The organism is Alcaligenes sp. EGD-AK7 (genome assembly GCF_000465875.3).
Classification (GTDB): domain Bacteria; phylum Pseudomonadota; class Gammaproteobacteria; order Burkholderiales; family Burkholderiaceae_B; genus Alcaligenes; species Alcaligenes phenolicus.
Genome location: NZ_AVOG02000012.1, coordinates 286,038 through 342,417, shown reverse-complemented (window position 1 = coordinate 342,417; position 56,380 = coordinate 286,038). Strand labels below are relative to the sequence as shown.

General features: G+C 57.5%; 54 protein-coding genes (2 of these 54 only partly in view). 32 read left to right on the top strand and 22 right to left on the bottom strand.

All coding sequences use genetic code 11. The features are described 5' to 3' along the window. The 3 genes from N879_RS10260 to N879_RS10250 form a co-directional block, all read right to left on the bottom strand. Nucleotides 1–266, bottom strand: partial view of a fimbria/pilus outer membrane usher protein gene (locus tag N879_RS10260; RefSeq protein WP_009459278.1) — the 5' portion only. 2,410 nt of this gene lie to the left of the window's left edge; the window shows 266 of its 2,676 coding nt (coding positions 1–266); it begins with the start codon at nucleotides 264–266; its stop codon lies beyond the left edge, outside the window. 129 nt (nucleotides 267–395) lie between these two features. After that, on the bottom strand, nucleotides 396–1,151 hold the full coding sequence (locus N879_RS10255) for a fimbrial biogenesis chaperone (RefSeq protein WP_009459277.1): 756 nt from the start codon (nucleotides 1,149–1,151) through the stop codon (nucleotides 396–398). A 67-nt stretch (nucleotides 1,152–1,218) separates the two neighbouring features. Continuing rightward, complete coding sequence (locus N879_RS10250; RefSeq protein WP_009459276.1) at nucleotides 1,219–1,782, bottom strand: fimbrial protein; 564 nt, start codon at nucleotides 1,780–1,782, stop codon at nucleotides 1,219–1,221. A gap of 366 nt (nucleotides 1,783–2,148) precedes the next feature. Here N879_RS10250 and N879_RS10245 point away from each other — a divergent pair, with 366 nt between their 5' ends. Next, nucleotides 2,149–3,321 carry a fimbrial protein gene (locus N879_RS10245; protein ID WP_009459275.1) on the top strand — a complete coding sequence of 391 codons (1,173 nt, stop codon included), beginning with the start codon at nucleotides 2,149–2,151 and terminating at the stop codon, nucleotides 3,319–3,321. 42 nt (nucleotides 3,322–3,363) lie between these two features. On the opposite strand, the gene N879_RS10240 is transcribed toward N879_RS10245, so the two are convergent. The 12 genes from N879_RS10240 to hcaE form a co-directional block, all read right to left on the bottom strand. Continuing rightward, entirely contained in the window at nucleotides 3,364–3,984 is a 621-nt protein-coding gene (locus tag N879_RS10240) for a hypothetical protein (protein WP_235484279.1), read from the bottom strand. Between the two features lie 362 nt (nucleotides 3,985–4,346). Next, nucleotides 4,347–5,591, bottom strand: a complete 1,245-nt coding sequence (mhpT, locus tag N879_RS10235; protein WP_009459273.1) for a 3-(3-hydroxy-phenyl)propionate transporter MhpT — start codon at nucleotides 5,589–5,591, stop codon at nucleotides 4,347–4,349. Between the two features lie 142 nt (nucleotides 5,592–5,733). Further along, complete coding sequence (gene dmpG, locus N879_RS10230) at nucleotides 5,734–6,768, bottom strand: 4-hydroxy-2-oxovalerate aldolase (RefSeq protein ID WP_031232697.1); 1,035 nt, start codon at nucleotides 6,766–6,768, stop codon at nucleotides 5,734–5,736. A gap of 17 nt (nucleotides 6,769–6,785) precedes the next feature. Then, a complete protein-coding gene (locus N879_RS10225; protein ID WP_021446924.1) occupies nucleotides 6,786–7,730 on the bottom strand; it encodes an acetaldehyde dehydrogenase (acetylating) in 945 nt (314 codons plus the stop codon). Nucleotides 7,731–7,755: 25 nt separating this feature from the next. After that, nucleotides 7,756–8,553 carry a 2-keto-4-pentenoate hydratase gene (gene mhpD, locus N879_RS10220; protein ID WP_009459271.1) on the bottom strand — a complete coding sequence of 266 codons (798 nt, stop codon included), beginning with the start codon at nucleotides 8,551–8,553 and terminating at the stop codon, nucleotides 7,756–7,758. A 1-nt stretch (nucleotide 8,554) separates the two neighbouring features. Beyond that, nucleotides 8,555–9,409, bottom strand: coding sequence for an alpha/beta fold hydrolase (locus N879_RS10215; protein ID WP_009459268.1), 855 nt, complete (start codon nucleotides 9,407–9,409; stop codon nucleotides 8,555–8,557). A 32-nt stretch (nucleotides 9,410–9,441) separates the two neighbouring features. Then, a complete protein-coding gene (locus tag N879_RS10210) occupies nucleotides 9,442–10,389 on the bottom strand; it encodes a 3-carboxyethylcatechol 2,3-dioxygenase (protein ID WP_009459266.1) in 948 nt (315 codons plus the stop codon). A 14-nt stretch (nucleotides 10,390–10,403) separates the two neighbouring features. After that, nucleotides 10,404–11,690, bottom strand: coding sequence for a 3-phenylpropionate/cinnamic acid dioxygenase ferredoxin--NAD(+) reductase subunit (gene hcaD, locus N879_RS10205; RefSeq protein ID WP_021446923.1), 1,287 nt, complete (start codon nucleotides 11,688–11,690; stop codon nucleotides 10,404–10,406). After that, complete coding sequence (gene hcaB / locus N879_RS10200) at nucleotides 11,690–12,505, bottom strand: 3-phenylpropionate-dihydrodiol/cinnamic acid-dihydrodiol dehydrogenase (RefSeq protein WP_009459260.1); 816 nt, start codon at nucleotides 12,503–12,505, stop codon at nucleotides 11,690–11,692. The genes hcaD and hcaB overlap by 1 nt, the downstream gene beginning before the upstream one ends. Beyond that, complete coding sequence (hcaC, locus tag N879_RS10195) at nucleotides 12,502–12,822, bottom strand: 3-phenylpropionate/cinnamic acid dioxygenase ferredoxin subunit (protein WP_009459259.1); 321 nt, start codon at nucleotides 12,820–12,822, stop codon at nucleotides 12,502–12,504. Before hcaC ends, hcaB begins: the two co-directional genes overlap by 4 nt. Nucleotides 12,823–12,850: 28 nt before the next feature. After that, the gene (gene hcaF / locus N879_RS10190) at nucleotides 12,851–13,399 is read right to left on the bottom strand and encodes a 3-phenylpropionate/cinnamic acid dioxygenase subunit beta (protein WP_009459254.1); all 549 of its coding nucleotides are present in this window, start codon (nucleotides 13,397–13,399) and stop codon (nucleotides 12,851–12,853) included. After that, nucleotides 13,396–14,754: a 3-phenylpropionate/cinnamic acid dioxygenase subunit alpha gene (hcaE, locus tag N879_RS10185; RefSeq protein WP_009459253.1), complete on the bottom strand. Its 1,359-nt coding sequence runs from the start codon at nucleotides 14,752–14,754 to the stop codon at nucleotides 13,396–13,398. Before hcaE ends, hcaF begins: the two co-directional genes overlap by 4 nt. Before the next feature lie 385 nt (nucleotides 14,755–15,139). Between hcaE and N879_RS10180 the strand changes: the two genes are divergently transcribed. Further along, entirely contained in the window at nucleotides 15,140–16,093 is a 954-nt protein-coding gene (locus N879_RS10180) for a LysR substrate-binding domain-containing protein (RefSeq protein WP_009459251.1), read from the top strand. A 45-nt stretch (nucleotides 16,094–16,138) separates the two neighbouring features. Here the strand turns inward: N879_RS10180 and N879_RS10175 are convergent, their stop codons facing one another. The 3 genes from N879_RS10175 to N879_RS10165 form a co-directional block, all read right to left on the bottom strand. Further along, on the bottom strand, nucleotides 16,139–16,585 hold the full coding sequence (locus N879_RS10175; RefSeq protein WP_009459249.1) for an OsmC family protein: 447 nt from the start codon (nucleotides 16,583–16,585) through the stop codon (nucleotides 16,139–16,141). 310 nt (nucleotides 16,586–16,895) lie between these two features. After that, nucleotides 16,896–18,296, bottom strand: coding sequence for an ATP-dependent RNA helicase DbpA (gene dbpA / locus N879_RS10170; RefSeq protein ID WP_009459240.1), 1,401 nt, complete (start codon nucleotides 18,294–18,296; stop codon nucleotides 16,896–16,898). Between the two features lie 329 nt (nucleotides 18,297–18,625). Beyond that, entirely contained in the window at nucleotides 18,626–19,414 is a 789-nt protein-coding gene (locus N879_RS10165; RefSeq protein ID WP_031232690.1) for an IclR family transcriptional regulator, read from the bottom strand. A 310-nt stretch (nucleotides 19,415–19,724) separates the two neighbouring features. Between N879_RS10165 and N879_RS10160 the strand changes: the two genes are divergently transcribed. The 10 genes from N879_RS10160 to N879_RS10115 all read left to right on the top strand — a co-directional run bounded on the left by N879_RS10160 (nucleotide 19,725) and on the right by N879_RS10115 (nucleotide 30,920). Continuing rightward, the gene (locus tag N879_RS10160; protein ID WP_009459235.1) at nucleotides 19,725–21,200 is read left to right on the top strand and encodes an NAD-dependent succinate-semialdehyde dehydrogenase; all 1,476 of its coding nucleotides are present in this window, start codon (nucleotides 19,725–19,727) and stop codon (nucleotides 21,198–21,200) included. Nucleotides 21,201–21,298: 98 nt separating this feature from the next. Then, nucleotides 21,299–22,597: an ABC transporter substrate-binding protein gene (locus N879_RS10155; protein WP_009459234.1), complete on the top strand. Its 1,299-nt coding sequence runs from the start codon at nucleotides 21,299–21,301 to the stop codon at nucleotides 22,595–22,597. Between the two features lie 252 nt (nucleotides 22,598–22,849). Next, a complete protein-coding gene (locus tag N879_RS10150) occupies nucleotides 22,850–23,746 on the top strand; it encodes a branched-chain amino acid ABC transporter permease (RefSeq protein WP_031232688.1) in 897 nt (298 codons plus the stop codon). Further along, a complete protein-coding gene (locus tag N879_RS10145) occupies nucleotides 23,743–24,729 on the top strand; it encodes a branched-chain amino acid ABC transporter permease (protein WP_021446921.1) in 987 nt (328 codons plus the stop codon). Before N879_RS10150 ends, N879_RS10145 begins: the two co-directional genes overlap by 4 nt. After that, nucleotides 24,726–25,475: an ABC transporter ATP-binding protein gene (locus N879_RS10140; RefSeq protein WP_009459230.1), complete on the top strand. Its 750-nt coding sequence runs from the start codon at nucleotides 24,726–24,728 to the stop codon at nucleotides 25,473–25,475. Before N879_RS10145 ends, N879_RS10140 begins: the two co-directional genes overlap by 4 nt. Then, complete coding sequence (locus N879_RS10135; RefSeq protein WP_009459228.1) at nucleotides 25,465–26,127, top strand: ABC transporter ATP-binding protein; 663 nt, start codon at nucleotides 25,465–25,467, stop codon at nucleotides 26,125–26,127. Before N879_RS10140 ends, N879_RS10135 begins: the two co-directional genes overlap by 11 nt. 11 nt (nucleotides 26,128–26,138) lie before the next feature. After that, a complete protein-coding gene (locus N879_RS10130; protein WP_021446920.1) occupies nucleotides 26,139–27,293 on the top strand; it encodes an iron-containing alcohol dehydrogenase in 1,155 nt (384 codons plus the stop codon). A gap of 319 nt (nucleotides 27,294–27,612) precedes the next feature. Then, complete coding sequence (locus N879_RS10125; protein WP_009459226.1) at nucleotides 27,613–28,287, top strand: hypothetical protein; 675 nt, start codon at nucleotides 27,613–27,615, stop codon at nucleotides 28,285–28,287. Beyond that, nucleotides 28,280–28,975, top strand: a complete 696-nt coding sequence (locus N879_RS10120; RefSeq protein ID WP_009459224.1) for an RES family NAD+ phosphorylase — start codon at nucleotides 28,280–28,282, stop codon at nucleotides 28,973–28,975. Before N879_RS10125 ends, N879_RS10120 begins: the two co-directional genes overlap by 8 nt. Nucleotides 28,976–29,168: 193 nt before the next feature. Continuing rightward, nucleotides 29,169–30,920, top strand: a complete 1,752-nt coding sequence (locus N879_RS10115) for a DUF4153 domain-containing protein (RefSeq protein WP_009459222.1) — start codon at nucleotides 29,169–29,171, stop codon at nucleotides 30,918–30,920. Nucleotides 30,921–30,971: 51 nt separating this feature from the next. Here N879_RS10115 and N879_RS10110 read toward each other — a convergent pair whose 3' ends face one another. Further along, a complete protein-coding gene (locus tag N879_RS10110; protein WP_009459220.1) occupies nucleotides 30,972–31,874 on the bottom strand; it encodes an alpha/beta hydrolase in 903 nt (300 codons plus the stop codon). 481 nt (nucleotides 31,875–32,355) lie between these two features. Between N879_RS10110 and N879_RS10105 the strand changes: the two genes are divergently transcribed. The 3 genes from N879_RS10105 (at nucleotide 32,356) to fauA (ending at nucleotide 36,928) form a co-directional block, all read left to right on the top strand. After that, nucleotides 32,356–33,300, top strand: coding sequence for a helix-turn-helix transcriptional regulator (locus tag N879_RS10105; protein ID WP_031232685.1), 945 nt, complete (start codon nucleotides 32,356–32,358; stop codon nucleotides 33,298–33,300). Between the two features lie 147 nt (nucleotides 33,301–33,447). Continuing rightward, entirely contained in the window at nucleotides 33,448–34,623 is a 1,176-nt protein-coding gene (locus N879_RS10100; RefSeq protein ID WP_051359128.1) for a multidrug effflux MFS transporter, read from the top strand. 106 nt (nucleotides 34,624–34,729) lie between these two features. Then, nucleotides 34,730–36,928, top strand: a complete 2,199-nt coding sequence (fauA, locus tag N879_RS10095) for a TonB-dependent alcaligin siderophore receptor FauA (protein ID WP_021446919.1) — start codon at nucleotides 34,730–34,732, stop codon at nucleotides 36,926–36,928. A 175-nt stretch (nucleotides 36,929–37,103) separates the two neighbouring features. Here fauA and N879_RS10090 read toward each other — a convergent pair whose 3' ends face one another. Next, on the bottom strand, nucleotides 37,104–37,628 hold the full coding sequence (locus tag N879_RS10090; RefSeq protein ID WP_009459755.1) for a DinB family protein: 525 nt from the start codon (nucleotides 37,626–37,628) through the stop codon (nucleotides 37,104–37,106). 168 nt (nucleotides 37,629–37,796) lie between these two features. Between N879_RS10090 and N879_RS10085 the strand changes: the two genes are divergently transcribed. From N879_RS10085 to N879_RS10040, 10 genes are all read left to right on the top strand, one after another. Further along, entirely contained in the window at nucleotides 37,797–38,312 is a 516-nt protein-coding gene (locus N879_RS10085; RefSeq protein ID WP_009459754.1) for a MarR family winged helix-turn-helix transcriptional regulator, read from the top strand. A 62-nt stretch (nucleotides 38,313–38,374) separates the two neighbouring features. After that, the gene (locus N879_RS10080) at nucleotides 38,375–39,571 is read left to right on the top strand and encodes an MFS transporter (protein WP_009459753.1); all 1,197 of its coding nucleotides are present in this window, start codon (nucleotides 38,375–38,377) and stop codon (nucleotides 39,569–39,571) included. Nucleotides 39,572–39,668: 97 nt separating this feature from the next. Then, nucleotides 39,669–40,508 (top strand): AfsA-related hotdog domain-containing protein, encoded by an 840-nt coding sequence (locus tag N879_RS10075; protein WP_009459752.1) that lies wholly within the window; start codon nucleotides 39,669–39,671, stop codon nucleotides 40,506–40,508. Nucleotides 40,509–40,578: 70 nt separating this feature from the next. Next, nucleotides 40,579–41,259 carry an HAD family hydrolase gene (locus tag N879_RS10070; RefSeq protein ID WP_009459750.1) on the top strand — a complete coding sequence of 227 codons (681 nt, stop codon included), beginning with the start codon at nucleotides 40,579–40,581 and terminating at the stop codon, nucleotides 41,257–41,259. A gap of 13 nt (nucleotides 41,260–41,272) precedes the next feature. Further along, nucleotides 41,273–41,788, top strand: coding sequence for a DUF2165 family protein (locus N879_RS10065; protein ID WP_009459748.1), 516 nt, complete (start codon nucleotides 41,273–41,275; stop codon nucleotides 41,786–41,788). A gap of 141 nt (nucleotides 41,789–41,929) precedes the next feature. Continuing rightward, nucleotides 41,930–42,625, top strand: a complete 696-nt coding sequence (locus tag N879_RS20655; protein WP_009459746.1) for a hypothetical protein — start codon at nucleotides 41,930–41,932, stop codon at nucleotides 42,623–42,625. Nucleotides 42,626–42,844: 219 nt separating this feature from the next. Further along, on the top strand, nucleotides 42,845–43,444 hold the full coding sequence (locus N879_RS10055) for a TetR/AcrR family transcriptional regulator (protein ID WP_009459745.1): 600 nt from the start codon (nucleotides 42,845–42,847) through the stop codon (nucleotides 43,442–43,444). Continuing rightward, a complete protein-coding gene (locus N879_RS10050) occupies nucleotides 43,441–45,093 on the top strand; it encodes an MFS transporter (RefSeq protein WP_009459744.1) in 1,653 nt (550 codons plus the stop codon). The genes N879_RS10055 and N879_RS10050 overlap by 4 nt, the downstream gene beginning before the upstream one ends. A gap of 15 nt (nucleotides 45,094–45,108) precedes the next feature. Beyond that, complete coding sequence (locus tag N879_RS10045) at nucleotides 45,109–46,293, top strand: HlyD family secretion protein (protein ID WP_021446918.1); 1,185 nt, start codon at nucleotides 45,109–45,111, stop codon at nucleotides 46,291–46,293. Then, nucleotides 46,290–47,696, top strand: a complete 1,407-nt coding sequence (locus tag N879_RS10040) for an efflux transporter outer membrane subunit (RefSeq protein WP_009459738.1) — start codon at nucleotides 46,290–46,292, stop codon at nucleotides 47,694–47,696. Before N879_RS10045 ends, N879_RS10040 begins: the two co-directional genes overlap by 4 nt. Nucleotides 47,697–47,747: 51 nt before the next feature. Here the strand turns inward: N879_RS10040 and N879_RS10035 are convergent, their stop codons facing one another. Further along, the gene (locus N879_RS10035; protein ID WP_009459732.1) at nucleotides 47,748–49,715 is read right to left on the bottom strand and encodes an esterase/lipase family protein; all 1,968 of its coding nucleotides are present in this window, start codon (nucleotides 49,713–49,715) and stop codon (nucleotides 47,748–47,750) included. A 1,040-nt stretch (nucleotides 49,716–50,755) separates the two neighbouring features. Then, the gene (locus tag N879_RS20650) at nucleotides 50,756–50,911 is read right to left on the bottom strand and encodes a hypothetical protein (RefSeq protein WP_019726331.1); all 156 of its coding nucleotides are present in this window, start codon (nucleotides 50,909–50,911) and stop codon (nucleotides 50,756–50,758) included. Nucleotides 50,912–50,940: 29 nt separating this feature from the next. On the opposite strand from N879_RS20650, the gene N879_RS10030 reads away from it, so the two are divergent. The 7 genes from N879_RS10030 to N879_RS10000 form a co-directional block, all read left to right on the top strand. Beyond that, nucleotides 50,941–51,693, top strand: coding sequence for a hypothetical protein (locus N879_RS10030; protein WP_009459730.1), 753 nt, complete (start codon nucleotides 50,941–50,943; stop codon nucleotides 51,691–51,693). Between the two features lie 118 nt (nucleotides 51,694–51,811). Further along, entirely contained in the window at nucleotides 51,812–52,024 is a 213-nt protein-coding gene (locus tag N879_RS10025; RefSeq protein WP_009459729.1) for an AlpA family transcriptional regulator, read from the top strand. A gap of 42 nt (nucleotides 52,025–52,066) precedes the next feature. Further along, nucleotides 52,067–52,942 (top strand): ParA family protein, encoded by an 876-nt coding sequence (locus N879_RS10020; protein ID WP_009459727.1) that lies wholly within the window; start codon nucleotides 52,067–52,069, stop codon nucleotides 52,940–52,942. Then, nucleotides 52,926–53,174, top strand: a complete 249-nt coding sequence (locus N879_RS10015; protein ID WP_019726333.1) for a hypothetical protein — start codon at nucleotides 52,926–52,928, stop codon at nucleotides 53,172–53,174. The genes N879_RS10020 and N879_RS10015 overlap by 17 nt, the downstream gene beginning before the upstream one ends. Next, nucleotides 53,167–54,816, top strand: a complete 1,650-nt coding sequence (locus tag N879_RS10010; RefSeq protein ID WP_009459725.1) for a ParB family protein — start codon at nucleotides 53,167–53,169, stop codon at nucleotides 54,814–54,816. Before N879_RS10015 ends, N879_RS10010 begins: the two co-directional genes overlap by 8 nt. A gap of 15 nt (nucleotides 54,817–54,831) precedes the next feature. Next, nucleotides 54,832–55,392 carry a DUF2857 domain-containing protein gene (locus N879_RS10005; protein WP_009459723.1) on the top strand — a complete coding sequence of 187 codons (561 nt, stop codon included), beginning with the start codon at nucleotides 54,832–54,834 and terminating at the stop codon, nucleotides 55,390–55,392. 3 nt (nucleotides 55,393–55,395) lie between these two features. Then, nucleotides 55,396–56,380 carry the 5' portion of an STY4528 family pathogenicity island replication protein gene (locus tag N879_RS10000; protein WP_009459721.1) on the top strand. It continues 242 nt past the right edge of the window, so only the first 985 of its 1,227 coding nucleotides appear in the window; its start codon is at nucleotides 55,396–55,398; the stop codon falls past the right edge of the window.

Below are 56,380 nucleotides of genomic sequence, written 5' to 3'. Positions count from 1 at the left end.
AGGGTACGCAAGTCAGCAGTGGAGGCGTTGCCTTGCAGGAAGGCCATGTTAAATGCCATGGAATCGCCGCTATCCAGAGCAGCAACTTGTACGGGCTCAGCCTTGTTTTCTTCGGGAGCGGGCACGGTAACGGAGGCGGTCGTCTGAGCCTGGGCAGCACAAGCTGCAAATACCATGCAGGGCAGCAAGGCAATCCGCAACGCGGCCAGTGGCTGGCGGCTGATGGGATGAATGCGATGGCAGAACAGATGGTTTTTTGTGAACATGACTCTGCACCCAGGGGGCGTGATTGACGATTTGAAGACGTGCAAGGGCTCCTGCTACTGGCCGGGTGCCAGTAGCCGAAAGGGTCAGACGTGAGAAGCGGGGAGTGGGCGGCGGGTCGTGCCGCCGGCTTACGGAGTGTCCGAGCTCAAGGCGCGGGCCTGAACTTTGCTTTGGCCGTTCAGGCGAACTTCATAGGGATCGGCGCTGCCGTAGTCACTGATCGCACGAAACTGCAAGGTGTCTTGTGCGCCGGAGCGACCCAAGGGCACGCGGCGGGTCTGGCCAGGGGCAATCATGCCGGGGTCTTCCATTTCCTGGCCCTTGGCATTGCGCAGGGTGGACATGGACACGTGGTAAGCGCTGGGGTTGTGGATCTCCAGCATAGGTGCGCCCTGAGCGTTGACCACGGACCACTGCAAATCGACAGGGGCCTGGGCGGCCGAACCGGGCAAGCCGTCAGGACGGAAAAATAATTTGATGCGTTGGCGAATGGCTATCTGCAGCTGATTGTCTCCGGGACTTTGTTGCGGGATTTCCTGGATGTTCAGCCAGAGCACGGTTTCGCGGTCACGAGGCAGGCCCTGGTCACCGCCGGCATAGAGCACACGCATCACTTGCTGGCCGTTAGGGGCAACTTTGACCAGTGCAGGGGTAATGGCAAAGGGGAGTTCTGCTTGATCGTGATCGGTATTCGTTTCCAGCCAGGACTGAACCAGGATGGGCGAATTGTCGTTGCGAACCACAATGGACGCTTCTTGCTGCTTCTCGGGCAGGATCAGGCGGGTACCGCTCAAGGAGATGGATGCCTGAGCCTGGTTGCTCAATAGCGCAGCGCTCAGGGCCAGACATCCAAAAGCCAGTTTCTTGAAAGTTAAGATGGACATGGTTCATTCTCCTTGAGGGGTTAGTTCTGGCGAAAGGGATCACCCTTCGCCAGAGGTTCAGGCAGTCTTATTCGTAAGACAGCTCGTAGGCAACGGTCGCGTTGGCTTGGCCACCGACAACATCAGCAACTTCAGCACCGGCCTTGCGGGTGTAGTAGGCGGTCAGAGGAATGTTGATGGCGCCGTCAGCGTAAGGAGCTTCCAGCTTGGCGGTGCCGCTGGTGAAGTCCAGAATGGTTTGGTCGCTGACCAGCATGATCTGCACGTTCTGGGCGCCGCCAGTGACAGCAATACCCTTGCCGGAGGTCGCGGTAGGAGCCAGCTTCAGCTCAACTTTGGTGCCGGTGGCACATTCGATCTGCATATCGATGTTCTTGGAGATCGAGGTGATGCCGCCTGCGGAGGTAGCGGGCGTCGCTTCTGTACCCAGAGTCTTGGCCGACACGGGGCCCATATCGACCAGCATGTTGGCACCGGAGCTGGAAGCACCAGGAGAACGCACGGTGCAACTGTCAGCGTTGATGCTGCCTACAAAGTTGATGTTGCCGCGGGCACCGATAGTGGATTCGGCTTGAGCACCGGCAGCAGCAAAAGCGGAAAGGATAGTGAGGCCGAAAAGGATCTTTTTCATGATTGATTTGACTTCCGATTGTTGGACAAACGAAGCAACCTTGTTGTACGCCTTGGGGCGCTCTAAGGTTCCCAGGAGTGTGCTCTGTTTGGGCACAATTGAAGTTTAGGAAATCAATCGGGGAAAAGATTTAGGACTATTCTTAAAATGCAGTCCTATTAATTGAGAATGTTTTTTTTAATTGTTTTGTTCTGTCAAGTGGCTTGTTTGCTTGGTTTGCAATTCTTGACGATTAAGCTTGATTGGGTTTGAGTATCAATTAAGAGCGGAAAAATAACTCTAGGAATAATCTTAAATAATTGAATAGACTGCGCTTTTAAAATTTCATCATTAATTGGCCCCGATAGGGGTTGGAAACGAATTTTGATGAATGAGATGCGTGATATGTGGAACCGTATATTCAGGAAACAGGAGTTTTCCCGCCAGCGATTCGTGTGGGCTAAAGCATTGATGCTGCCCATTGCCTTGCTTGTCGGGATGGGCCAGGTCCAGGCTCAGTCAACGAGCTGTTTCAGGTCCCGAGACCTGACGGCACGCTCAAGCTGGAGCATGGCCCCTAGCGGCACCGTCTTTAAAAATGGCGATATTGTAGGGCGTACGTCTGCCTATGCTGAGTACTACATGCCCATTGCCCACGGCGAAACAGTGGATGTCTATGCAAGCGGGCAGATAGTGGATAACGCTTATCAAGCAGTTCCCTTGAGTGGGATGCCAGGGTTGGGTTTGGTCGTTCGCTGGGCGGGGTACGCCTCCACTGTCTCTTTGACGCCAATCGGACCAAGTGCTCCGCAGGGAACGATTATTTCCAGTAGCCCGTGGATTTCTGTGCTACGAGCGCGAACAACGGCCAGTTACACGCTGGCCCAGTTCTACAGTTTTGAACTGGTGGTTATTGATGACAAGGTATATAAAGGCGGCAAACTGACCTTTACTGAAGCCAATAAAGTCCTTGTTATGACAGCCAATCAAAAGGGCACGGCTAATGCACAGCTTTGTATTAATGGGTTCGTGGACCCCATGGCGGCTTTGACCGGCACCGTGCAAGTGCCTGAGTTGCCTAAACCTGCCTTGCCCAGCTGTAAGTTCTCGACCAGTACCTTGACTCAAAACGTGGTTCTGGGACCCGTTGATCCCGGCCAGATTGTGCCTGCAGGTGCAAGTCGCTCTTCGGGTGCGGCAGGGCAAGCCCATTTCTTGATTGAGGGAACGGGGTGTACCAAAGACACCAAACTGAATATCTATTTCACCGACACCAGGGATAGTGCAACGAATAAAAATTATTTGCTCTCAAGCAACCCGGCAGTCGGGATACGTTTGTTTCATCGCGGTGAATCTGACCCCCTGCCTTTTGGTCCTGCGCCTTCAGGCTCCTGGGTGCCGTCGCGTTATGCGCCTTCTGTAGGGCCGGCTCTGACGGATGGTGCTGTACTGTCTACCGGTTTTACCGCTCAGTATGTACGGCTGCCCAATAAAACCGAATCAGATGTCAGACCGGGGCCTTTGGAAGCGGCTGCAACTTTTGTGATTGTGTATCCCTGATACGCAGGAAGAAAAAAGCGGAGCCAAGGGGCTCCGCTTTTTTTATTTGCTGGTGGCGGGTTCCTGCCAGCGTAAATAGGCATTGCGGGTTTGGGTGGACACGGACTCCAGCACCTTTTGATGTGTCACCTTATGGCGTGCCAGCAGGCGTGCATCTGCCACTGTTCGGGATTTGCAGAACCAGTGGCAGCTGTGTTGAAACAGGTATAGCTCGGCGGACAGATGAAAGGCCCGGCTTTTTGGGTCCAGCTGTTCGGGGTTGTCCACCATATGACGCAGCCCGGCAGCATGAATCTGCAATAGCTGGCGGAAGTCGCGCGCCATGGAGGGGATGATGCGTTCGGCATAGGGCACGCAAAAGGGCAGTATGCCTACTCGGGTGTTTTCTGCTGGTTCTTTTTGCAGAAGGTCGGCCAGGGATTGAATCTGGGTGGCTACCGCGTTTTCGGTCTGGGCAAACATCTCCAACACCTGTAGTTGGCGTGAGGGGTCCTGTTCGCCAATCGCGCGGGTATAGCCTTCCGTCAGCGTTTCCATATGGCGTTCCAGCTGGAAGCTGCTCAAGTGGCGACCCAGCAAGATAATGCGTCCGCGTTGATACCGTGCCCGCACAAAGTGCAGGGCTATTGCGGCGACCAGAAGAAGAATTACTGTGTCCATCATCCGTGTTTCCGTGCAGGGCCAGGCACCTTGTTGTTTTCTGCTGCAGCGCCAAGCCTGGCTATAAAAATCTCGGCTGCCAAATAGCAGCCGGCCATTGTATCCCGCCATTCTTTATTCTTGTTTTCATTCTTGTCGGGGATTGCCACCAGTGAGGCCAGGTGGATTGCACAGACGGAAATCGCTGAAGAAGGGGGCAGTCCCCCCGAGCAGCCCCCAAGCTTGAAGACGAATTCACGCTTGGGGAGCTACGTATGTGTGGGGTGCGTCTTCCAGGTAGAACGCAGCCCTTGATGCAAGGGCTGACTCCAGGAGGGCTGGTGTTCAGGTTGCAGCTGGATTCCAAGCTGCAATTGGCTCTGTTCTCAAGCTTTTCCAGCGGCTGGCAGGGCGGGGCTGCCGGATGCTCGTGCCTGCTCCTGACTGATCTGACGCACTACCAGCAGCATGCACAAGGCTGAAACAATAATGCAGGGAATTGCCGAGCTGATGACGCCAGCGGCTCCATACCCCTGGCTAAGCAACATGCCTGCAAGGGTTGGACCCAGCGTTGCGCCGATACGGCCAACGGCTGCAGCGGTGCCGACGCCAGTGGCACGTACGGAAGTAGGGTAGACAATACCGCCAAAGGCATACAAGACGCCCTGGCAACCAATCACAAACGCACCCGTCAGTGCGGCAGCCCAATACATCTGCGTCAGGCCGGATGCGGCGTTCAGGCTTAACAAACCAGCCAGAATACCGCCGTACATCAGTGCAATAACCAGGGTTTTGTGCCAGCGGTCGGTCAGATACCCTAACAAGACGGTGCCCACGGTTGCGCTGACCATGAACCAGAATTGGGCTGTGCTGCCTTGCTTGCGGCTAAAGCCCAGCTCCTGGAACAGGGAAGGAAGCCAGCTCAGCATCAGGTAGACCACCATCAGCGTGAAAAAATAGCTGACCCACAAGAGTAGGGTGCGGGTGGCCAGACCATTGCTGAACAGATCCTGGAAGCGCCCTTGAACGACAGCAGGGCTTTGTCGAGCCTGCAGGAACTCGCGTGATTCGGGCAGGAACCATACCATGACAGGAATAACCAGCAGGGGGAGCAGGCCACCCAGATAGAAGATGTTTTTCCAGTTTTCACCAAAGTTGGAGGCGGCGACCAGTGACAGAATGGCGGCCCCAACAGGCATGCCGGCATACATCATGCCCACTGCACGGGCACGGTGTTCTGGTTTGACGGATTCGGCAGCCAGCGTAATCAGATTGGGCATGGCCGCGCCCAGACCGGCTCCAGCCAGAAAGCGCACCATCAACAGGATGGCCAGGCTATTGACCCAGGCAGTGAACAGGGTAAACAGGGCAAAGATGGCGACCGAGGCAATCAGCACGGCCTTGCGACCGTATTTATCGGCCCAGCGCCCGCCCATCAGCGAACCGGGTAGCAGTCCCAGAATGCCTGCACTTAGAAAATAACCTTGGTAGGTTTTATCCAGACCAAACTCTGCTGCTACGCCTTTCACGGCAATACCAGCGGCCTGGATGTCCATGCCTTCGATAACGGCGATCAGAAAGCAGATCGCCACGGTGATGACCGCATGTCTGCGGCCTTGAGTATGTGTCATTGCTATGTCTCCTCGGTTGACCGGGACGTTTTTCTTGTTGCTTCTGCCCCCTGCCCGCCCCGAATTCAGGGTGCAGAAACCCGCTCACCGCCTGGCAAGGCAGCGCTGAGCGGGGGTAGAACTTTTTTTTAGAGTCTCGGAATCAGGCTGTGGCGCCTTGGCGCTGCAGCAAATCCAGGGCCACGTCCACAATCATGTCTTCCTGTCCGCCCACCATGCGGCGTTTGCCCAGTTCGACCAGAATGTCCACGACTTTCAGCCCGTACTTGTTGGCTGCGGCTTCGCTGTGGCGCAAGAAGCTGCTGTAGACACCGGCGTAACCCAGGGCCAGGGTTTCACGGTCTACACGGACCGGGCGATCCTGCAGCGGGCGCACAATGTCGTCGGCGGCATCCATCAGGGTGTACAGATCGGTGCCATGGTTCCAGCCCATGCGCTCGGCAGCCGCAATAAAGACTTCCAGCGGTGCATTGCCGGCACCTGCGCCCATGCCTGCCAGGCTGGCATCAATGCGGTCGCAGCCTTCTTCAACGGCCACAATGCTGTTGGCCACGCCCAGGGACAGGTTGTGGTGGGCGTGAATGCCGGTCTGGGTTTCAGGCTTGAGTACATCCTTGAAGGCCCGGAAGCGTTCGCGCACATCGTTCATGTTCAAGGCACCGCCCGAGTCCACCACATAGCAGCAGGTTGCCCCGTAGCTTTCCATCAGCTTGGCCTGTTCGGCCAGATGCTGAGGACTGGTCATGTGGCTCATCATCAAAAAGCCGGCGGCATCCATGCCCAGCGAGCGGGCGTATTCGATGTACTGCTTGCTGACGTCCGCTTCCGTACAATGCGTGGCAACGCGTACGATGCGTGCGCCGGCGTCGTAGGCGGCTTTCAGATCATGAATGGTGCCAATGCCCGGCAGCAGCAAGGTGGCAATCTTGGCGTGCTGCACGACCGAGGCCACCGCCTCGATCCACTCCAGATCAGAGTGCGCCCCAAAGCCGTAGTTGAAGCTGGAGCCGCACAGCCCGTCGCCGTGGGCCACTTCAATCGAGTCCACCTTGGCCTGGTCCAGGGCTCGGGCAATGTCGATGGCGTTCTGCACGCTGTACTGGTGACGCACGGCGTGGCTGCCGTCGCGCAAGGTCACATCGGAAATAAACAGTTTTTTTTGTGGATCGTGTGCCATGTTCGTGTCCTTGCTAATCATGCGGCCTGCGTCAGCAAGCGGGTTTGTGCCAGACGCTCGGCACAGGCCAGGGCGGTGCTGGTCATGATGTCCAGATTGCCTGCGTAAGCGGGCAGATAATGGGCCGCACCTTCCACCTCGATAAAGACCGACGTTTTCAGACCGGAGCGCAAGCCCAGACCGGGCACATTGATGGGCTGGTCTTCCCCGATCAGGTCAAATTGCACTTTTTGCTTGAGGCGATAGCCGGGCACATAGGCCTGAACCTGGGCTGCCATAGCTTCAACCGATTGCTCGATTTCAGCCTCTTTGCCCGGATCAGTCAGGGTGTAGATGGTGTCGCGCATCAGGAGCGGGGGCTCGGCCGGGTTCAGCACAATAATGGCTTTGCCTACCTGTGCGCCGCCTACCACTTGCATGGCTTTGCTGGTGGTTTCCGTGAACTCGTCAATATTGGCGCGTGTGCCGGGACCGGCCGACTTGGACGAGATGGAGGCGATGATTTCCGCATAGTGCACGGGGGTGACTTGCGAGATGGCAGCGATGATGGGCACGGTGGCCTGTCCGCCGCAGGTCACCATATTGATGTTGGGCGCGTCCAGATTGTCCTCCAGGTTCACCACGGGCACGGTGTACGGGCCAATGGCGGCAGGCGTCAGGTCAATCACCTTGATGCCGTGTTCTTGCAGCAGCGCATTGTGGCGGGCATGGGCCCCGGCACTGGTGGCATCGAACACAATGCGAATGTCCTGGAAGTTGGGCAGCTTCAGCAGCCCTTCAATACCTTCATGGGTGGTGGGCACGCCCAGCCGTGCCGCACGGGCCAGGCCGTCCGAGCTGGGGTCGATACCGACCATGGCACCCATGCTCAGGTATTTGCTTTGGCGCAGTACCTTGATCATCAGGTCGGTGCCGATATTGCCCGAGCCAATAATGGCGGCGGCAATTTTGGGGTTTGTCATGTGTGTTACTCCGAACAAAGAGGACTTAGCCTGCGCTGAAGGTGACCGATACCGAGCCTATGCCCTCGATCACGGCTTCAAAGTGATCGCCGCTGGCTACCGGCGCCATGGGGCCCAGAGCGCCGGTCAGAATGACATCCCCGGCCTTGAGCGGATCACCCAGTTTGGCCAGGGTGCGGGCCAGCCAGGCGGCTGCATTAAAGGGGTGGCCCAGGCACTCGGCACCACTGCCGCTGGAGGCCGCTTCGCCGTTACGCAGCAGAGTCATGCGGGCGGCGCGCAGGTCCAGACCATCCAGGCGACGGGCGGGTCCGCCCAGCACATACAGGCCGCTGGAGGCGTTGTCGGCCACGGTATCGACAAAGCGGATGTCCCAGTTTTCGATGCGGCTGCCCACAATTTCCAAAGAAGGCATGACCCAGCCTACGGCGGTGGCGACATCCGCAAAGCTGGTGTCGGCGTGGGGCAGGTCGCGCTCCAGAATCAGGGCGATTTCGGCCTCGATCTTGGGCTGCAATACACGTTCGAAGGGGACGGTGTCGCCATCGCCATAGGCCATGTCGGCAAACAGGGCGCCGAAGTCGGGCTGGTCCACGCCCAACTGCTTTTGCACCTTGGGGTTGGTCAGGCCGATCTTGCGGCCCGTCAGGCGGCGTCCCTGCGCTAAGCCACGAGCAATATTGATACGCTGGATGTCATAGGCGGCCTGGGCATTGTCTTCACCGATCAGAGCGCGGATCGGTTCAATGGCCTGACCGCTGTGTTCGGCCTGGCGCAGGCGGGCAGCCAGCGTGTCCAGCAGTTCAATGGATGATTCGCTCATCTCAACGCTCCAGGAAGTCCAGAACCAGCTGGTTGAACTTCTCGGCATGTTCCCATTGCGCCCAGTGGCCGCATTGGTTGTAGACGTGCAGCTCGGAGTTCGGGATACCCGCCAGCAAGCGCAGGCCGGTGTCAAAAGGAACGACACGGTCCTGACGGCCCCAGATGATCAGGGTGGGGGCGATGATGCCGGGCAGGCGCGGGCTGAAGTCGGGGAACTGGCGCGGGTTGGCTTCCAGGGATTTCAGGAAGTTTTCCAGGTGATCCTTGCGGCTGAGCATATTGTTCAGACGGGCTTGCAGCAGTTCTTCGGTCAGAACGCTGGCATCGAACACAAAGACATTGTTAAAGCGCTTCAGGTTTTCCAGCGTAGGTTCGCGGTACAGGCCGTTCAGCAGCTTGATGCCTTCGCTGGGCATGGGGGTGAACAGGCTCATGCCACCTGTGCCGCCGCCCATCAGAACCAGTTTGGCCACGCGTTCGGGCCAGGTCAGAGCAAAGGCCACCGAGCTATGTCCGCCCATGGAGTTGCCCAGCATGTGAATCTTGGCTATGCCTAACTGGTCGATGATGCTTTTGACGACACGGGCATTCAAATCCGAGCGCGAACCGCTGTTGACGATGGAGTCGCTCTTGCCCCAGCCGGGGCAGTCAATCAGCAAGACGCGATAGCCGGCCTGGGTCAGGGGTTCGATATTGCGGTTGAAGTTGGCCCAACCGGTTGCACCGGGGCCCGAGCCGTGCAGCATGACGACGGTCTGTTCGCCCTGGCCCAGATCGTTGTAGTGAATGCGCAGTTCCTTGCCTTCCTCGACCACGGTCGCGAAACGGCTGTAATCAGCTTCATTAAGACTCATGACAATCTCCTGATGTTTTGTTGTGGTGGATTTCAGTTCTTGCTGGGATGGGCGGACAAGCCGCCAAAACCGGCAATCCACTCGGGAATTTCGCGGTAGTAGCGATGGCCTGCTTCGTAAGGGCCATAGGCCGACAGCCCGGCAAAGGCGGCTACCCAGGTTTTGACTTCGTGGGCGCTGCGGCCTGCCAGGGCGGAGACCTCGTCGTTGGCGACCTCATCGAGCTGGGCATAGCGCTGCGTTTGCAGCAGATCCAGAAAGTTCTGGTCCCACTCGGGGTTAAGCGGATGCAACACCGAGTGGTCCTGGGTGAAAGCCTTGCCAGCATCAATCGTGCGCTGGGTGCGAGCGGCACGGGCTTCGGGCGACAGGGTGTAGCCTTCGCCATCCAGAGAGCGGCGCACGGGTTCGGGCGCTTCGGCGTAAACGGGCACGGGGGGCTGATGTGACAGGCCGCCGGAACCCAGCCACAGCACGCGTTTTCCGGTAGAACGGGCCCATTGACCGATGGCTTCACCCAACAGGCGTGCACGCTTGAACGTGGGCAGGGGGGCCGCTACCGAGTTGATGAACACCGGAATAACCGGGTACTGATCCAGACTGCCTACCAGATGCTCCAGCGGATAGGCAGCACCGTGATCCACCTGCATATCGTGTGAAATCGCCACATCCACACCGCTATTGATGACATGGGTGGCGCAGTCGGTAGCCAGCTCGAAGGGCACGTTCAAGCGCCCGGCCAGACTGCCAAAATCCCCAATCGCATGGGCACCTGTGCCGATGCAAAAGCTGGGCATGACGTTATAGAAAAAACCATTGAAGTGATCGGGCGTGAACAGCACGATCAAATCCGGTTTGAAGGCGGCAATGCGCTCGCGGGCGGCTTTTTGTACCGCAAAGACTTCGTCCAGCACGGCCTGTGCCGGGTCGTGATGACCCAGCAAGGGGGTGTGCGATAAGCACTCCAGATGTGCCTGCATCCCGGTCTCCTGTTTTATGAGTGTGAAGGGGCCGCGACGCATGGAGCCGCGGCTTGTGCGGCAAGCGCAAGACTCGCCCCCTGTTTGGCCAGATTGCGCAGGGCCTGGGTGGTATCGGCCCAGACCTCCAATGGCAAGATGGCTCTTTGTTCAATCAATTCCTTCAAGGGACGCATGTCGCGACCTTGGTTGACGGTGATGGCGCCACAGATGGCACCTTCCGGGTCCAGGCCGATCAGCACAAATGGCGTTTGCTGCAGTGAGCCACGCAGGACCCAATGAGCCGCCTGCATCTCCCCGGCGAATTGAATATTCAGGTCGCATTGGTCGGTCCAGAACCAGGAGGGAGTGGCTTTGGCGGGTTCCTGGTTCAGCATGTGGCACACAGCCATCACGGCCTGGCGGTTGGCGTTCTCCCAGGTTTCCTGCCGCTGCCAGCGGCCATCCAGTCCGATCTGAACGGTGGTGTCGCCGGCGGCATAAATGCCTGGGCAGGAACTGCGGCCATGCTCATCAATGACCACGGCGCCTTGCTCGGTATTTAGCCCGGCACTGTCAGCCAGGCAGGTGTCTATGGTGACGCCTACGCCGTAAATCAGCAGATCACCTCGCAGTGTCTTGCCGTTGCTGAGTGTCAAAGCAATTTTTTGTTCAGCTTCAAGGCTTGCATGCTCGACATGGGTGCCCAGATGAACGTGGACGCCGCGCGCTTGATGGACGCCGAGCAAGTAATCGCTCAAGACTTCGGGAGCATTGCGCGACATGATGCGGGTGGCCGGGTCGATCAGCTCGACAGTTGCGCCCATGGCGACCAGGCTGGAGGCCAGCTCCAGACCAATCACGCCAGCCCCTACCAGCAGTGCATGACTACCGGGTTTGATCTGGGCGCGAATGCGATGGGCATCGTCCAGGGTGCGCAGCACATGCGATACAGAACCCAAGACATCCAGTTCGGGCAGGCGTCGGGCCTGCGCACCGGTGGCCAGCAGCAGCGAGTCGTAGTTCAGGCTGTCACCATTGGACAGACTGACCTGACGAGCTTGAGCATCAATAGCCACAGCACGTACGCCCAGTCTCAGATCGATATTCTGTTCCTGGTAGAAACTTGCGGGGTGCAGTGTCAGTTGGGCCTGTTCGGGGTTGAGCAAGGCATCCTTGGACAGCGGTGGACGCTCATAGGGCAGATGAGGCTCATCACCGACCAGCGTGATCGAGCCTTGAAAACCACGGCTGCGCAGTTCAGCGGCTGCTGTGGTACCGGCCTGCCCAGCTCCAATAATGAGGATATGTGGTGCTTGCATCACAGCTCCAGACCGCCAGCCACATTGCGGATGCCCCGGATACCCAGGCCCGCATCAGCATTGATCATGACGCCGGTCAGCGTCTGGTTGTTCTGGCGTGATGCCAGCAGCACAAAGGGGCCGGTAAATTCTTCTGGTTCGGGGAAGAACTGCAGGGGCAGGATGGCCTTGATTGCATCGGGCGAGCGTGAGTCCATGATGCGGGTGTCTTGCTGACCCAAAGCCTGCGGTCCGCGCAGATCGGTTTTCATGCCGCAAGGGCCCACGCCATTGACGCGTACCTTGGGGGCCAGCTCGAATGCCAGTTCACGGATCAGACCGACCGCCGCGTGCTTGCTGGCGGTGTACAAAGGGCCACCGCCTTCGGCGTAGAAGGCGGAGTTGCTCAAGGTAAAGATCATGCTGCCGCAGGATTTCACCAGCTCGGCGGCAGCCGCTTTGGCCCCAAGCAGATAGCCTTTGACGTTGATGGCAAACAGCTCATCAAAGCCTTTGTCCAATTGCTCCATGCTGGTGTTGATCAGGCGTGCGCCGTGATCCCAGACGGCCGCATTGCCAATAAAGCAGTCCAGCTTGCCAAAGCGGGCCACTGTGGCAGCGACCGCTTTTTGATTGTCGGCCGCGCTGCACACGTCCCCCTGGATGGCCAGCACCTTGCCTTCAAAGTGCTGCTCCAGCTGGGCGCATTTTTCTGCCGAGCGTTCCAGCACGGCCACCTTGGCCCCTTCTTTCAAAAAGCGCTCCACCAGAGCCAGGCCCAGGCCGGAGCCGCCTCCGGTGATCAGTGCGACTTCGTTTTCAAGCCAGCCTTTCATGCCTGGGCCTCCAGATCGATATAGACCATGCCTTCGCTGATGATGACCGGATAGGTACGCAGCGCTTCCGTGGCGGGCTGGCACAGTGCCGCGCCCGTTTTCAGACAGAAGCGGGCAGCGTGCAAGGGGCACTCCACGGTGCCGTCGTCCTCGACATAGCCTTCGGACATGGACGCGTTGCCGTGGGTACAGCGGTCGTCCGTGGCGTAGAAGGTGCCAGCGATATTGAACAAGGCGATCTGGCGCTCGGGGGTGTCTATCTTCAGTGCTTCGCCATCGGCCAGCGCACCGGTTTCACATGCAGTAATGTGGGTCATATCAATCAACATCGGAAAATAAGCGGGTTCAGAACAGAACGCTTAAGTTGTGGGAGGTAATGACGACCTGATCCAGAACGATTTCGCGTTCGTACAGCTCCCAACCAAAGCGGTTGTCGCTGCGGCGCACGCAATCAATGCGTTTGCCGGCATACCAGGTCTCATCCCGTTCTTTCTGAGCGCGGTACAGGATGTAGTTGCTGCGGATCTCGTAGCCCTGGCCATCGCTCGTTGGGCGGATACGCAGATTGCTCACAAAGTGACGGGTGCGGGAGGGTGGCTCTTCCGCCCAGGCCATGCCGGTTTCCAAACGTGCGACGCGGCGCTCCAGCTGGAACTTGTTGTCGTTGAAGATCCAGGTGCTCGGTGGCTGCACACTGCGCCGACGATCGCGGGTTTGCGCATTGGTCGTGCTGCGCATGTGGTAGTGCACATCCTCGGACAGCAGGTCCAGCCAGTCACGGAACTGCCAGTCATCCAGCAGTTCGGCTTCCTGGTACAAAAAGTCGGCAATCTCGTGATGCAACTGCATGTCGACGATGGCCGCTTGAGTCGGCTCTTGAATGACGGCGCTCATTTCACCAGCTCCTCTTCGTAGGCACGGCTGCGTTCCAGTACTTCATCCCAGGTTTCGGACACCATCAGGTCGGCCCAGTACTTGTACAGGCCACGGGCGGCGGTCTCGGAGAAGATGTAATTGGTCACACCGGGTACGCCATCGCTGCGCAGCCCTTCGTTACCCAAGCCCATTTCCATGCACAGTTGCGTGCCGCGAGCGCGTTTGCCACGCAGGATTTTCTGGATTTCAGCCCAGTTCTCGGAGTCGTCCTGTTCCAGGAAACCGGCGGGACCGAAGGCGCGGGTAGCGCTGCGCTCGAAGGCGGCTTTTACATCGTCGGGAGCGGCTGCATCGGCAATGCAAAAGGCCCAGACTTCTACCTGATTGGGGCCACGGGGATGCCAGACGCGTAGTGTGGCGGTGCCGTTCAACCAGCTCAGGGTAGGGAACATATTGTTGTGACCGGCCAGGCGCAGGGCGCGGACTTCACCCAGGCGCTCGTGGGCTTCGGCATAGGTGTCGCGGAAGTACTGGGAGACTTCACCGTCCACCCACACGTTGGCGTCAGGCTGCTCGGTAAAGAAGAAGCCACTGCCATGGCCGCGCTGGCCGTACTGGACGGCGTCCTTGGCGGTTTCCCAAACCGGGCGTGCGGTTTGTCCGGCGCCCAGAGCCTTGTCCTCGTCACCGGGTTTCTGGCCCAGCACTTGCACGGCAGAGGCGTGCGAGAACAGGGCGTGATACTGGTCGGAGGCAAACTGTTCGGCGGGGAATTTCCAGTTGCATTCGATGGTCCATTTCTGAACACCACCGATGATTTCAGTGCCGCCTTCGCGTCGGTCCAGCACACCGTCCAGGTACCAGGCAATGTCGCCCATGTACTCTTCCAGATCAGGCGCTGTGGCGTCCCAATTGCCAAAGACCAGGCCTTTGTATACTTTGACGCGGGTTACTTCCTGCAGGCCCCACTTTTCCTTGCACAAGCCTTGCGGATAAGCGCGAGGCTCCAGCGGTACATCCACCAGATCGCCGTTGGTGCCGTAGCTCCAGCCGTGGTAGGGACAGGTAAAGGCTTTGGTATTGCCCGAGTCTGCATAAGACACGCGCATGGAGCGGTGTCGGCATTGGTTCAGAAAGGCCTTGATCGAGCCGTCTTTCTGACGAACCACGATGATCGGGTCCTCGCCCATATAGGTATTGAAGAAGTCTCCCGCTTTGGGAATCTGGCTGGTGTGGCACAAGAACAGCCAGGTGCGGCCAAAGATGCGCTCCAGCTCCAGCTCATAAATATCCGGGTCGGTGTAAATGGAGGGGGTGACGCGTCCATTACGTGCATCGACCAAGGCTTCGATTTTTTCAGGGTTGATTCCCATCGTTTGCTCCTCGCTATTGCAATGCGTGCTTTTGCAAAACAGGTTTTTGTCGCTAGCGGCAAAATGTAGAAGCTTGAAATGAATCCGACCAATACTTGCTTTAGATCGGGTGATCGGCAAACCCGATAAGTCCCTCTAAAACCCCTTGCTTACATGTAGGTTTCGGTTTCAGGCCAGTATTGATGCGGCTTTGGCGACACCTAGGGTTTACGCTAGCTATGATTGCTGCGCTGCAGCATTGAAGATTGGGTCTGCTTTTCAGGGCGTGGGAGCGGCGACAATAGTGCCTAAAAGAAAGGCTTGTTTTGGTCCTCACAGCAGGCTGCGTCCAACGCTGTGCGGGTACGTTCCGGGCAGGGAACGATCAATTTGACAGGAGACAAACTTGGAGTTGCGACACTTGCGTTACTTCGTTGCAGTCGCGGAAGAGTTGAATTTCACCCGTGCTGCCGAGCGGCTGTATACCTCTCAACCCTCCTTGAGCGAGCAGATCCGAAATCTGGAAGAAGAGATCGGTTATCCCTTGCTGAACCGCACGCGCCGTAAAGTCGAATTGACCGAAGCAGGTGTGATTTTTCTGGATGACGCGCGCGAGATCCTGCACAAGGTGGAGGAGGCCGTACAGCGGGCCGGCAAGGCCGCCTCGCAGGCGCGGGAAGTGCTGACGATAGGCTTTGTGCCCGCGGCCGAGGTGCGTATCTTTCCAGCAGTGCTGCCCGCTTTTCGTGCAGCCTTTCCTCAGGTCGATGTAGTGTTGCGCAGCCTGACTTCCAATGAGCAGGAGGGAGCCCTGGCGCGTGGCGAGCTGGACCTGGGATTCATGCGCGGCCCGGTGCGCGCCACCAATGTGTTCAGCGAAGTGGTGCTGGATGAGCCCTTGCGAGTGTATCTGCCTCAGGGGCATAGCCTGGAGGCTTATAGTCTGATCCCGCCGGCACGCCTGAATCGCTTGCCCATGATTGCGGTGGATCGTTCCTATGGCCGCTCCATGCACGATGTGCTGGCCCGCTATCTGGCTCATCATAAAGTGGTGCCCGAGCACACCTATAACTCGGCCAACCCCCTGATGAGTATTAATCTGGTCGCTGCTGGCCTGGGTTATACCTTGCTGCCTACCTACGCGGAATACTTCATGCCCAAGAATGTGGTGTCGCGCCCCTTGATCGGTGGCGGCCCGCGCTGTGAATTATTGATGGCCTATCCACGAGATACAGGCTGCATGAGCGAGGCTGCGGTCAGCCTGATAGAACGTATACGGGAGCTGGCTCGCTGGCACGGTTCGGGCCCCTCGGCTGCCAGTCATTTGAAACTGGCTCCCAGCAAAATCGCCTGTATGTAGTTGCACATACAGGCGAGGGCGTTTTTCAAAAATACGGGCTCTATCTTACTGTTTGATAATGTGGCTCTCGTTTGACAGTTCAGGCGTATTTATTATTGTGTCCAGAACTGGGCAGGTTCTTTCAATGAAATTGACGAATTCTTCTATTTCTTCATTATTGTTATTGGCCTGGATATAGTATTTGCACGTGATTTTATGAAATCCCATTTTGGCCTCTTTATTGATCCCGTAGAAGCCATCTGTGTCTATTTCACCGTCCATCTCGATTTTGATGTCGATTAAGTCAATTTTTTGACTCTTTGCAAAGCTTTTTGCAGCAATGCATTTACAGGCGCCAATTGCTGAAAGCAGGGCCTCCAGGGGAGTCATCCCGCCGCTGCCATTATCTCTCTTGCCGGGTTCATCCAGAACAATGGAAAAATCCCTGGAAGTGCATTCAATCTTTAGTTGGTCTATTAACGTTGCGGTTGCAGAAAAAACGTGGTTGCTCATGGCTGTTCCTTTTGCTTATAGCTTGTTAATTGGCTAATGATTCCAGGCTTCTGTCTCTTTTTTAAAATTGGATAAGGGTGTGCTTTAGTGTGCTCCGGTGGGAGCGTGGGGCGCTTTTGGGCTTGAAAGGTAGTTTATATATTTTTTTTGGCTGCGGTATTTATTTTGAAAATTAGCTGCCTAAGCTAATAACTGCCTGGTATGGCACGAGCTGCTGCTTGCAGACTCGGCAACGGCACTGGCTATTGCTTCCAATAGGTTATGGTGCTGGCGTTGCCGGTCCTTGGTTCAGGGACTGTCGCTGTCCTATTTATTTATCTTCTACAAAGCGCATGCGAAAGCGTCGGCCTTTGATGTTGGCGTTGGCAATGCGGTCAAAATATTGACGTGCAATCTTGCGGTCCAGCGCCACGTAGGAACGGGCATCGGTAATCGCAATCTTGCCAACCTGCTCGCCTTTCAGGCCCACATCGCGGGTCAGGGCACCAAGCAGGTCGCCGGGGCGCAGCTTGTCTTTTTTGCCACCCTGAATTTCCAGCGTCATCATGGGTGCGCGCAGCGGCTCTTTGGACTGAGGGCGCAAGCCTTTCAGATTGCTCCATTTCACTTCGCTGCCCTGGAACTCCTCGATCAACTTCACCCAGCGCTGCTCGCTGCGCGAGACCAGATTCAGGGCCAGGCCTTTCTGATCACCCCGGCCGACCCGACCCACGCGATGGATATGCACTTCGCTGTCTTTGGTGACGTCTACGTTGATGACGGCCCCCAGATTCTGAATGTCCAAACCGCGTGACGCCACATCGGTCGCGACCAGCACGGCACAGCTCTGGTTGGAGAACTGCACCAGAATCTCGTCGCGATCACGTTGTTCCAGGTCGCCGGTCAGAGCCAGGGCCTGGATGCCTTCGGATTGCAGTTCTTCCACCACTTCCTGGCAACGCATCTTGGTGTTGCAGAAAATCAGGGTAGAGGCGGGGCGGAAGTGCTCCAGCAGGGTCACCACGGCAGATAGACGTTGCTCAGGATGAACTTCATAAAAGATCTGTTCGATCTGGCTGGCATCGTGCAGCGCTTCCACTTTGACTTCTGCAGGGTTTTTCAGAAAGCGGGCGCTGAGCTTGCGGATATTTTCCGGATAAGTGGCCGAGAACAGCAGGGTTTGACGGCGTGGTGGGCAGTGCGAGGCAATGGCCACGATGTCATCGTGAAAGCCCATATCCACCATGCGGTCGGCTTCGTCCAGGACCAATGTTTTCAGGGCGGACAAGTCCAGATTGCCGCGCTCCAGATGGTCCTGAATACGGCCCGGCGTTCCCACCACCACGTGCGCACCGTTGCGCAAGGCTTCGGTTTGCGGACGTGAAGGCACACCACCGCACAAAGTCAGCATGCGCACGTTAGGAATCTGGCGGGCCAGACGACGCAGTTCCGTGGTGACCTGATCGGCCAGCTCGCGCGTGGGGCAGATCACCAGGGCTTGCGGAGTCAGCTTGCTGGGGTTGAGGGTTTGCAACAGACCCAGGCCAAACGCGGCGGTTTTGCCGCTGCCGGTCTTGGCTTGGGCGATCAGGTCGCGGCCTTGCAGAATCAAGGGCAGGCTTTGTTCCTGAATGGCCGTCATTTTTTCAAAACCCAGGCTATCCAGGGTTTCAAGCAAGGCAGGCAGAAGGGGGAGGGTACTGAAAGAGGTATGGGGCACGATGGGTGACATCAAAAAGGACTGCAAAATAAAGGATTTAGCGACAGTTTACCGTTTGCGGGCCGATCGCTGGGAAATAGAAAGCAGGGAAGATGGTTGGATGTTGGCAAGCAAGTAAGCAAGTAAGGCTGGCAGTGCAGGGGGCTCCTGCGATTCACTGGCTTTCTTGCAATGCCTAGAGGGGGTGACAGTCCAGGCCAGGGTTCACAGGCCTGCGCTTTATAAACAAACTTCAGGGTAGATGCCGCTACCGCCTTCTGGATCAAGAAATAATTCAAACAAAAAGGGGCTGCTGATGCCGCCCCTTGTTTTTATAACGTGCTGTGCAGGCTGGAAAAAGCTTATGCCTTGCGCGACGCCCCCAGGCGTTCTGACAGGCGATTAGCCAGCTTGCGCATGGCTTCACCGGCACGGCGCTGGGCTGCTTCATCGGCTTCCTGGGTCAGCAAGCTGACGGCCACTCCGGCCACGGCAGCGCGGTTATTGGAATCAAACACGGCAGCTCCAAAGCAGTGCATACCGTCGCGTACGCCACAGGCGTCCACGGAGTATCCCAGGCGCTGCACATCGTTCAATTCCACCATCAAGTCTTCCTTGCTGCGCGGGCCATGCACGGTAAGCGGTTCGGGCCAGGGGTGATTCAAGGCCTGCTCCAGCTCCGATCCCGGCAAGGTGCTGAGCATGGCTTTGCCGGTAGCGGTATAGACCGCAGGCAAGCGCATCCCGGCACGGAAGGTGAAACCCAGCGGGCGGGTTCCGTTGCGGCAGGCAATGTAGACCACGTCTTCGCCATCCAGAATGGACAGGGTGATGGTCTCTTCGGGCAGGACGCGCATATCGTCCCAAGCGGCAAAAAACTCCTGCGTCAGATCCAGCTGAGACAGGAAGGCATTGGCCCAGCCCATCACGTGTGTACCCAGGGTGAAACTGCCATTTTCCAGCTTACGGATCAGGTGCAGATCCAGCAAGGTGGTGCACAGACCATACAAGGAACTTTTGGGCATACCCAGGCGTTTGACCAGGTCCGTAAATGACAGGGGCTCCGGCGAGGCCGCCAATTCGTCCAGCACGGTGACTGCACGTACTACAGCCGGAACCAGTTTCTTCTCTTCCACTACGACTAACTCCATAACGACACACAGGAAGTCCAATAAGCCCGGATGGACAGGGCTGAACTCTGGGAACAGGGGCAGGGTTCTGTCAGCACAGCCAGAAGCATCTCATAGGGCAATCAGCCTATAGACCAGGCGTACAGGCCCTGAATTAGGCCAGATTTGCTGTCGGGATGCCAACTCTACATTGTGCCTTCAAATGCCCCAAAACAAAAAATACGGTGACTGATGTTCTACGGGTAAACCCGTAAGCCGATTCGTTGACGTCGCGATTTTTCGGCTCCTATAATTCTACCAAGTTCACTATAAGAGAAACAGGTTCAGCATAATGAACAATATCGCGGCATCATTGATTAGCAAACTGAAGGATCCCAGCCTGGCAAAAGATCAGTCCTGGACCGCTCAGGGTTGGGTCTCGGCAGGCGATGGCAATACCTTCGCCGTTCTTAATCCTGCTACGGGTGAGTGCCTGGCCAATGTCGCCAGCCTGGCCACAGCGGAAATCGAAGCGGTCATCAGCGATGCTGAAGTGGCCCAGCGCGAGTGGAAGGCACGTAGCGGGCACGAGCGTGCCAAGCTGTTGCGCGCCTGGTTCGATGCGCTGGTTGCCAACGCGGACGACCTGGCCACCATCATGACCATGGAACAGGGCAAGCCCTGGGCCGAGGCTCGTGGTGAAGTGCTGTACGCCGCTTCCTTTGTGGAATGGTTCAGTGAAGAAGCCAAGCGTGTATATGGCGATGTGGTCGGCCACCCCCAAGCGGACAAACGCATTGTGGTGGTCAAGCAGCCCGTCGGTGTGTGCGCTGCCATCACTCCCTGGAACTTCCCTGCGGCCATGATTACCCGCAAGGTAGCGCCTGCTCTGGCCGCCGGTTGCAGCATTATTGTTCGTCCTGCCGACCTGACTCCCCTGACTGCCCTGGCGCTGGCCGTACTGGCCGAGCGCGTGGGTATCCCTGCTGGTGTGTTCCAGTTGGTCACCGGTCAATCCCGTGTGGTGGGCGCCGCTCTGACGGAAAGCCCCATTGTGCGCAAGCTGTCCTTTACCGGCTCCACCGAAGTGGGTCGTTTGTTGATGGCGCAGTGTGCTCCAACCATCAAGCGTCTGTCGCTGGAACTGGGTGGTAATGCCCCGTTCATCGTGTTTGACGATGCGGATCTGGACGCCGCCATCGAAGGCGCCATGGCCTCCAAGTACCGCAACAGCGGTCAGACTTGTGTGTGTGCCAACCGCTTCCTGGTGCAAGACGGTATTTACGATCGCTTTGCCAAAGCCCTGAGCGAACGGGTTGCTGCCCTGAAAGTGGGCAACGGTATGGAAGAGGGTGTGGAGCAAGGTCCTTTGATCGAGCAAAAAGCCGTCAATCGTTTGCGCGAATTGATTGACGACGCCGTTGAAAATGGCGCCAGCGTTCTGCAAGGTGGCCAGCCTCATCCTCTGGGCGGTACCTACTTCTCGCCCACCGTGCTGGGTGATGCAACACCGGCCATGCGCGTGGCCCGCGAAGAATTGTTTGGCCCTGTGGCGCCTTTGTTCCGCTTCAAGGACGAAGCCGAAGCGATCGCGATGGCCAATGACACCGAATATGGTCTTGCTGCCTACCTGTTCACCCGCGACAACGCACGTGCCTGGCGCATGGGCGAAGCGCTGGAGTACGGCATGGTTGGCGTCAATACCGGTTTGATTTCCAACGAAGTGGCTCCCTTTGGTGGCGTCAAGCAATCCGGTCTGGGTCGCGAAGGCTCCCGTTACGGAATCGATGAGTACCTGGAAATCAAATACATGTGCCAGCAGCTGTAAGTTGATACATGCCCGCGCTCAGCGCAGCGAAGGGGGCCGCTCTTATATAGAGCACCCCATCAGCAGAACCCCACAATAAGCTAAATAAAGGAGACGCTATGTCTATCCTGTCTGCAACCCCACGAAAATTGACTTTGGCCCTGACACTGGCCACCGCTGGCCTGATGGCCAGCACGACTGCCAACGCTGATGATGTCAAACCCATCAAGATTGGTGTGGTGACTTTCTTGTCCGGCGCCGCTTCCGGTCCTTTTGGCGTTCCAGCCAAAAATGCCGCTGAACTGACGGCTGCCCAATTGAATGAAGGTAAAGTTCCTGCCCCTTACAACACCAAGGGTCTGGGTGGCGCACCGATTGAACTGGTTTTCATTGACGAGAACGGCGGCACCGCCAAACAGGTCAGCGAATACCGCAACCTGGTTCAGCAACAGAACGTGGACATCGTGGTTGGCTACATCTCCTCGGGTGATTGCCTGGCCGTGGCCCCCGTTGCTGAAGAGCTGAAAAAACTGACCCTGATTTTCGACTGCGGCACACCGCGTCTGTTTGAAGATGCCAGCTACAAATACGTGTTCCGTCCGGTGGCTCACGCCACCATGGACAACGTGGCTGCTGCCCGCTTTGTGCTGGAGCGCAACCCCGAGTTGAAGAGCTACGCCGGTATCAACCAGAACTACGCCTGGGGCCAGGACGCCTGGCACGACTTTGAAGGCACACTGCAAGCCCTCAAGCCCGGTGTAGAAGCCAAGACCTCGCAAATGCCCAAGCTGGGCGCTGGTCAGTACAACGCCGAAATCTCGTCCTTGATGGCTGCCCGTCCTGAAGTGATTCACTCCAGCTTCTGGGGTGGTGATCTGGAGGGCTTCGTGGTGCAGGCTCTGCCACGCGGTCTGTTCCGCAACACCCTGACCGTGCTGACCGCCGGTGAAACGGCAACACACCGTGCCAATAACCAGATCCCGACTGGCACCATCATCGGTGCTCGCGGCCCGCACGCTGCTTTCGCTCCTGACAATGAATTGAACCGTTGGTTGCGTGCCAGCTACCGCGAACAGTTCAATGCAGATCCTAGCTACCCGTCCTACAAGATGACGCAAACTCTGCTGGGTCTGAAAGCGGCTTACGAAAAAGCCCAGGCTGCCAACGAAGGCAAAACCCCTTCCACCGAACAAGTGGTTACTGCATTCGAGCACCTGACCTTCGAGAGCCCATCGGGCGACGTGACCATGTCTTTGGGTAAAGGTCACCAGGCTGTTCAAGGTACGACCTTGGGCGTGGTGAAAAACGATAAAGGCGTGATCAGCTACACCGACTTGCGTCACTTCAAACCTGAAGAAGTCACTCCACCCGAAGGCGTGAAGTCCATCGACTGGATCAAGGGTGGTCTGAAGTACTGATCCGAGCAGACGTCCTGAAAAGGACGCTGCCCTGACAATCCGGGCATGCAAGACCGTTTTTTGCATGTCCGGTTTTTACCGCCGGGCCGCTCCCAAGGTTAAGGCTCCCTGTAAGGGGGACACCGAAGGCGTCGCAGTGGTATGTGCATTACCGCCCAGTTGCTTGCGAGGTAAAGGCTCCTCCCCCAAGGAGAAGCGCACCAAGCTTGTGGCGTGGTGGCATTTTTTATTCCCTTTCCACAGAAACCGACTATGTCTCTTCTTTCTGCTGCCCTAATAGATGGCATCATGTACGCCGCCTGGCTGTTTCTGGTCGCGGTCGGACTCACGCTGATCTATGGTGTGATGAAGATCCTGAACATGGCCCACGGCAGCCTCTATACCATTGGCGCCTATACCGCTGTCACCATGGTGACGCAGTGGCTCTCTACCGATCAAAGCCCATACGGCAGCTATTTGATGCTGATCCTGGCCGCGCTTATTGCCGGTCTGGTGCTGGGGCTGGTCATTGAATATGGCCTGCTGCGCTTCTTCTACCAGGAAGAACCTGTTGTCTCTTTGCTGATTACCTACGCGGTCTTCCTGATCCTGGAAGATACCGTCAAGCTGGTCTGGGGCGTGGATCCTTATGTGATCGCCGAACCTTATGGTTTGCTGGGTAACGTCGAATTCGGCGACCTGTTCTACCCCACCTACAGCTTTGTGATTGTTGTTGCAGCCATTCTGGCTGGCCTGTTCCTGACCTTGTTCCTGAAGTATTCGCGTCAAGGCCGCATCTTGCTGGCCGTGATTCATGACCGCGAAGTCAGTCAGGCCATGGGCATTAACGTGCAACGCTACTTCCTGCTGACGTTTATTGCTGGTGCCACGCTGGCCGCCCTGGGTGGTGCGCTGACGGCTCCTACCATCTCTGTCGCTCCCGGCATGGGCGTGGAAGTCATCGTGATGGCTTTCGCCGTGGTCGTGATCGGTGGTCTGGGCTCCTTGCCTGGTGCTGCTCTGGGCGCTGTGATTGTGGGCCTGGTGCGCTCTTTTGCCGTGCATTACTGGCCTGAAATCGAACTCTTCTCCATCTACGCGGTAATGGCACTGGTGTTGGCCGTCCGTCCTAAAGGATTGTTTGCTGCCGCCGAGGCCCGAAAGATATGAACAAGACCAACATTACGCTTAAGCAGGGCATGATTGCCCTGGTCATTACGGTGGCCGCCTTGATTGTGGGCTTTGGCCTGCCATCCTGGCAGTTTCTGATCACGGTGGCGCTGGCCAAGGGCCTGGTTGCCCTGGGCGTGGTGCTCTTGCTGCGCTCCGGCCTGGCCTCTTTTGGTCAAGGCTTGTACTACTGCATCGGCGCCTATGGTGTCGGTATGGCCATGAACTACCTGGACTGGCGTGAAGCCGTGATCCTGCTGCCATTTGCCGCTGCTTGCGCTGCGCTGCTGGCCTGGGTTCTGGGGTTTCTGCTGGCTCGCTACCGCGATATTTTCTTCGCCATGCTGAGCCTGGCCCTGTCCATGATCATGTACGGCTTGCTGGTGCGTAACCCCAGCCTGGGTGGCAGTGACGGCTTTAACGTGCACGCGCCTTCCTTCATGTGGGGTGCCTTTGCTGAAACCCTCTCGCGTCCAGGCGTGTTCGTCCTGACCGTGGTACTGGTGGGTTTTGTGCTGTGGGCCATGCAAGGTTTTCTGCGCAGCCGTGCCGGTCGTCTGGGCCCAGCCATCAAGGACAATGAAATCCGTGTTGAATATCTGGGTGCTTCGGCTTACCGCAATATTCACCTGAGCTACGTGCTGGCGGCGGCTCTGGCTGGTCTGGGCGGTGCCTTGTCCTCGCTGAGCATCGGTCACGTGGACCCTGAACTGGCGTTCTGGACCACTTCGGGCGAGTTCATCTTTATTGCTGTGCTGGGCGGTACTCGTAACGCTTACGCGCCTTTCCTGGGGGCGCTGAGCCTGGAACTGATCCGCACACTGGCTTACCAATATGCTCCTAACACCTGGCAGATTGTCATGGGTGTCAGCATGTTGGCCCTGATTGTGTTCTTGCCCGGTGGCCTGATCAGTATTCTGAACCGTCGCAATGCAGCGGCTACCTCCAACGATTCTTCTTCACCGACAGGGGCCCGCTCATGAGTCAGTCACCCTTGATTTCTGCTAAAGGTTTGTGCAAGCAGTTTGGCGCTGTCCACGCTGCGCGCGATATGACCGTTGATATCCATGCGCAAACCATTACGGGCCTGATCGGTACCAATGGCGCAGGTAAAACCACCTTCGTGAACATGTTGACCGGCTATATGAAGCCGGACTCCGGCAATATCTTTTTTGCCGGTCGCGAGATCACGGGTTTGCCACCCCGGGAAGTAACACGCATGGGAATCGCCCGTTCTTTCCAGATCCCTCAGCTGTTCACCTCCTTGAACGCCTTGGAAAACGTGGAAATTGCCTTGGGCGTGGCCAAGCAGCCCTTGTCCGAAGCCAGTGCGATTCTGGAGCGTTTCGGCCTGAGCGCCTTCGCCCAGTCCCAGGCAGGCACCTTGCCTGAAGGGATTCGCAAGTTGCTGGACATTGCTTTGGCCATGGTGGCCCAGCCTAAAGTGCTGTTGCTGGACGAGCCCACCAGTGGTGTGGCCAGTGACGAGAAATTTGAAGTGATGGACCGTGTCATGAAAGTGGTTCGTGATGCAGGCGTGACGGTTCTGTTTGTGGAGCACGATATGGAAATCGTGCGTCGCTACAGCGATCGCGTGCTGGCTTTCTACGACGGCACCATTTTGGCCAATGGCACTCCGGACGAAGTGCTGGCCCATGAGCAGGTCCGTGAATACATCATCGGCGAGCCGGTGGGACGCAATAAACAGGAGGCCGATAATGCTGCTTGATGTCAAAAATCTGGATGTACGTATTGGCCCCACCAGCATCTTGCGCCAGGTAAACCTGCAAGTGCGCCAAGGCCAGATCGTGGGCCTAGCCGGTCGTAATGGTGCGGGTAAAACCACGCTGATGCGCACGGTGATGGGCTTGCTGGCTGTGGACAGTGGCTCGGTCATGTTTGATGGTCAGGAACTGGCCAAGATGCCCGCTTACCGTCGCACCAGCCTGGGCATGGGTTTTGCCCCCGAGGATCGCAAACTGATCCCCGAACTGAGCGTGGAAGAGAACATCCGCCTGCCCGCCTGGGCCTTGAAGTCCCAGGACATTGAAGAGCGTCTGGATCGCGTCTGGCGCATCATTCCCGAGTTGAAAGTATTTGGCCCACGCCGCGCCCTGCAATTGTCGGGCGGTCAACAAAAGCTGGTCGCCATTGGCCGAGCCTTGATGACGGCTGACAAGCTGCTTTTGCTGGACGAGCCTTTTGAAGGTGTTGCTCCTGCGCTGTCCAAGCGTATTGCAGAAGTGGTGGGCGAGTTGAGCAAAGAGGGCTTCAGTGCCTTGTTGTCCGGTGCTGACTTGCAGCACGCAGGCAATGTGATTGATTACACCTACCGGATGGACCGCGGCCGTATCGAAGTACCGCAGCCCGCCATACCATAAGGAGAAAGCCCATGTCGGCATTCGAGTTCAGAACCACCCCCGCTATTTATGTTGAAAGCGGAGCCGCTGCCCGGCTCGGTCAGATCCTGCGCAAGCGCTACTCGCAAGAGCGCGTTTGTCTGGTGACTGACCGTTTCCTGCACGAAAGCGGCTTGCTGGATCCTGCCCTGGCTGATCTGAAAGCCAACGGCTGGACCGTGCAAGTGATTGACGATGTTATTGCCGATCCTCCAGAGCACATTGTTTTGCAGGCAACGGAGCGCGCTCGCCAGGCCAAAACGGAAATCGTTGTTGGCCTGGGTGGCGGTTCGTCCATGGACGTGGCCAAATTGCTGGCCGTCCTGCTGGCGTCAGACCAGCCCCTGCAAGAGATGTACGGCATTGATAATGTGCGCGGCTCGCGCCTGCCCTTGGTGCAGATCCCGACCACGGCGGGAACAGGCTCGGAAGTGACGCCTATTTCCATCGTGACCACCGGCGAAACCACCAAATCCGGTGTGGTGGCGCCCGAGCTGTACGCTGATCTGGCCATTCTGGACTCGCAACTGACATTGGGCTTGCCACCGCGTATCACTGCGGCGACGGGTATCGACGCCATGGTGCACGCCATCGAGGCCTACACCAGCCGTATTCTGAAAAACCCGCTGTCGGACAATCTGGCCAAACAGGCCCTGCGTCTGATTGGCAGCAAGCTGGTGCACGTTTGTCGCAACGGCCAGGATGCCGAGGCTCGCCAGGACATCCTCCTGGGTGCCACGCTGGCTGGTCAGGCTTTTGCGAACGCTCCCGTGGGTGCCGTACACGCATTGGCTTACCCGATCGGCGGTATTTTCCACGTGCCACACGGCTTGTCGAATTCGCTGGTCCTGCCACACGTTCTGCGTTTCAACGCTCCGGCTGCAGCCCCGCTGTATGCCGAACTGGCTGAAGTGCTGATCCCCGGCATCCAGGGGGATGAAGCCTCCAAGACCGAGGCCTTCATCAACTTCATGGAACAGATCGCCATTGATACCGGCATCGAGCGTCAACTGCGCGAAGTCGGCATCAAGGAAAGCGACCTGCGCCGTATGGCCCAGGAAGCCATGAAACAAACCCGTCTGCTGGGCAACAACCCCCGCGACGTGACTGAAGACGACGCATTCGCTATTTACAGCGCCGCGTTCTGATAGACCGCTAACAGCGGAAACCTTTTAGCCTGAGTCCGGTGCTGTGCCGGCTCAGGTTTTTTTTCGTCTGCTCAATGGGGGGCTGCAACGACGCTAATAGAGATAGGGAAGAGAAGTAGGAATGGGGGAGTTAAGTTTCTTGATGGCGCGAGTTCCGTTTTATGCGGCAGGGCAGCGGTGCCGCGTCTGCCTGATGCGTGTCAGAACGAGCGATAAGGACGTAGCTGAGGCTAGGCTGCTTGCTTGTACAGGTCGGTTTTTGGGTTATCAGGGTTATGCTATTATTAATCATCATAAATAACCTTCAAGGAGTCTATCCATGAGCGTCCTGGTAAGTAGTCCCAGTGTCTCGACCCTGGTGGGTACGCCCAAAGAGGTTAAGCTAAGCTTGGGCAAATCCAAGGCAGAACAAGTGCTGGTGCTGGCTTTCGATCACATCAAACCGGCCGCCTTCAAGGCTTTGGCAGAGAACTTCACCAATGTAGCCTCGTCCATGTTCGAGGTTTTGCAAGAGCGTCAGGACAAGGAGTCGCTGGAGCGCCTGGCCGAAGTGCTGGTGCCGCGCACGCCGCCATCGCCTCGTTTGCTGAAAGAAGCTGCCATGCTGGTACAGGCCCGCAAGGCCGTACTGGAAAGTGGGGACTGGCTCAGTGCCGCAGAAGTGGCGCAACTGGCAGGGTTGAGCACGCGCAATCCCAGTGCCCAGCCCAACAAGTGGAAGAAGCAGGGGCAGATTTTTGCCATCAATCATGGTGGTGTGGATTATTTCCCCGGCTACGGTCTGGACCCGGACACCAGTTTTCGTCCCGCCAAACCCTTGGCGCAAGTGCTCGACATTCTGGCCGGGCATAAAGACAGCTGGGGCATGGCCTACTGGTTCATGTCCACCAACAGCTTCTTGGGTGGCAAGCGCCCGCAGGACTTGTTGATTTCTGCGCCGGAAAAGGTCATCGCCGCTGCGCAAGATGAAGTGCAAGCCGTGACTCATGGCTAAGCCTGCGGCTCTGGATAAAAAGCACATCCCGGCCGAGGGGGTATCGGTAATCCCCGTTCCGGACGGTGAGCTGCGCTTGACCTTGATGGACTGGCCCAAAGGGCAGTTACTGCATCGCGTTCATCAAGATAAATATTTGGCGACTCAGTTCAATCCGGGCATGCAGGGCAATGCGCGTTTCAGTCCGATTCAGGATGAGCAGGGCAAGCCGATTCCCACCTTGTACGGTGGCACCAGCCGCGATTGCGCCATGATGGAGACTGTCTTTCATGACGTTCCGCACGCCGCAGGCTTTAAAAGCTATGACAAGAAAAAGTTGTTGGGGCAGGTGCATTCCACCGTGCTGCTGAACGCGCCTTTGGTGTTAGTGGATCTGGCCAGCGTTTCGCTAAGGAAACTGGGTGTGACACGCAAGCAACTGATCGACACTGAAAAAGATCAATATCCGGCAACCCGCCTGTGGGCTGCCGCGATTTATCAGCAATGCCCCCAAGCCCAAGGCTTGTGCTGGGTGTCCCGGCAGGACGATTCGGCGCGAGCTGTGATGCTCTTTGGGAATCGCATCGTCAAAAGCGTCTTGAAAGCCCAGGGCCCATCGCAGAGCTTGAGCGAAGATCCGGTTAGCTACGATGCCGTGCTGGATCTGGCCGAACGGATTGGGGTGGTGATCGTTCCAGGTAGTGCCTAAGTAATCGATATCTTCAGGCCTAACGTCTGCTTACAAGAGCGGCTCTATCCGGTACTGAGAGACGGCTCTTCACCGTACTAAACTAGCCCAGTTTTGCAGGGCATAGTCTGGGCTTTCCTTTTATGGCCTGATGTCGTCAGCAATGGTGCTTTCCATATGCTGTCATTGTTGAATCGACTGCTTTTTACTCACCATGATTGCGATCTCATTTTCTTCCTTACAAAACCGGCGGACGCTGACCCTGTGTTTGGCCGGTGCAGTGCTGGGCCTGCTTGAATGGGTGGCCTTCAGCAATCTGATGATGGCGCCTGCGCCGCGCGAGCATATCTGGGTGTCCTTGCTGTTGGCCGTAGGAATCTTTGGGGTGGCGTCTTTCACCTTGCTGATGCACGTCGCTTTGCGCAAGGCCTTGCTGGTGTCCCTGGGGCTGGGAGTGGCCAGCGCGGCGCTGATCTTGCAGGCGCAAGGGGGATATGCTGAGGTCGCCCTTTTTTGGCGGGCCCCGCAGATGTGGGTGGCAATGGGGCTGCTGGCGACTATTACTCTGCCATTTCTTGCCATTCTGGTAGAGCGTCCACGCGATTGGGCTGATTACCGTCGCCTGTTCGAGCTGAGTTGGTCCATGGTGTGTTCCTGGGCCGTCGCATTGTTCTTCTGCGGCCTGGCCTGGGGCGTGCTGATGGCGTGCCATATGTTGCTCAGCTTTGTCGGCATCACCCTGTTAGGGGATGTTCTGCTGGAACCCACGGTTGCGGCTGTGGTGTCTGGTGCTTTGGTGGGAGCCGGTCTGGCTCTGGCCTCGGACTCGGATGGTGGCTATCTGTCCCCCATTCTGTTGCTGAAACTGCTGCGTTTGCTGACCCCTGTTTTGCTGGTGGTGATGGTGGTGTTCATCGTCGCCTTGCCCTGGCGTACGGGTGAGGGCTTGCCACTGGCCGCCCTGTGCGTGGCGGCTGTTCTGGGGGCGTCGACTTTGGTGTCTTCTGTTGTTGCGGACGAGGACACGAATGCCAGCGCAAACCCTTTATTGCGCGCCTCGGCCCGTTTACTGGGTTTTGTCATGCCCGTGCTGGCAGGCGTTGCCTTGTGGGCGATTTGGGCGCGGGTTGCTCAATATGGTTGGACCCCCAGTCGTGTTCTGGTCATGACAGCAGCGCTGGTGGCAGCGGGCTATGGTTTGAGTTACTTCTGGGCTGCCTGCAACCCTCAACACTGGATGGCGCGAGTACGCCGTTCGAATGTGGGGATGGCGTTGGCCCTGATAGTGCTGGCCATTATCTGGCTGCTTCGCATCGGCTCTCCCGAAGCGATCTCGGCGGCTTCGCAAGTGGCCCGGCTGGAGGCCGGCACGCTAAGCGCGGATGACTTCCCGGAGACGGAAATGAGAATGTATTGGGGGCTGCCAGGGCAAAAGGCCGTGGACTATGTGGTTGAGAAGAACTTGCTGGTCGGGAAGTCCGAGGATAAACCTGAGGAGGCTGTGCCGGATCAAGAGCTCGAAGTCTGGGACATCGGTGAGGACAAGGCGCGGCAGATGCTCTTGGGCTCCTTGCCCAGCTCTCCGGCTGACCATCCTTTACGTCAGTCCTTTATCGAAACCTATCCAGGTTGGGACATCGCCTATCTGGCCAAGGCTTGCGAGACTCGAACTCCGGGTAACCACGCCGGTTGCTTGCTGGTATTTGTGGATTTGTTGCCGGGCGAAGCGGGAGACGAAGCGATTGTTCTGTCGGTCAACAACCCCATGAATAATGGTGCTGTCTTTGTGCAGACCGCTAATGGGGAATGGGAGAAGGCGACCGCTTTCACGCCCGGTTTGTCGCTGGATAATATGGGCGCCGTCATTGATGGCATTCACGCCAAGGGAGCGGTCATTGAGCCCGCGCCTTTCAGTGTCTTGAAGTTGCCGGACGGCGGCTTTATAGGTGCAGCTCAGCGCCCTTGAGGGCAGGGCGCTGATAGAGCGATCAGTAGTGATGCCTTTGGTTTGAAGGCATCACGGCTGGGCCGCAAGTCGCAGAGCAGGCTTCAAGGAGGCGGCCAGCATCTGCCCGTGGTTCAAGTCGCTGAAGTTTTCGTAGCTGACATTCAGCCCTGCATCCTGCAAATGCTTGGCCATATCCTGTGCGGACCATTGAGCCGCAGCATTGCTCATGGAGGTACTGCGGCGCTGCCCGCCCACCATGATGGCAATGCGCTTGTCCTTGGCCAGCGTTGTATCAAAAGCCTGAGCCGTCTTGACCAGAATCCCGTCATACCACCACAGGGAGGGATCGCCCGCCACGTAGCGCTGGTACAGATCAGGATGGGTGAACAGGGTGTGCAAGGCGAACAGGCCGCCGTAAGAGTGGCCCCACAGGGTCTGGCGGGAGCGATCAATAGGCTCGCGTTCTTCCACGGCAGGCTTGATGTGGGTTTCTATATAGTCCAGAAAAATATCTGCACCGCCGCCTGAACGGCCCCGTACTTCCACAGGTTTGCTGAGGCCGTTTTCCGTAACGGGAGGCGTGTAGTCGAAGGCGCGGGCAATCACATCGTGGCGCGCTTCGGTGTCGTAGCCAATGGCAACCAGGACCGGGGCAGACAAGGCGCTGATGGCTTTCAGGTCGTCCACATCAATACTGGCCATGGCGGCATTGCCATCCACCATATAAATCACCGGATGACCGCGTGCGGGGGCGGGACGGTTGGGCGTGCCTATCTGTATTTTGTAGTGCCGCTTGCCGTCTTCCGAGGACATGATCAGCGTCTCGAAGCGGTACAGGCTTTGTTGCTGGTCCACGATGGAGGGGCCGGCTGCCTCGTTCCAGGGGCGCTGAGTTTGCTGGGCGTGGGTGGGAAGTGTGAACGCCAGGCAGAGCGTGGCGGCACTGATCAGAAAGCGGGGCAGGGAGGTCATTATCAAATTTTAGGGTGATAAGGTAAGTTGATAATGATTATTATTACATTCCGCGGCCTCTGTAGTGACGAATCAATTTATACAGCTGGTAAGCCGCGATGCTGCTAAAGAACAAAGCGGGGACAGACCAGACTGCTCCCCCACTGATCAGGTTATTACCTTCAGGCCCATAGCAGCTTGAAGAAGCGGCTTGAATGCAGTCGCGATACTGGTAATAGCGTTCGTAAAATAGCCACCAGAAAAAGAGAGCAGCGATGGTATGGATTATAAATTTCATGCTGGTTCAGCGTACAGAGACAGGCTTGCCTGCCAGTCTATCCCGATAGCGCAGGTTTCATGACGGCAAGGGTAGAAATATAAAGCCGCCATATAATTGAGAATGTGTGCTATTCTCATGTGGCCTATTTCACCCTTTCCTGCCATCCGCGCCATTAAAGAATTATTTGCGGGCCTGGCTCGGGCTGCTTGCTCCCACACTCCTATGATCAGATTTACGGTATCGGACTTTGACCGACTCGGTAGTCCGACGGGTTTTCGCTATTGCTTGCCGGATTACAACGGTCCCAAGCAGGACATGGAGCAGGTTTGTATTGCCGAAGGGCGCGTGCAGGAATACGAGGTCCGGCCCGGCATGAAGATGGTGCTTTCAGACATCATCACTCACCACCAATACCAGGCGACCTCTTTGGCCGCGCCGCAGTTCTCGGCCATTGTCATGTTGCAGGGGCGGGCGCAGACTCAGCTCGCCAGCCAGAACACGGTCAGCATGATGGCTCAAAGTGGGGCCACCATTGCACATGCGGACGCGGTGGCCATGACAGGAACTCATCCTGCTGGGCAGCGCCTGCGTGGCTTGAACATCACTTTACATACGCCTGACAGCTTGGCTGATTCGCCCTTGGGAGAGATGCTGGCCAACGTCATGGGTTCGTCGCGGATACGATTGCAACGCTGGGCAGTGCCCCCGCATTTGTTGACCGCGATCGATCAGTTGATAGACAGCCCCTGGCAGGGCACCTTGCACAATCTGTTGCTGGAGGGCGTCAGCTTGCAAGTGCTGGCTCATGCGCTGGATGGCCTGGCCCGAGAAACAGAAAAAGATTCTCCCGTCTCCGCGCGCGATCGGCAATTGCTGGAACGTGTCAGAGAGCGTCTCTACCATTCGCCTGGCGAGGATCACACCTTGGCAGATCTGGCCAAACTGGCCTGCATGAGTCCCAGCACCTTGCGGGTGAAGTTTCAGGCGGTCTATCAATGCTCGGTATTTGGATGGCTGCGTGAGCGCAGGCTGGAACTGGCGCGAGAGTATCTGGCTCAAGGCTGGAGCGTACAGCAGGCAGCGCACTATGTAGGCTATCGCCATGCCACCAACTTCGCCACGGCATTCCGTGAGCGCTATGGCATCTCACCCAGCGAATTGAACTAGGCTGTCCCGTCATTGCCCAAAGCTCTTCAAGCGTTGCGCATTCCCCGACGGTGCTTGCATCGCTCATGCTGAAAGACCCTGCCCCTTGTGGGCCGCTTCTTTTTGTATGTGACTGTGCCGCCTTTCCTGCTTCCTCCGTATCCCTTGATGGTCTTGATGTTGGGCCTGCTGGCCTGCGTGGCACCGGCCACCATTGATGCTTATTTGCCTGCATTCAGCGCTCTGGAACAGGAGTTTAATGTGCCGCCACACAGCGTGCAGCAGACCCTGGGCGTGTACATGTCTGCCTATGCGGCCATGTTGTTATTGCACGGTACCTTGTCCGATGCCTGGGGACGCAAGCCGGTGGTGCTGGTTTCCTTGCTGGTTTATGTGGCAGGTTCAGTGATGGCCGCCGTGGCACCCAGTTTCTCCTTCTTGTTGGCGGGCCGTGTCCTGCAAGGTTTGTCCGCCGGAGCTGGCTTGGTCATCGGGCAGGCCATGGTGCGTGATTGCTATCAGGGGCAGCAAGCGCAGCGCACATTTTCTTATATCGTGCTGGTGTTCAATGTCTCGCCCGCGCTGGCGCCGATTGTGGGCGGGCAGTTGATCGCCCATCTGGGCTGGCGCTCGGTGTTCTGGATGCTGGCCGTATTGGCCGCGCTGGCGGCTTGTCTGTGCGCGCTGCGCCTGCCAGAGACCTTGCCGACGTCCAGACGTCAGCCTTTGGTCTGGGCGCAGTTGCGGGTCGAGCTATGGCTTTTGCTGTGCAATATCCCTTTTATGGGGATGAGCCTGGCTTTGAGCTTGTTGATCGGTGCGCAGGCATTTTTGATTGGTGCCGCGCCTGATTTCATCACCCATACCTTGAAGCTGCCCGAGACCGCGTTTGCGGCCTTGTTCGTGCCCTTGGTGATTGGGGCCAGCGCGGGAGCCTTGGCCTCGGCCCAGCTCGCTCGCCGTTGGGAAGCGCGCAAGCTGATTACTTGTGCCTATGGCTTGATGCTGGGGAGCTGCCTGGCCTATGTCGCCTACCTGGCACGTGCTGCAGAACCCGCGTTGCTGTGGGCGGTCGGGTTGCCGGCATTCTTTGCCGCCGGGCTGGCCATGCTGTTTCCGGTGATGACCATGCAGGTCTTGGCGCAGGTTCCCACACGCGCGGGGCTGGCGGCTTCCTTGCTGGGGTTTTGTCAGATGTCTACCTTTTCCCTGGTCAGTGGCTGGTGCGTGCCTTGGGTCTACGGGCAGCCTGTGTGCATGTCGGCCGCGATGCTGTTGGCCGTAGTTGCCAGTCTTGTCGCTTGGCTTTGGCTGCAAAAGCGTGCAGATCGGGCCGTGTCATAGGCAGGACTGATGTTTGGCATAGCGTTTTTGCGTTTGTGAATACATCGCTCTCAAGCATGAAGATGATAATTGTTCGCATCTAAAACCTTTGCTGAGATCCACCTTCATGTTTGCCGTTTCTTCCAGCTCTGCTCGCCTGCGAGTGCGTTTGCTGACACCTCTTACTCGCTCCGCCATGCTGCTGGCGGCCGCGGGCAGCCCAGCCTGGGCACAGGACAAGGCTCCTGATCAATCCCCCGTGGAGCTGTCCACAATTACGATCAAAGGCAATCGAGATCCGGGGGTGACCGAAACCAGCCAGTCCTACACTACCAAGGCAATGAGCACAGCCACGGGTTTGTCACTGTCCATTCGTGAAACACCGCAGTCGGTCAGCGTGGTGACCCGCCAGATGATGGAAGATCGCGGTATGCAGACAACGGCCGATGCCCTGCAAAGCGCCCCGGGTATTTCCGTGACGCGCAGCGATACCAACCGTTATTCCTTTTCCTCGCGTGGCTTTGGTATCGATAACTATCAGTTTGATGGCTGGACCCAGCCTGTGCTCTCGCCCTGGGCTTTTGGTGAAAGCAATCTGGACCTGGTGGTGTTTGATCGGGTTGAAGTGGTGCGCGGTGCGACAGGTTTGATGACGGGGGCGGGCAGCCCCTCGGCCTCGGTCAACTATGTACGCAAGCGTCCCTTGCGTGATTTTGCAGCATCGGGGGGCGTGAACGTAGGCAGCTGGGACTTTGCCCGTGGTTATGCCGATGTTTCCACACCCATTACCGAAGATGGCCGTATTCGCGGGCGTATTGTGGGGGCTTATGGCAAGGCCAATAGCTACACCAGTTTGCAGGACACCAAGACGCGCACCTTGTATGGCGTGATTACGGCTGACCTGATGCCCGGCATGGAATTGACTGGTGGAGTGGCCTATCAGTCCAGCTCGAACAATGGCTTTGGCAGTGGTTTTCCGCTGTTCTATAGCGATGGTTCGCGTACAGACTTCAAGCGCTCTGTTTCCAACAATACGGACTGGTCGCGCATCGAGAATGACACCACCACGGGCTTTCTGGATTTGAGCCATCAGTTTGCCAATGACTTGAAGCTGCGCCTGACTTATAACCAGTCGCACACCGATGCATCCATGAAGCAGATTTTCCGGGGCGGCTACCCGGATCGGGAAACCGGCTTGGGTACTGCCAACTCCTATTCCTATTACAAGGGGGATGTGCGTCGCAAGGCATTCAATGCCTCTTTGTCCGGCCCCTTCGAGCTGTTCGGTAAAGAGCATGAGTTCTCTGCGGGCTGGATGATGTCCCAGGACCGCGTCTCCTTCCCGCAGTATCGCGCCCTGGCACCTTTGCCGGATGCGGGCAGTTTTTATCAGCCGGGCCGCGTGCCCGAACCCGTGTGGTCAGGCGAGCCCTCCCAGGCGGATGACATGAACAACAGACAGTCTGGTGCCTATGCCGTGGGGCGTTTTGCCTTGATGGATAATCTGCGCTTGATGGTAGGGGGACGCCTGAGTAACTGGGAGACGGACCAGACCTACTTTGGTGCCAAACGCCAGTATCGCAACCGCAATGAGTTCATCCCTTATGCCGGCCTGATCTACGACTTTGACGACACCTACACGGCTTACGCCAGCTATACGGAAATCTTCAAACCGCAGAACGCCCGCAACGAACAGGGTGATCTTCTGGCTCCCATCACGGGTAAAAGCTACGAACTGGGCTTGAAGGCCGCCTGGCTGGATGGCCGCTTGAATGGGGCGGTATCCGTGTTCCAGACTCGCCAGGACAATCTGGCCGAAGCCACTGGCAATAACGTGATCGGCGCGCCGCCCAATACCCCCGCCTATCGCCCCGTGTCGGGAGCCAAGGTAGAAGGCATCGAGCTGGAGCTGGGCGGGGAGTTGATGCCAGGTTGGAACCTGGCCAGCAGCTTGACGACCTTCACGGCCAAGGACGCACAAGGCAAACCCATCAACACCAGCAAGCCACGTACTTTGTTCAAGCTCTACACCACCTATCGTTTGCAGGGCGATTGGCAAGGGCTGACAGTGGGTGGTGGTATCGACTGGCAAAACCGCATGTACCAGGATGCGACTGCACCGGGCCGTAAAGTGGTCAAGGTAGAGCAGGGCAGCTATGCCATCGTCAACCTGATGGCGCGCTATGACTTCAACAAGCGCATGTCCGCCACGCTGAACGTGAATAACCTGTTCGACAAGAAGTACTACTCGCAGATCGGGTTTTATAACCAGGGCTGGTATGGGGCGCCCCAGAACGTGATGCTGTCCTTGCGGGCGCAGTATTAAGAGAGAAAGGTGCAGGCAGTAGAGCCTGATGCAAAAGCCTGCTTGCCATCGCCAAGCAGGCTTTTTTATTGGAAGCGGATAGGTTGCTTGCTGTATCTCGGACACCGAGATCTTGTAGCCCTTGAGCTACAAGTACAGCGCTGTCGGTCTGCTTTGAGGCCTGCGGGCTACAAAATCAGGACACCAAAGCCAATAAATCAGTCACCCCAATATCGACACCTGCCTGATACAACAAGGTGCTGGCCTGACCGCGATGGTGAGTCTGGTGATTGAAAAAGTGCGTCACTAAAAGGGCAAAATCCTTCTCCATGCCCAGGCCCGCCATATTGCTGTAGCGTAGCGTTTGGCCCAGTTGCTCCGGTGTCAGCGTGGCGGCCCAATCAATAATGATCAGGTCCAGCTTGCGACGGTACTGATCCAGTTCCGCCAAGGTGTCGAACAACTGCTGGTCCAGTGCATGTGGCTTGGTAAACACCTCGATTTCTTCGCGCAAGACGTGGGCATCAGGATGCTGGGCAAAGCGGTGCAGCCAGACGGTGTCTCCCACTGCAATGTGCATCATGGTCTTGAACAGCGAACCGAAGAAAGCCCCGCGTTCCTGATGCAAGTCCTGCGCTGAAAGGCTCGCCGCCGCATCGTAAAGACGGCGGTTCATCTGGCTGTTGTAGGATGCCATGCGGATGGCGGTTTGGGGTGTCATGGAGTGCGTTGTCAGGGGCTGGAGTATCCAGATTATTTCTTTAAACAGGCTACAGGAGCAAGACTGAATCTTGTCTTTGCCTGTCATGACTTGCCCCAATGTCAAAGCGCTTGACCTGCAGATAGGTAGTCAGCTACATTTCAGCCATGGTGATTATTTGGTGGCGCGATGTTTGAACTCAAGGACCTTCCCAGTTACGACACATTGGTAACGCTGGGAGCCGAGTACAGCAATCCGGATGTGGATGGTTTGCATACCTGGTTGATCTGGGCTTCTGCCACCAGCGAGATGTTGTCTGCGTTTGAGGCCAATCTTGATCGGACAAGCGGTTTGTCTCAGACCCAGTTCTTTGTTCTGATTTTGCTGAAACGCAATCCAGAGGGGCTGAGTATTGGTGTACTGGCCGACGGGGTTTCGGTCACCTCACAAACCATGACACGCATTATTGATCGCATGGAAGCAGCAGGCCTGTGTGATCGGGAGCAGCACCCACAGGATCGTCGTGCCTGGGTGGTTCGATTGACCGAGCACGGGGCACAGGTGCTGGGCCAAGCCTTGCCAGCGCATTATGTGTGGGTTGCCAAGCTGATGAGCCATTTCGATGAATCAGAGCGGGAGATGCTGATTCGATTGATGTTCAAGATTAAGCAGGAAGGCGTGTTGCCCAAGACAAACGGCGGATAGTTGTCTGCCGTTTTTTTTAAACAGATATGTAGCTTACTGTATAACAGCCAGGAACATTAAAGATGAATGTATCCGCACATGAAGAGGGATCTGTAGGTACGGGCCTGCGGGCATTGATGGTGATCTGTGCCTTGTCCGTCGTCTCTTTGCTTTATCTGCCTTTGCCGGTGCTTGCCGTCCTGGAGCAATCCTACGGGGTGGGTGCAACAGGCATGGTCAGCAGTTTTGGGTTTGCCTACGCCTTGGGTTTTCTGATTTTTGGACCGCTGTCGGATCGCTTGGGGCGCTGCAAGGTCATGGTTGGCGGCTTGCTGGCTTTGGCCGGACTGACTGCTTTGCTGGCGGTGGTGCAGTCACCTGCCGCCATTGTTGTTGGCCGGCTGTGTCAGGGGCTGGCTGCTTCTTCATTTCCTCCGGTGGCGATTGCCTATCTGGCAGAGCGGGGCAGTCCACGACAGAGGATGTGGAGTGTTGCCTGGATGAGCACCGCCTTTTTGTCGGCAGGCCTGCTGGGGCAAATATATGGCGGCTTGATTGCCGGTCGTTGGGGGCTAGGAGCGGCTTTCTTGCCCTTGAGTGGCATTTTCATGCTGACGGCATGGCGCTTATGGCGCAGAGCGGCAGATGAGATGGAGTCGCAGGGCCTGCACGGTTTTCTGCGCAATTACCGATCGGTGGGCCGACTGCTGGCCAACCCCGGATTGCTGCGTGTCTATGTGCCGGCCTTCTTTCTGCTGCTGTGCTTTGTTGCCTTTTATATGACGCTTGATAGCAAGCTGGCTGCGCAGTTCACACAGTTGGGCCTGTCTCCCATGATGACGCGCGCTCTGGTTGCCCCTGCCTTTTTGATGCCTTTATTGGTGGCGCTGGTCATGCCCAGAATGGGGCCTCAGCGAGTCCTGAGCGCTGGCCTGGTGTGTGCTGCCACCGGCCTGGCACTCAGTGCGTTAGCCGGACAGGCCCATCCTTTGGGACTGCTTGGAGCCAGTTTCATCTTTGTGGCTGGGATTGGTATCAGTGTGCCGAGCCTGATCGCTCGAGTAGCCGGGCTAAGCGAATTGTCAGTACGAGGCTTGGCGGTATCGCTTTACACCTTTGTGCTGTTCATCGGAGCAAGCCTGGGGCCTTGGGTGGCTCAGCAGATTGCGGCCTGGCCTTTGGAGGATACGTATTTATTGCTGGCTGGCTTGCTGGCAGGGTGTGCGATCTATGCCCTTAGTGGATTAAGGCGCAGTGAGGTGCTCGTTAACAAGCAATAAGAAAAAAGGCAGCTATCACGGAAAGATGAGAAGGGCTCAGTTAATAAGTGCCTTTGCAAAACATCAGCGTCAAGAATTTTTAAGGGAGAGTAGAAAAATGGAAGTACTTATTGTTGTTCCGAAGGGCTTTGACCGATTTGCTCAGAATGAAAATTTATTGCTGTATGAGCGTCTGATGAAGCTGTTGCATGACGAGTCTCCTGAGCGCGGACCGTTGGCTGGCCGGCAGTTGATCGCTGGCCAGGGTTTGAGTCAGGAGCAGGTCAGTCATGCCTGGTTTGTAGGTATCAGTAAAGGCCTGCTTCAGGAGTTCAAGCATTGGCACACATGGCGAGGGAAGCGCCTGGCTGCCAAGCCCCTGGTACATAAGCATCGCCCGGAAAACACTCTGATTTCCGTACCTGAAGTTGCGCAAGATGGTGGCTTTATTGCGGACTTGATGCTGGATGATCGGAACGAGCTGATGCTGGACCATCTGACTGGACAGCATGTGCAGGGAATGGTGCTGACAGAGGCGTGCCGTCAGATGTTTTTGGCGGTAACAGAGCGGTTTTGCCTGGAGGACTACCAAGCACCCAAGCGCTACTTTGTGATCAACACGATGACGATGCGGTTTCAGGCGTTTGCGTTTCCTTTGCCCGCTCAAATCCGCTATCACGTTCTGGAGCAGAAAAAGCTCAGGGCGGATCGGGTCTGGTTTCATGCTGACATGAATATTTATCAGGGCGGTGCAGTCGTTGCAGGTATGGAAGTCAAGTTCACGGTCTTTGATGATGTGCTGATTACTCAGAAGGAAAACCAGTTGGCCGCCAGTGTTGTCCAGCAGTATGTCAATGAGTTGGGCATGCTCAATGCCCAGAGCGATGTCACGGATGATGTCTCTGCCTTTCTATCGAATCAGGCAACGGCTTCTTGCCCAGAGCAAGCCTTGCTGTAGAGCGATTACGGTTTTTTGAAAGATCGTCGACCAGGATTTTGTCCTGGTCGAACTTAAGGAAAGGCAGGGGATGGGAACAATTCAATTTGCATTTTTTGATGTTGATGAAACTCTCATCAACATGAAAAGCATGTTCAGTTTTCGCAATTACTACTGGTGCAAAACGCTTGGACAAGAGGGCGGTGAGGCTGCTAGTCAAGAAGCTGAGCGGCGAATGCGTGGACAGATTGCCGATGGTACATCCAGAGACGAAATTAATCGCTTGTTCTGGCATGTGTTCAAGGGCTGCAGACAAACTGATTTACAAGCAGCGATAGCAGACTGGCATCAGCAAATGCGCCAGCAAGAGAACTACTACATTCAGCCAGCCATCCAGGCTTTGCGGGAGCATCAGCGCAATGGCGTTCAGCCTGTGTTTGTATCTGGCTCCAGTTGCGACATTCTGCAGCCCCTGGCTCGAGATCTGGACGTGCGCTATGTGCTGGCTAATCAGTTGGAGATTCTCGCGGGCAATTACACCGGTGAAATCATGGGAATACAGACCATTGGCGAAGGGAAGCGGCGAGCCGTTCAACGGTTTCTGGAGCGTCAGGCAGGATGCGCTGCGGATTGTTATGGGTACGGCGATCACATTTCTGATCTGCCCATGCTGGAGCTTGTCGGTTTTCCGCGGGTGATAGCAGGAGACCCGAATTTGATGGGCATAGCACAAGAGCGTGGCTGGCCCATCTTGAATCAGTATTCCTTGTGATGAGGTAGGGATTATGTCGATACGTCTTATTGCGTTTAGTCGTTTGCTGATCCTGGGTGGCTTGGCTATGTGGTTGTCGATTGCCGTCATTAACAACGTCACGGATTCCGGGACTAATCGTTTACTGCTGAGCCATACGCTTTCTATGGATTTGGTGATGGCGGAGGAGCTGCTGGGTGCAGGCTTGTTGTGGAGGGCTTGGTCGGCGCAGTGGGCTCCGGTGGTTTTATATGTGGTGGCTGCTGTCCAACTGACTTGTGCCATCTTGCTGTGGTGGGCCGCCCTCTCTTATGCAAAGGCTTTCTGGGTGCAAAAGGCTTGTGTTCTTTTACGTGCTCGCAATCGCGCGGTACTGGCTTTGAGCCTGTTTGTTTTTTTGTGGTTGTTTTTCATCTGCGGCGGTTTGTGGTTTGGGTATTGGCTCAAGCAGGGGCCAGTCCAGATGGTGCACTTTAGCTTGATCGTGATTGGCTTATGCGCTCTGAATTATGTTCAGACGCAAGCTGTAGAGCAAGGCCGCGCGCTCTAGCTCTTTAGACCTGTCTTGGTTTTACGGCCTTGAGTTACCAGCTGGAAAACTTGGCCGTTTTTCTGAAAGCTGATTTTGAGAACGGGCCCATGAAGTTCGTTTTCTCTAGCGTGATGCTTTCTTTTCACAGGAGTCCGCCTTATGCGAGTCCATCTTTCTTTGCCATCCTTGTTTGCCGCTTTGATGATGCAAACGGCCTGGGTTTTTCCTGCTCAGGCTCAACAGAATGTCCTTTCCATTTCGGAGAATGCCATGAGCACGCTTGCCAGCCCTTCTATTGATGCCTTTATTCCGGAAACCCATGCCCAGGTCATGAGCCGTCAGGTCAGTGCGGATGGTGAGGCCGTTGTGTTGACGCGCTATGAGCGCAAGGACGGACGTAATGCCGGTCTGGAAGGCGAGCACTTTAGTTCGGTAATTGCGCCGTCAGGTCGCCTTAAAGGTTTTGCCAATATCTCTCTGGACCTGGTGGGCCGTCCTTTGCCAGACAGCCAGCGCAGTGAGGAAATCGCACGTGCGTTCCTGCAGCAGTATGCTCCTGACTTGTTGCCTCGCATGGAAATTCATTGGATCGACAAGCATGACGAGCCGATTCGTGTGGAGCGTAATGGCCGTATGGAGACGGTCACCTTGACCGGGATGAAGGTGAAGGCTCGCAATCTGGAGGATCGTCTGTGGTTCTGGGTGATTGTGGGCCCGGATGAGCAACCTATGATCTTTGAACGTGACATCACATGGATTACCTTTCCCGGGCATAGGCAAACTGAAAAATGGCTGCATGACAGCTGGCTGAAGAAGCAGCCCAAGGAGAGTTCGAGTGGTTCCAAAGTGGGCTAAGGGCCTGCGCGGTGGGATCTGAATAGAACAGGGCGCGACTGCTTGCGGTCGCGTCTTTTTCGTCGGAGTACGTTTTTTTTGCAATAAAGGCAGACAGCCAGCCCCGGACTTTTCCTGCGTGCCTTGGCAGGCTTTATTTCATATATGGAATATCGTTTCTTACAGCTTTTTTAGCTTGATGCCTTTTTAAGCGGACAAAACTGTCCGTATAATTTCGGAATGAAAAACCGGAATTTACCTAATCGTTCTGATGCCTTGGAACGCCGGGAACTGTTGCTGGATGCGGCTAACACGGTCTTTAGCAAGTGTGGTGTCACGGCCCCTTTGGATCAGGTTGTGTCGCAGGCAGGGGTAGGACGGGCGACGCTCTATCGCAATTTCCCTGATCGGGCTGCCTTGATGGAGGCGTTGCTGATACGGGCAGCAGACCGGATTGAAGAGCGCTTCTTAAGCAAGCGCAAAGGCAATGCCCAGGACTTCAAGGTCTTGATGCAGGTGCTGGCAGGGTTCGCGCTGGAGTCGGCTCCCATGTCGGATTACTGGAAGGCGATTGACCCCAATCACCCCACCATTGTGGGGGTGCGCGCACGTTTGGTTGATCTGGCGCGCGAACCCTTGGCAATGGGGCAGGCCGCCGGGCAGTGCAACCCGGCCTTGCAGCCCACGGACATTCCCTTGTTGATTGGCATGCTGGCTGCCAGCTTGCGGGGGCGCACGGACAAGGAAAGGCTACTGTTCGTAAAACGCTCGCTGAAGTTCTTGTGTGAAGGCGTGTTGTTGCAGGTGGACCGTAATGCTCCCGATTGGGAGCCTGAATGAGTCAGTACATCAAGCCGCATCCGCATTGGGAGGAGCATGAAAAGCCCTTCATGCCGGGCTCGCCATCGGCACCTCATCATGAATCGCATATCCGTATGGCTTATGGTCTGGTTGCGATTCTGGTTGGTTTGACAGGTGGTTTGGGTAATGCCCTGGTGTCGGTGAATTTGCCGACGCTGCAAGGGGAGCTGGGGTTGACGCCCTCCGAGGCAGCCTGGTTGCCCGCAGCCTATGCCATGGTCAATATCACCGCCAATTTGCTGGTGTTCAAGTTCAGGCAGCAATATGGCATGCGCCTGTTTGCCGAGATAGGCCTGGGTTTGTATGCCGTTCTGGCCTTGCTGCATCTATCCATTAATAGTGCTGAATCACTGATTTTTCTGCGTGGTGCCAGCGGGTTTTCTGGTGCGGCGGCTAGCACCCTGGGCGTCTTGTACATGCTGCAAGCTTTCCCCAGACGCCTGCTAGGTAAGGCTTTGGTGCTGGGAGTGAGTATCACGCAAATGGCGACGCCCTTGGCCTGGGTGCTGTCGCCGTCCTTGATAGAGCTGGGGAATTGGCACGGCCTGTATAGCTTTGAGGCGGGCATGGCCTTGTGCTCCTTTGCGGCAGTAGTGCTGTTGAAGTTGCCCCCCGGCTATCAGATCAAGGCGTTTGAAAAACTGGACTTCCTGGCTTTTGCCTTGTTTGCTCCGGCTGCCGGTTTGCTGATCGCATTCTTGACGCAAGGCTATATCCGCTGGTGGTTCAACGACACAAGCCTGGCCTGGATGGCGATGGCGTCCTTGTTCCTGTTCACCGTCTGTTCGTTTCTGGAATATCACCGCGTCAATCCTTTGCTGAAAGTGCGGTGGTTGGCGCAGGGTTCCACCATTTACTTTGCCGTCGGGGCCATGATTTTGCGCTTCATCACGACCGAGCAGAACTACGGCATGGTTAATATGCTGCGCAGTTTGGGCATGGGCTCGGAGCAGATGCAGCCTTTGTTCTGGGTGGTGTTTGTGGGCATTGTGTGCGGCATTGTGCTCAGCGCCATCACCTTTGGGCCCAAGACGATTCTGGTACAGGTGTTTGCCGCGATTTTGCTGATTGGCGTGTCCAGCTTCATGGATTTTGGGCGTACCAGCCTGGACCGCCCACAGGACTTTTTCTATAGCCAGTTCGTGCTGTCCATTGGCGCGGGCATGTTCATGGGACCCTTGGTGATGATTGGCTTCAAGCAAGCCTTCAAGTATGGCCCTGACCATATCGTGACTTTTATTGTGCTGCTCAATGTCACTCAGACTTTGGGCGGATTGATGGGCACCGCGACCTTGAGCACGTTTCAGCAGCAGCGCCAGCAGCATCATTACGCGGCCATTGTCAGCCATGTGAATGTGGCTGAGCCTTTGGTGGCCAATCGTCTGAAACAGCAGCAACAGGCTGTAGGGCCAACGGTGACCGATCCGATGTTGAGGGCGGCGACGGGCACGGCTCAGTTGGCACAGATTGCCCGCCGCGAGGCCAGCGTTCGGGCTTACAACGATGTTTTTCTGTTGATTGGCATTCTGGCGACGGGCTTTCTGTTGTGGCCCGTGTTGCTGGCCGCTGGCCCCGCAATTCAGTCCAGACGAGCGCAAGCCGCTGCTGGCACTTCTTCGAATTCTTAAACCTGGTCCGTATTTATGAGTCAAGACACTTCATCTGAAAATCAGGATCGCAATAGTGAGCTTGCCGCGCCGACAGACTCGGATAACGATGGCAAGCTGGGTCCGAATACTGAACCTTCTCTGCCGCCCAAGATCATCAAACCCAGCAAACGCAGTGTCATTGCGATGGCCTTTGTATTGTTGGGAGGTTTGCTGTTGATCTTGTGGGCTTGGAACCTGGGGCCGTTCAACACCACTCGCGTCACTACCGACAACGCCTATGTACGTGGGCAGATGACGGTGCTGGCACCGCAGGTAAGCGGTTATGTGTCCGAGGTACTGGTGCAGGACTTTGAGCGAGTCCAGGCGGGCCAGCCTTTGGTGCGCATTGATGAGCGCATTTATAAAGAAAAACTGCATCAGGCGCAGGCTCAACTGGATGCGGCTTTGGCTGAGTTGGCGAATCTGGATCAAGCCCAGGCACAGAACCGCGCCAGCCTGGATGCTCGCAAGGCGGCCTTGGTGTCGGCTCAGGCTGAAGCCCGTCGCTCCGAGGCGGATCGTAATCGTGCCAGGGAATTGGCAAACAAAGGTTCGATCTCGGTGCGAGAGCGAGATCAGGCTGTAGCGACTGCCGAGCTGGGGCGCGGCAATATGTTGCAAGCCAAGGCAAACATTGCGATTGCCGAAGAAACCATCAAGTCCACCGAGGTGGCTCGGGCGACCTTGCAGGCCAAGGTGAAATCCGCTGAAGCCGCCTTGGGTTTGGCTCGCATCGATATGGATAACACCGTGGTGACCGCGCCTGCAGCCGGTCAGGTCAGCGAAGCGTCTGTGCGTCAGGGGCAGTATGTGACGGCAGGTTCGCAACTGCTGTTTCTGGTGCCGGATACCCGTTGGGTAGTGGCGAACTTCAAGGAAACGCAGACGGCGGGTATTCATGTGGGGCAGTTGGCCCGATTCACCGTTGATGGTCTGGATGGCACAGAGTTTCAAGGTCATGTAGAGCGTATTGCCCCGGCCACGGGCTCCGAGTTTTCCGTGCTGCGCGCGGATAATGCCAGTGGCAACTTCACCAAGGTTGTTCAGCGCTTGCCGGTACGCATTGCTATCGATGCGGATCAGCCCGGTATGGAGCGTTTGCGACCTGGCATGTCCGTGATTGCCAAGGTGGATATTTCCGATAAGCCTGATCAAACAAAACAGGAGCATGAACAATGACCCTGTCTGCAAGAACGTATGGCATGGCCATCTTAAGTGGCGCGGCGCTGTTGTCCGGCTGTATGCCTGCTTACCGGGTCGCACCCGAGCAGGCGCAGGTAACCGTGCCATCCGGGTGGATAGGAGCATCCTCTGAAGGCACAGTCGTTGATTCGGCCTGGTGGAAAGCCTTTAACGATCCCGGCTTGAGTGCACTTGTAGAAGCTGCCTTGGCACGTAATAACGATATTTTGAGTGCTGCTACCCGCATCGAACAGGCAAGGGCCGCGGTGCAGCTGGCGGATTCGTCCTTGGGCCCTTCCTTGTCCTTTGACACAGGCGCGCATGCAGAGCGGGCCCTGGGGCCTGGCGGTATGGCAATCAGCCGTGCGGTACAGCCTGCCGTGCAATTGAATTGGGAGCTGGATCTCTGGGGGCGCTTGAGTTCGCAGGCGAAAGCGGCTGAACTCAAACTGTCTGCTACGCAGGCGGATTATGATGCCATTGCTTTGAGCGTCGCCTCCGAGACAGCACGTACCTATATTGCCTTGCTGGGTCTGGATGCACAGTTGCAGCAGGCCAAGGCCACCTCTACCTCCCGGACAGAAGCCTTGCGCCTGGCGCAGGAAAAGTTTGATGCGGGCTATATCTCCCAGCTGGAGTTGACCCAGGCCCAGTCCGAGCTGGAAGCGGTAGCGCAGCATATTCCGCAGCTGGAATTGGCGATTAGCCGTCATCACAATGCTTTGCGCCTCTTGTCCGGGGAGTTGCCTGCGGCTTATGAACAGAACGCCAGTTCCACCTTGTCGGCTTTAGAGCTGCCTGCACCGGGCTCTGGCTTGCCGTCCGAGCTGCTACGCCGCCGTCCTGATATTGCGCGAGCAGAGCTCGGTTTGGCTTCCAAGGACGCGTCCATGGCAGCCAGCCGGGCTGCCTTTTTGCCACAGGTTTCCTTGTCGGCACGGGCAGGGGCTTTGTACGTCAGCGCCTTGAGTTATGACCCGACCAAGATCTGGAGTTTGGGCGGCAGCATTCTGGCACCAATTTTTGACCGTGGTCGTTTGCAGGCGCAGTTTGATTCTGCAACAGCCCAGCGCGATGAGGCGGCCTTTGCGTATCGCGGCGTTGTTTTGACGGCCTTTTCCGAAGTGGAAAACGCCTTGGCGGGCCAGCGTCGTTTTGCGGAAGAGTTAAGCCACGTGACCGCGCGTCGGGACGTCTTGAAGCGCTCTTTGGAACACGCCCGCAATCGCTATGAGGCTGGCTATGCGTCTTATCTGGAACAACTAGATGCGCAGCGGAATCTGTACGAGGCAGAAAACCAGGTCATCGCCGTGCGGGAAAACCAGTTGCAGAATATGGTGGATCTGTACAAGGCGCTGGGTGGCGGCTGGGATTATGAAAAGGCGATGAAGCGGGAGTAACTTGAAAGAGTCGGTAGAGGGGCCCTGTCAGGTGGAGCATGTGTTTTGCTGCTACTGCTCCCGCAAAATCCGCCGAATTTCCAGAATTGCCTCGGGCGTCTCCTGCACACTGTGGGAGAACGGAATCACCAGCTCCGACGTCGCGCCGGGCAGATGAGAGCTTTGATAAGGCACCAGCCCATCGTCCGAATACAGCAGGTCTTTTTTGGGCGTGTCGTTGGCGATAATGCTGTGATACCGCACTTGCGTGGAGATCGGCATTTTGGAGGTAATCTGCATGAATGGATCGCTGTCGCGCAGGCTTTCCACGCCATTGGGCAGGATCAGCATCTCGTCTTTGGCGGGCGTATTGCCAACCGCCACCTGGCTAAGTTTGTTGAGTTGAGTCACCACCGTAACCGGCAAGGTAATCAGTGCTGCCGCCAAGCGTGAAATACGATTTCCTGCAAACGGCGTGCCCTTGTGAGGCGCAGCAATAAAGATGGCTGTCGTTACGCCGGGCAGGGGAGAGAAGTGCACCACATTGCCAAACTCCTGATTCATTTTGGCGATGCTGACATCATCCATTTGATAACGGTCGCGGGCCGCGTCTTCCAGTAGATTGTCGGACGAGGACACCAGCAAACGTCCCAGCACACCGCCCATGCTATGGCCGATCACCACGATATTGTTTGAGGCAATGGCCTTCCTGTCCGGATCAAAATGCCGGAAGGTTTCTGTCAGGGCTTTGCGAATCTCGGCATTGTTGTAGGGCAGGGGCAGATTGGTTGGATAGTAGACCTGCCAGATCTGATAGCGATCCCGTAACTCCTCATCGCCCAGCACCTCATTGGCGACGTTAATCCAAGCTTCCGGGCTGCTGGCCAGGCCGTGCAGCATGATGATGACGCGGCGATTCGGGTCATAGGGTTGCAGCAGGAACACATGCGGGGATTCAATACCACCGTCCCGTCCCAGGACGGTGCGCAAAGCCTGGGTCGAGAAGTCCGAGCGCGCCAGCCATAGCCCGTAGGCAGAGGTGTAATTGGCCGCCAAGGGCACTTGCACGTCTTTCAGCTTGACGCTGGTTTGCTGGTACGGATCGTAGCCAATAATGGTGGCGTCGCGAGTTTGCAGAACCTGGGACAGGGTTTCGCCGGGGAAAGTAATAATCCCCGTGACAGCCTGGAAAGGCGGTTCGCTGTAGGTGCTTTGAAAGCTGTTCGGCGTGACATCCTTTGACTCGTTCACGACCACCATCTCGGCTCCAAAACCGTCGCGCCGATAAATGCTGCGCACCCCGCGGAATGTTAATTGGGAGGCCGGAATCAGCTCATGGGGCTGAGGGGCGGTGGCATCGCGTACCTGGGACAGATCACCACGAATACGCCACCGACCAATCTCGATAGTTTTCTGGAAGGCGTAGCTGGTGTCGTGATACTTGGCAAACAGCAGCATGGTCGCTTGCTGCACCGCGTAGTTGTAGTAGTCACGCACCTGGGTCTGGCGGTCTTCAAATGCCCGGTCTCCAGGCCTGCGATCCGTGAAGAACAGATAGGCGTAGGCATAGCGGGCGCTTTGCAGATAGGCATCGAACAGATCGGTCGAGAAGTCTGGCCGGGCATTGCGCCGACCTTGCAAGCGCAAGGCCTCTTGCGTCCAGATCTCGGCCAAGGTGGCCATGCGCTGCTCGGTGTCCAGATTCCACAGCTCTGTCAGCCTGGAAGAGCAGTGGGGAATGTCCTTGGCGCATTGCTCGGGCGCGATAGCCAGACTGGTCAGCGTATCGCGTGCGGAGGCGCTGAGTTTATTAGTGGTAAGAATGTCGCCACGGCGCTGGGCAATGTAGTCCTCGGTGCTGACAGTAGCGATTTTGACGCCGGCGCAGCCGCTCAGCAGTATGGCCAGAACTGTGATGGCCCCAGCCTTGTATAGCCCGCTCCTATGCTTGCCAGATACAAGCCGCTTCAAGCTGGTCGCGACGGCTTGTACCGGTGCCAGGTCAAGCAGCGTGTTCCGTACAGAATTAATCAAGGCCATCACGTTCTACAGTGGGTTCGTTGACGGGTTTAGAGGAGCTTGGTGCCGTGATACGGACTCAAGCAGCTGTCCAGCGGCGCCAAATCGGCAGATCTGCGGAATGTGTCCGTGTGCGAAATGCGATATTAACCTATAGGCCTGGTACTGGCAGCAGCCGGATCTGGGCTGTGCAAAGCGTGCTTAGTCTTCTTTGCTGCGGGCGCGGTAGGTGTATTCAGTCTGTATGGAGGCACTGCGTTCGTAGGCGCAGCGTTCCAGGCATCGCTGCAATGTAAAGCGCTAATTCTTGGTGAGGGGCTAGTTTTAAGCGTGTGGGGTGGAGCCGCATCAGAGCGGGGTGGAACTATCGGTTTGCTCTTATGGTGTTTTAGCTGCTCTATACGCCTGCCTGCAGCAGAAAAGAAAAAAGCCCAAACCGAAGTTTGGGCTTTTTGAATTTGGAGCGGGAAACGAGACGTGTACTAGGACAGTAAGTCGTTGTTTCCCAAACACTTTCTTCGTTGGACTGGCCAGCGAAGACCTCAATTGTAGCCTTGTTTTTCGTCCTCGGCAACAAATTCGTCCAAAGAGTTCCACAGACGTCCAAAGAGCTGCACTCAGTACACCAGACCCACGATCGGTACATCGTCGTAGGCGACTGCCTCGAACTCATCATCCACGCCCGGTTGTCTGCCCCGCATCCATCATCGTGAAGACGATCAGGCAGATGGTTCTGGTGATGGCACAGGTCGGATGCTGGGAACGCCTGCACCACAACTCACAAGGACCTTCTGCTCAAGCTCCTTTGAAAGAACGCGCACGCTGGCCACCGCGTTTCCGCACACGATTCTTTGTCGATATATCAGGATGACGGGGCAAGCATGACAGACGCGGGTTTGCTGCGTCCGGCTGGACATTCGACGACGATTGCGGCCCCTTAACGCCTCCTGAGACCGCTGGCATATCAGGTCATACCTAGACGGTTTTGCAGAAACCGTAACTTCTCACGACCCTGATAGCGTGAGCGTCACTGTCGAGCCTACGTCCCGATGCTCGACCTTCTAATCGATGAATTTTTGCACATCGAGCACACGACGACTACCAGTTGCGCGAACTGGTGAGCAGTATTCAAACCACATGACGAAGCGGCCTTCGGTGCCCACTTCCTGCACAGACGACAGGCCGACCATGAGGTCGGTGACAAAGGAGTCGGTCATGTAGTTCTTCTCCTGGAAGGAGACGGAGCATGCACGAGAACAAGAATGATGCACCAACATCAAAGGTGTTCTATCGCCCGATCGAAGCGTCCATCCGCTGGGCCGGGCTGCTGCGATACGAGCAGGTGATCCTGGCTTCGATTTCGTCGCCAAGGCGCCTGCCGCAGTCGTTGGACTGCCCACGTTGCGCCGAGCTGAGACTTTGCACCGAACGTATCTTCGACGGCATCCTCAATGGAGAACTGCCCTTCGGGCAGAACGGCATCACGACGCGCGATTCCACGCTGATCGACTCCCCTGATCTGACGGTGCGCCACGTCGATCTGAAGCGCTGGATGCGCCAACACTATCCCGAGCAACGACCGGGCTTCCTCTTCTCCCGAAGCGAGCGCATCACCCATCCCTTCATCTCGCTGGAAACTGGGCAGGCGATGCTAGTCGAGCGCCTGGCCCTGAAATCCACCTTGGACCAGTACAAACGCCAACTGCATGAGTTGCAGGAAAAGCACAGGGCGCTTCTCAAGCAGATGGCGCCCTCTGCTGGCGCACAGTGCCTGATCAGTGATCGCGCCGAAGCCACCTACCTGAACATTATCGGCAGCATGCTGGACCTGATGCTCGGCCAGTCGCCTTCGGGCGTGCCGTACTCCAGCTTCAAGACGCAGGAGGCGGTGGTCAGTGCATTGGTCGCCCATCACAGCGGCGCCATGGGGATCGCGGAGCGGACGCTAAACGGCAAGTTCGCCACGGCCAGACGCCGGCTGCGTAGCGCGACAGTCTGAGGTTTTCCATCTTGTATGTGCAATCGCGGAGATTGCATTTGCAATGTCTTTTCCCATCCATGTCTATTGAATGGAGGTCACGCCAACAAACGCCACTGAGCGTTCAGGAGTGACCGCCATGTCGCAAACACCTGCACTGCCCGCAAGCGAGCGCCGCATCCTGCGGCTTGATGAAGTCGAAACCAAGTCCGGTTTCAAACGCGCCCACATCTACAACCTGATGCGCAAAGGCTTGTTCCCGAAGGCGCTGCGCCTGGGCGTGCGCGCGGTCGGCTGGGACTCCATCGAGATCGATCAGTGGATCGCCGAGCGCGTCAACAACCGGGCCTGACCCGTTCTCCAGCGGACTTCCCATCCTCACACGGAGAACGCCATGCAGGTCGTATCCATCATTTCAACAAAAGGTGGCGTCGGCAAGACCACCACGGCCGCGAACCTCGGCGGGCTTGCCGCCGACGCGGGGCTGCGTGTGCTACTGCTCGACCTCGACGTGCAGCCCACCTTGTCCTCGTACTACGAGCTAGGTCACCGCGCACCTGGTGGCATCTACGAGTTGCTGGCCTTCAACGAGCGCGACCTCGGGCTGCTTGTGTCCCGCACGATCGTCGCGGGCCTGGACTTGGTGCTCTCCAACGACCACCGAGGCGAGCTGAACACCTTGCTGCTGCACGCGCCGGATGGCCGCCTGCGGTTGCGCCATCTCTTGCCGGTCCTGGCGCCTCTCTATGACCTGGTACTGATCGACACCCAAGGCGCGCGATCGGTGCTGCTGGAGATGGCGGTACTCGCCTCCAACCTCGCGCTGTCGCCCGTGACCCCGGAAATCCTCGCGGCGCGCGAGCTGCGGCGCGGCACCATGCAGTTGCTCGAAGACATTGCGCCCTACCGGCACCTGGGCATCGAGCCTCCACCTCTGCATCTGCTCATCAATCGCGTCCACCCTGTGTCAGCCAATGCACGGCTGATCCAGCAGGCCCTGCGCGATCTTTTCCAGGACCATGCCGGCATCCGCGTGCTGGCCACCGACGTGCCGGCCATCGAGGCGTATCCGCGTGCAGCTACGCGCGGATTGCCAGTGCATCGGGTCGAATACCGCCAGCCGCCGGGCAGAGTCGCCCCCGCCGCGCTCGACACCATGCGCGGCCTCGCAGACGAACTATTTCCGCAATGGCGGCACCGATTTGCCATGGTGTCCGGCCGTCCGCCACACCCTCTTGATGCCGGGAGGTTCCATGGCGAACGCACATGAGCTTGCCCGAGGCCACAAGCGGCTTCGCGCCCTGATCGAGTTCGCGGTTGGCGAAGGTTGGCACGTCAAACGCACGCCTGGCGGCCACCTCAAGTTCACCAAGCCTGGCTGCGCCGCGATCTACACCAGCTCGACGGCCAGTGACCACCGGGCGACCCTGAATGCCCGTGCGCAAATCCGCCGCGCCGAGCGCGAGGCCCGATACCAAGCGCAGGGAGGCGGCCATGGCTGAGATCACCTCCCAGCAGATGGCTGGCAAGCTGCTCGCGGCCGGGTTCGAGCGCAGCGGCCCGTCAGCCTCGACCTTGAGCGACCCGATCGCCGACACACCCATGGTCGTGACCCTAGATCAGTTGCGCCCCTACGACCACGATCCCAGGAAAAAACGCAACCCGGCCTACGAGGAAATCAAGGCGTCCATCCGCGAGCGCGGTCTGGACGCGGCGCCGGCCATCACTCGCCGACCAGGTGAGGACCACTACATCATCCGCAACGGCGGAAATACGCGGCTGGCGATCCTGCGCGAACTATGGTCAGAGACCAAGGACGAGCGGTTTTTCCGTATATCGTGCCTGTTCCGGCCGTGGCCCAGCCGCGGCGAAGTCGTCATGCTGACCGGCCACCTGGCCGAGAATGAATTACGCGGGGGCCTCACGTTCATCGAGCGCGCCCTCGGCGTCGAGAAGGCACGCGAGTTCTACGAGCAAGAAAGCGGCACTACCTTGAGCCAGTCCGAGCTGGCCCGCCGCCTCGCTGCCGATGGCTTCCCGGTACAACAGTCGCACATCAGCCGCATGAACGACGCGGTGCAGTATCTCCTGCCCGCGATCCCCACCGTGCTCTATGGCGGCCTCGGTCGCCATCAGGTCGAACGCCTGTCGGTCATGCGCAAAGCCTGCATGCTCGCGTGGGAGCGCTACGCCAAGGGCCGCTCCCTGGTTCAGGACTTCGACGAATTTTTCCAGGAAGCGCTGTCGCAATTCGACGTCCAGGCCGACGAGTTCTCCGCGCAGCGCGTACAGGACGAGCTGATCGGCCAGATGGCCGAGTTGCTGGGTGTCAATTACGACGTGCTCGCCCTGGACATGACCGAATCCGAAAGCCGGCAGCGCGCCTTGATCAGCGACCCAACGCCGCCCTCGACGCCGCCTGCGTTGCCGGAGCCGGAGTCGGAAACCATCGCGCGCCCAACTGCCAACACCGCGCCACCCACCGCAGGGGCTGCATCGGCAGCGCCGCCTGCAGGCCGACCTGCGCGCGAGAGCGACACGGATACCAGTCAGGCGGGTCCGGCCAGCCCTGCGGCGGGGAGCGATCTGCTTCGGGAGCACATCGTTTCGCCGGCACCGACGACCGAACGGCTCCAGTCCATCCAGCGCATGGTCGCCGATCAGTTGGGCGATGCGCTGCCTCCCGACTTCTCGGCGAGCGTCTTGCAGTCCATCCCCGTGCAGGCTGGCGGGCTCTATCCGATCTCCGATGTCTGGTACATCGATCCCGGCTTGGATACTGCCGAGCGCTTGCGCATCCACATCGCACAGTTCGCCCGCGAAATCGCGAGCGAGGCAGACCTGGACGAGTGCATTGATGACCGTGCAGAGGGTATCGGTTTCGCCTGCCGGGCCCGCACCCAAAGTCCGGCGCCGCTGGGCCGTTCCGTCCTCGCATTGTTGGCGTGCCTGGCCGGTCAGCGGCCCGCCGACGTCGGTCTGCACGACGGGCAAATCGTCATCGACCTGCCGGCATTGCTGCACGGCCAGGGTGATGCGGCCCAGCGATTGAGCGACACCGCGCTGGTCAAGCTGTTCCGGCTGCTGCGGCTGGCCCGGCGCCTGCTCGATCTTGAAGCCGGCGCTGCGGACCTTGGAACGTGAGCGAGGGAGGCCAGCATGTCCGCACCACACCCACTCAACCAGGCCGTCATCGCGCAGGCCCTCTATGACCTGCGCAATGGGCAACTGCGCCGGTGCAAACTGATGGGGTTTGGTGAGGAAGAACTGGACGCCCTCAAGCATCCCGCGCTGATCAGCGTGCTCGCCAACGCCAACGTCTCCTGGTGCTCGGTGACGGTCAACCGCGAAGTGCTCCGGCGACTACTCAAGCAGGCGCAGGACGTGGAGAAGGAAATCGCCACGGTCGATCGCATGCTCAGGCTGGGTGCGAGCACCGAGATGGTCAGTCGGTTCTATGGCCTGACCCACCAAGAGGTGGCGCTTCGCCGCGAAATCCTCGGCCTGCCCAAGCGCAAGGGCCGCCACCCCGTGCTGGACGAGAAACAGGACACGGATCTGTGGCGGCAATGGAAGGCCGTGACCGGCAGCAGGAATGTCGATCTCGAAGACGAAACCTCCATTCTCGACGCCGCCATGGACTTGGCCGAAGGCATGTCGCTGCCTCTGTCGGTGGTCTGGGCCTCGATCAAGAGCTGGGTCGATCAAGGATTGGGTTGAGCCATGGCCGTGGACGACACCGCACCACGCCGTGGCCCCGTCGCACTCGCGGACCTGTTCGACGCCGCCTTGAAAGACCTCGTGCCCAAGCCCAGTGCGCCAGCACCTATGCCTGCGCCGACGCCCGCCACGTCCGGCGATGCCTTCCTCTTCAGCGGCAACCGGCATGAGACCGTGCCGCGGCGACTGTTCCTCGACCGTCGCCTTACGCCGCTGGAGCGCAACGCCTGGCAGGTGTTCCGGCTGATGCTCAACGACGATGGCGTGACAGCCTTCCCGACGTATGAGCAGCTTCGACCCTGGCTGGCATCGATGCCCTGCGCCGGGCAGGCCTCGCATGAAACCGTGGCCCGAGCGTTGACGCTGTTGCGCCTCACCCGATGGTTGAGCCTGGTGCGGCGACGGCGTGACCCCAAGACCGGCCGCATCCTCGGCAACCTCTACGTTCTGCACGATGAACCGCTGACGCCCTTCGAGGCCATGCAGCTCGACGCCGACTACCTGGCACTGGTCAGCCAGTCCCTCGGCCATTCGGCCAAGGCCGTCCAGATGGTCGGCCTGAACACCCTTAAGGAGATCGCGGAAGATCCGCTGCTCTCCGGGCGCACATTGCCGTCGCGGCTGCAGGTTCTGGCAGAACGCCTCGCCAGCCAAGGCATCACGGCCGCCGCAAGTTATCCACAGGAGGACGCCGCCCACGATTCCGAAGAAGGAGTATCGAGCCTTCTTCGGAATGCGGATGACCCATCTTCGGAATCCGAAGCAGGGGCGAAACCCGTGCCAAACGCCTCTCTTCGGAATCCGAAGCAGGCCCGTACAGTACGTAGTAGTCGTATTAATGAAGTACGTACTACCGCGCAGGCGCGCGCGCTGGGCGATCTGCAATGGCCCAAGCGCTTCACGGAACTGAAGGCAGAGCAGCAGACAGGTGCCAGGGTGGCATTGCAGCAGGTTGATGCCGCGCTGAGACAGGCCGTGCTGGACGAAT

Excerpts from the sequence above, each read along its gene's own strand:
- N879_RS10255 (WP_009459277.1), bottom strand. The coding sequence starts at position 1,151 with ATGTCCATCTTAACTTTCAAGAAACTGGCTTTTGGATGTCTGGCCCTG.
- N879_RS10250 (WP_009459276.1), bottom strand. The coding sequence starts at position 1,782 with ATGAAAAAGATCCTTTTCGGCCTCACTATCCTTTCCGCTTTTGCTGCT.
- N879_RS10245 (WP_009459275.1), top strand. The coding sequence starts at position 2,149 with ATGAATGAGATGCGTGATATGTGGAACCGTATATTCAGGAAACAGGAG.
- N879_RS10240 (WP_235484279.1), bottom strand. The coding sequence starts at position 3,984 with ATGATGGACACAGTAATTCTTCTTCTGGTCGCCGCAATAGCCCTGCAC.
- mhpT (WP_009459273.1), bottom strand. The coding sequence starts at position 5,591 with ATGACACATACTCAAGGCCGCAGACATGCGGTCATCACCGTGGCGATC.
- dmpG (WP_031232697.1), bottom strand. The coding sequence starts at position 6,768 with ATGGCACACGATCCACAAAAAAAACTGTTTATTTCCGATGTGACCTTG.
- N879_RS10225 (WP_021446924.1), bottom strand. The coding sequence starts at position 7,730 with ATGACAAACCCCAAAATTGCCGCCGCCATTATTGGCTCGGGCAATATC.
- mhpD (WP_009459271.1), bottom strand. The coding sequence starts at position 8,553 with ATGAGCGAATCATCCATTGAACTGCTGGACACGCTGGCTGCCCGCCTG.
- N879_RS10215 (WP_009459268.1), bottom strand. The coding sequence starts at position 9,409 with ATGAGTCTTAATGAAGCTGATTACAGCCGTTTCGCGACCGTGGTCGAG.
- N879_RS10210 (WP_009459266.1), bottom strand. The coding sequence starts at position 10,389 with ATGCAGGCACATCTGGAGTGCTTATCGCACACCCCCTTGCTGGGTCAT.
- hcaD (WP_021446923.1), bottom strand. The coding sequence starts at position 11,690 with ATGCAAGCACCACATATCCTCATTATTGGAGCTGGGCAGGCCGGTACC.
- hcaB (WP_009459260.1), bottom strand. The coding sequence starts at position 12,505 with ATGAAAGGCTGGCTTGAAAACGAAGTCGCACTGATCACCGGAGGCGGC.
- hcaC (WP_009459259.1), bottom strand. The coding sequence starts at position 12,822 with ATGACCCACATTACTGCATGTGAAACCGGTGCGCTGGCCGATGGCGAA.
- hcaF (WP_009459254.1), bottom strand. The coding sequence starts at position 13,399 with ATGAGCGCCGTCATTCAAGAGCCGACTCAAGCGGCCATCGTCGACATG.
- hcaE (WP_009459253.1), bottom strand. The coding sequence starts at position 14,754 with ATGGGAATCAACCCTGAAAAAATCGAAGCCTTGGTCGATGCACGTAAT.
- N879_RS10175 (WP_009459249.1), bottom strand. The coding sequence starts at position 16,585 with ATGAGCAACCACGTTTTTTCTGCAACCGCAACGTTAATAGACCAACTA.
- dbpA (WP_009459240.1), bottom strand. The coding sequence starts at position 18,296 with ATGTCACCCATCGTGCCCCATACCTCTTTCAGTACCCTCCCCCTTCTG.
- N879_RS10165 (WP_031232690.1), bottom strand. The coding sequence starts at position 19,414 with ATGGAGTTAGTCGTAGTGGAAGAGAAGAAACTGGTTCCGGCTGTAGTA.
- N879_RS10160 (WP_009459235.1), top strand. The coding sequence starts at position 19,725 with ATGAACAATATCGCGGCATCATTGATTAGCAAACTGAAGGATCCCAGC.
- N879_RS10155 (WP_009459234.1), top strand. The coding sequence starts at position 21,299 with ATGTCTATCCTGTCTGCAACCCCACGAAAATTGACTTTGGCCCTGACA.
- N879_RS10150 (WP_031232688.1), top strand. The coding sequence starts at position 22,850 with ATGTCTCTTCTTTCTGCTGCCCTAATAGATGGCATCATGTACGCCGCC.
- N879_RS10145 (WP_021446921.1), top strand. The coding sequence starts at position 23,743 with ATGAACAAGACCAACATTACGCTTAAGCAGGGCATGATTGCCCTGGTC.
- N879_RS10140 (WP_009459230.1), top strand. The coding sequence starts at position 24,726 with ATGAGTCAGTCACCCTTGATTTCTGCTAAAGGTTTGTGCAAGCAGTTT.
- N879_RS10135 (WP_009459228.1), top strand. The coding sequence starts at position 25,465 with ATGCTGCTTGATGTCAAAAATCTGGATGTACGTATTGGCCCCACCAGC.
- N879_RS10130 (WP_021446920.1), top strand. The coding sequence starts at position 26,139 with ATGTCGGCATTCGAGTTCAGAACCACCCCCGCTATTTATGTTGAAAGC.
- N879_RS10125 (WP_009459226.1), top strand. The coding sequence starts at position 27,613 with ATGAGCGTCCTGGTAAGTAGTCCCAGTGTCTCGACCCTGGTGGGTACG.
- N879_RS10120 (WP_009459224.1), top strand. The coding sequence starts at position 28,280 with ATGGCTAAGCCTGCGGCTCTGGATAAAAAGCACATCCCGGCCGAGGGG.
- N879_RS10115 (WP_009459222.1), top strand. The coding sequence starts at position 29,169 with ATGATTGCGATCTCATTTTCTTCCTTACAAAACCGGCGGACGCTGACC.
- N879_RS10110 (WP_009459220.1), bottom strand. The coding sequence starts at position 31,874 with ATGACCTCCCTGCCCCGCTTTCTGATCAGTGCCGCCACGCTCTGCCTG.
- N879_RS10105 (WP_031232685.1), top strand. The coding sequence starts at position 32,356 with ATGATCAGATTTACGGTATCGGACTTTGACCGACTCGGTAGTCCGACG.
- N879_RS10100 (WP_051359128.1), top strand. The coding sequence starts at position 33,448 with ATGGTCTTGATGTTGGGCCTGCTGGCCTGCGTGGCACCGGCCACCATT.
- fauA (WP_021446919.1), top strand. The coding sequence starts at position 34,730 with ATGTTTGCCGTTTCTTCCAGCTCTGCTCGCCTGCGAGTGCGTTTGCTG.
- N879_RS10090 (WP_009459755.1), bottom strand. The coding sequence starts at position 37,628 with ATGACACCCCAAACCGCCATCCGCATGGCATCCTACAACAGCCAGATG.
- N879_RS10085 (WP_009459754.1), top strand. The coding sequence starts at position 37,797 with ATGTTTGAACTCAAGGACCTTCCCAGTTACGACACATTGGTAACGCTG.
- N879_RS10080 (WP_009459753.1), top strand. The coding sequence starts at position 38,375 with ATGAATGTATCCGCACATGAAGAGGGATCTGTAGGTACGGGCCTGCGG.
- N879_RS10075 (WP_009459752.1), top strand. The coding sequence starts at position 39,669 with ATGGAAGTACTTATTGTTGTTCCGAAGGGCTTTGACCGATTTGCTCAG.
- N879_RS10070 (WP_009459750.1), top strand. The coding sequence starts at position 40,579 with ATGGGAACAATTCAATTTGCATTTTTTGATGTTGATGAAACTCTCATC.
- N879_RS10065 (WP_009459748.1), top strand. The coding sequence starts at position 41,273 with ATGTCGATACGTCTTATTGCGTTTAGTCGTTTGCTGATCCTGGGTGGC.
- N879_RS20655 (WP_009459746.1), top strand. The coding sequence starts at position 41,930 with ATGCGAGTCCATCTTTCTTTGCCATCCTTGTTTGCCGCTTTGATGATG.
- N879_RS10055 (WP_009459745.1), top strand. The coding sequence starts at position 42,845 with ATGAAAAACCGGAATTTACCTAATCGTTCTGATGCCTTGGAACGCCGG.
- N879_RS10050 (WP_009459744.1), top strand. The coding sequence starts at position 43,441 with ATGAGTCAGTACATCAAGCCGCATCCGCATTGGGAGGAGCATGAAAAG.
- N879_RS10045 (WP_021446918.1), top strand. The coding sequence starts at position 45,109 with ATGAGTCAAGACACTTCATCTGAAAATCAGGATCGCAATAGTGAGCTT.
- N879_RS10040 (WP_009459738.1), top strand. The coding sequence starts at position 46,290 with ATGACCCTGTCTGCAAGAACGTATGGCATGGCCATCTTAAGTGGCGCG.
- N879_RS10035 (WP_009459732.1), bottom strand. The coding sequence starts at position 49,715 with ATGGCCTTGATTAATTCTGTACGGAACACGCTGCTTGACCTGGCACCG.
- N879_RS20650 (WP_019726331.1), bottom strand. The coding sequence starts at position 50,911 with ATGACCGACTCCTTTGTCACCGACCTCATGGTCGGCCTGTCGTCTGTG.
- N879_RS10030 (WP_009459730.1), top strand. The coding sequence starts at position 50,941 with ATGCACGAGAACAAGAATGATGCACCAACATCAAAGGTGTTCTATCGC.
- N879_RS10025 (WP_009459729.1), top strand. The coding sequence starts at position 51,812 with ATGTCGCAAACACCTGCACTGCCCGCAAGCGAGCGCCGCATCCTGCGG.
- N879_RS10020 (WP_009459727.1), top strand. The coding sequence starts at position 52,067 with ATGCAGGTCGTATCCATCATTTCAACAAAAGGTGGCGTCGGCAAGACC.
- N879_RS10015 (WP_019726333.1), top strand. The coding sequence starts at position 52,926 with ATGGCGAACGCACATGAGCTTGCCCGAGGCCACAAGCGGCTTCGCGCC.
- N879_RS10010 (WP_009459725.1), top strand. The coding sequence starts at position 53,167 with ATGGCTGAGATCACCTCCCAGCAGATGGCTGGCAAGCTGCTCGCGGCC.
- N879_RS10005 (WP_009459723.1), top strand. The coding sequence starts at position 54,832 with ATGTCCGCACCACACCCACTCAACCAGGCCGTCATCGCGCAGGCCCTC.